Origin of the sequence: Ligilactobacillus murinus DSM 20452 = NBRC 14221, assembly GCF_001591685.1 — a bacterium.
GTDB classification, from domain to species: Bacteria; Bacillota; Bacilli; order Lactobacillales; family Lactobacillaceae; genus Ligilactobacillus; species Ligilactobacillus murinus.
The window spans coordinates 1-46,519 of sequence record NZ_BCVJ01000009.1 but is presented as its reverse complement, the minus strand read 5'-3'; the positions used below and the strand labels follow the sequence as shown (position 1 = coordinate 46,519).

Here is a 46,519-nt window from a genome sequence, read left to right as displayed (position 1 = left end):
CAAAAAATTAAATGAGGCTAATTTGATCTAAAAAAATACCCTTTGGGGGACAAATGGGGGAAAACTTTTTTTAAAGCTCGTCCAATTTTGAATTTAATTGTTTCTTAGCCTGTTCTGTGACATGAAGATAAATCGTCTGTGTTATTTTGCTTGATTCATGACCAACACGATTCTGGATCACATATAGTGGCACACCTAGCTCGGCAAGTTTGGAAATATGCGTATGTCTAAAAATGTGTGATGATAGGTGCTTGTCGATCTCGAGTGCATTTTTAGCTGTTCGCAAAAAACTATTGAATGATGAAGGTTGGATAACCGAGCCAGTCGATGTCTGGAAAATAAAGTCACCATTGTCGTAGTTTAAGGCCTTAAGTTTTTCGTAGATGGTCACACCGGCAGAAGGTAAGGTGATCTCACGCATTCCGGCAGCCGTTTTAGTTTGGTCTGATTTATATTGCTCTGAAATGGCTATATTTTTGTATTCTAGCGTTCCTGTCACTTTGACAGTATAAGCACCATCAGTTGATGTAACATCGCTCCAATCAAGCGCTAGAGCTTCACCAATGCGCATTCCAGTTAAATATAGCCATTCAATAAGGGTCGCATAGCGAAAATTCTTAGTGTAGGCATAATCAAGAAGTTGATGTAGTTCGTCATCTTCCAGGAATTTATCTTTTATCTTTGTTGTTTTATTGCTACGTTTCCAGTTGACCTTAATCGTATCGACAGGATTTGAAGAGATATATTTTTGGCTAACAGCATAATGGAACAATACACTGAGTTTAGCTTTGATGATTCGGACGTATTTGTTGGATAGATCTTGTCTATCATCATACAAGAAACTTTCTAAGAGCTTCGTCAAAAACGCCGGTGTGACTTTTGACACGAGTGTATCAGGATCTATTTCGTTCAAGACCTTATTCATGATGCTCACCGTAGGAACGTAGGTAGCGTTTTTGACTTGTTTTTTATAAACAGCGAGCCATTCTTCGATCAGTGTTTGCATCGTTACTCCAGTTATCAAGTCATCTGTGATACCTGAATCGATCTTGGCGCGTATCTTTTGATCTAGCAAGGTCTTAGCCTGCTTTTTAGCTTGGTTAGACTTTGAATTTAATGTTACTGAAACTCGCTTTCTTTTCTCAGTGTAAGGATCGATATATTGTTCGACAAAACGATAACGACCATTTCTTTCTTCCATCCACATAATCTTTCCTCTTTTCTCGAATGTATGTTCTTTTATAGTTCTTTTAAAACCCGTCGCAGTGACGGGTGTATATTGACCCTTTAGTCATATTTATAATTAAAAAATGACACTAGAAATTCAATAAAGTTTGGTTCAAGTCCAAATAAATCATATATACTAGAGTCAATAAAAATATTAGGATCATCAGCATAAAATTCAAATAATTTATCTAATTCATTTATCAAGTTACGTGATACAAAAGCGTCATTTATAAGAATCAGCAAGCTCATGATTATAGAAAATATAGAATCTCTGGATATGATTACTCCATCTTGAGCAGGGTAGTATTTATCAAGTTTCGCTGATTTTAAATAGCGGGGAACTTGTCTTTGCTTTTCTGGTAATTGCAATTTAAATGTCCTATTTCCATGTGCAGATAAATTTCTAAATTCATATACTTGTTCTAAACAAATTTTAAAGAAGTGCTTTCTATCTTCCAATTTTAAAATGGCGCCACTCTTTAAAATCAAGTTCAAAAAAGAATCTATTACTTCAAGCTTATGTGGTTCTCTTAAAATAGAGTACCAATTTACTGCTGATCCAAAACTTATTCCTTGAATAGCAATCCATGGTGGAAGGTTATCTTCGGTATCCATATAGTACTTGCAAACGGGATTTTTATATTTAGCTTCATCTATTGCTTTTTGAACATCAGAAAACTTTCCACGTTGCGCTTTGGTAGTTGAATAATTTTTGGGATTTAAGTATCTAGTTTCTTCAATGCTAAAACTTTTAGCTACTACATGAGAAACTGCGGTTTTAAGCTGCTTTTCGACTATTAGACTATACTTAAAAAGTATATTACTCATACTTAAATCGAGCCAGTTAGCTGTATATAGCATTTCAAAAGTTGTTCCATCCTTAAATTTTTCAGGAGATCTACTAGCTAAAAATAAATCTTTATAGCCGTTAGATAGAGAATAGTATGAAAAATTTTGAAGAGCATTTATCGCGAATGACTTGTCATTTACAATAATTCCACGATTCTCTAATTGTCTTAATTGTTTTTCAAAGGTCAGATAAGGATGTTTTGGATTCACGCAAAAAGAGCCTCCTTCCAATACGGAAAGAAGCTCTTTTTACAAGCTCCATAGACTCAGGAGCTCATTTCAGTCAAGCTAATCTTACCGTATTTATGATAATCTGTCAATAATTATATAAAACGAACTTTATCACCTATTGATATATAATTTTTATAAGGTGGATGTAAAGAAATACTATTATCAATATTTAAGTGTTTAAACTCACTATATTCCTTTTCACGGAACATAGGTGGGATATTTGCTGCAGCAAATGGAGTTGTTTTCTTTTTAACAATTTTTCTAGCTACTGAAAAGTTATCATATATCTCCGTAATTTTTAGCTTTTCAATAATTGGATAATATGATCCTAAAGATTTTTGGGTGTCTGGATCAACTATGTCGATTCCATCACAAACTACAGCAATTTCCTTTCCTTCAGTTACGTATTTGTCTTCATCGTTGGTTTCAGATCCGATATTTACAATAATGCGTGTATCGTCAGGAATAGCAATAACTTTTATTTCGCTCATATGGATATATTCCTTTCCTTTATTCAGCTTTTTACGACATCAGTTTTTGGTCAAATATAACACTATTTATTACCTAAAATATAAACCCCAAAAAATTACCTAGTGTAAAACGTTAGGGCTTACAATTTATCTATATTCAAACCACTCCGAAGATCGAAGTGGTAATGGTGATAATAAAATTGTTCACCATGTTTTTGCCTGTAAACTTCAAGAGCAGCATTTAAGTACTCAGCAGAGATCTCTAAATGTTCAGTGATGTCATCGATTGTGTGTAAATGATGCTCGTAACAGTAAATCAACTCATCTAATGTAACAGCATGAGTATAGGCCCAACGCCTAGCTTCAGATTCTTGTTTTTTCGAATCAGGATCAGAATAATCTGAAATATTACCCACACTTTTTTCGTAATGTCCAATTTCTTCAATTAAAGTCTCATACTGCTTAGTTTTGCTTCGATTAGGATTGATGAGTACAAAATCACCAACGATCAGTCCCGGCAAAGCACGAGGCATCTCTTTTTCGAAGCGAAAAGTAAGATATGTATACTGAGACATCAAATTTTCCATACGATCCAAATAAATCACTTCCCGCGTTTACTTTGAACGAAATCAATGAAATTCAAGATCTCGTTAATTTCTTCTTCTGTTGCATCGTCATCGATATGAGCAGCAACTACTTTTAGGTGGTCATCGTTTACTTCTGCAGTATCTTCCCGCCCCAAAAGGTAGTCGACTGATACATTGAAGTAGTCAGCTACTTTTTCTAAATCTTTAGCTTTGGGATCTGAAGTTTTCCAACGATATATAAGATTTTTGCTAAATGATAGTTCAGTGGCCAAATCCTGTAAGCTGATATCACGACGCTCAGCCAATCTTTTTATTCGGTCAAATAAGGTTTCCATAGTTTTTCCTCTTTTTTTACACAAAAATATAAAAACTTGTTGACTTTTTATACGAAACGTAATAAAGTATAGTTGTAAGTTAATTGAACAGAAATTACGTCAGATAAAACGTCTAAATAAACCAAAAACATTAGTGGAAAGTTTATTTTATACGGCTTATTTATTACGCTTTCATTTTACATGTTTGTATAAAAAACGTCAATAAATTTTATACTTTTTTCTATCAAATTATCTTACGCTAACTAAATAAAAGAAGGTGAACGAAATGCCAGAAACACTAGAAGGACGCGAACGCATCATTCAATACTTGAATGCAAACGACATTACGATCGCTGATTTAGCTGCAATGTATGGAATCGCAAAACAAGATATGAGTGATTACTTGTCCGGTCGTAAGAAGAATCCACGCGGGAACAAAATCATTTTGAAAATCATTTCTGATTTCAAGATCAGATAGGTGGTGAAAAAATATGGCAAGGAATTGGCTAAATAAAGAACAGTTCATGGAAAAATACGCACAAAGCAAATCTACCTACCACAGGCGAATAGAGGAGCTTCGAAAGTCTGAGTTTTGGGATGCGTATATCCATCCTTCCACTCAAGAAGTTTGGATCGATGAGGATCGTTATCAAGAGTTCTTGATTTGGAAATCAGCTAATCGGTTTAAAAAGTTGAAGAACTTAGGTATCGATGAAGGGAGGTGGTAAAGATGGGAGAAAGCAACAAAAAATACAGGGATCCATTTGAAGGGATGAGCTTCAAAGGTGACCCTGTATCAAAAGAAGAATACTTAGCGGCTTACGAAAGCTACGTTAATCGCTGTTCTGGGAAAGCCAATCAGTAGTTCTATGCGAGTTGGTGACTGCATTCGAAATATCACAAATGAAGATTCGGATATTTCGTGTATCAGCTTTTAGTGTTTCAAAGATTTCTGAAGTAGATAAAGGCGTAACTAAAATTACTTCAGAAGGAAGATGCTGAAACCATTTTGTATTAGGTAATGTTTCTAGCGTAGCTCTCAAGTCAATCGCCAGTTTTGAGTTGTTGGCGTTGGATGAGAAATCAAATGTAACTAATACAGTATTCAAAAAATTCACCTCCCTTCATAGGAGATGACTAAATTATATCAGAAAGGAAGTGAAAACAAATGAAATTTAACAGCAGCTATCTTGTGGCAGTTCTAGCAGGCATAATGATTGCCGGCTTTCTACCACATGAAGAGTGGGTAGTTGGTTGGGCTGCGATCTTGGCGATGATCGTCACAGCAATCGCAAGTGCACGAGACGAAACGTGGACTCGAGGCCTAGACTGGCTATTCAAGCCATAAAAAAAAGGTCACCTGAAAAGGCGACCAAAAATCAAATATATCACAAATCAATTATATCACGAGGTGAACAAAATGAACAAGGAACAAAAAAGACAAGCAGAGCTCATCAAAGGGATGTTAGAGACTTTCAAAAGCGAAGGGTACACCGATATCATCATCACAGCTTCGAAATTCGGAGGTGGCAGTCAAAGCGATGTCGTTATTGCCAATCAAGGAACTGTATTGGGACTTGCTGAGTTGTTAGTAGGTATGACAATGCGCTTGCCGTCAGAGATTGTTGATCTAGCAACTAACATTCAAGAAAAGGTGGTGACACGCGATGCCGACTAAAATCAACAGACTCGAAATCGAAAACGTCAAACGAGTCAAAGCTGCGGTGATTGAACCTAACCAAAACGGGTTGACGATCATTGGCGGAAACAATAACCAAGGAAAGACAAGTGTGCTAGATGCGATCGCATGGGCTCTAGGCGGCAACAAGCATAAACCATCTAAACCCAATCGTGAAGGATCTGTTACACCACCAAGCTTGCATATCACAATGAATAACGGCCTTATCGTTGAGCGTAAGGGTAAGAACTCAAGCTTGAAGGTAATTGACCCAAACGGACAAAAAGGTGGCCAGCAGTTGCTTAATAGCTTTGTAGAAGAGCTTGCTATCGACTTGCCAAAATTCATGGAGTCAACAGCTAAGGAAAAAGCTACGATCTTACTGCAGATCATCGGAGTCGGTCCACAGTTGATTGAATTGGATAACCAAGAAGCTACTCTATATAACGATCGTCGAATGGTCGGACAGATTGCAGATCAAAAAGCGAAATACGCTAAAGAGCAACCATATTATCCAGAAGCACCAAAAGAATTGGTATCTGTAACTGAACTTATCGAGCAACAACAAGCGATCCTTGCTAGAAACGGCGAAAATCAGCGTAAACGCGAAAACTTGACACTTATTAAGAATCAGTACGATCAAGAAGAAGCAGAGTTAGCACGTTTACGTCAGCAACTCGCAGAATACGAGTCTCGACATCAGCAAACAGCACAAAATTTAGAGATCGCTCAAAAGTCAGCGCTTGACTTACAAGATGAGTCGACTGAAGAGCTTCAAAAGAATATTGCTGATATCGATGAGATCAATCGAAAAGTCCGGGCTAATTCTGATAAAGAAAAAGCGGAGATGGACGCTGCAGAGTACAAAGAAAAATACGAAGAGCTTACTGTCAAGATCGATAACATTCGTGAACAACGAACAGCATTGTTAGATCAAGCGCCGTTACCATTGCCAGGTTTATCAGTTCAAGAAGGTGAATTGATCTACAATGGCCAAAAATGGGATAACATGTCTGGCTCTGATCAGTTGAAAGTTTCGACTGCGATCGTTCGGAAGCTTAAACCGGAATGCGGGTTTGTCCTTTTGGATAAATTGGAACAGATGGACATGGCCACACTACAAGAATTTGGTGCGTGGCTTGAGCAAGAAGGACTACAAGCGATCGCTACTCGAGTTTCAGTCGGCGATGAGTGCGAGATCATTATCGAAGATGGTTATGCAGTTAAAAATGAAACTCTAAACAAACCAACTACACCGCCAGTAAATGACTGGTCGACGAAAGGAGCGTTTTAAATGAATTTTACAGTTACAAGTACACGACAAACAAAAGCTTTAAAAGTAGTCGTATATGGTCCGGAAGGAATTGGAAAGACAACATTTGCTAATAACTTTCCACAACCAGTGTATATCGATACTGAAGGTTCAACAAATTTTATTGATAGCCAAAAGTTACCTGATCCAACTAGTTGGACAATGCTACTTGAAGAACTTGAGTATTTAAAAAGTACTTCGGGTATTGCTAGAACGATTGTGATCGACACGATGGATTGGGCTGAAAATTTAGCAAAACAACATTTAATGGCAAAAAATAACTGGGATGCGATTGATGCTTCTAGTTATGGTACACGCTATGTTGCTTTAGCTGATGAGATTGGAAAGCTTTTAAACAAACTAAGTGAACTGGTTGAGTTAAATTACAACGTTGTTCTTTTAGCTCATTCAGAAACTAAGAAGCATGAATTACCTGATGAACTAGGAGCGTTTGATCGCTATGTACTGAAGTTAGAACGACGTGATGCCTCACTGGTAAAAGAGTGGGCGGATATGATCTTGTTTGCCAATTTCAAGACGACTGTCATTACAGATAGTAAGACTAATAGTAAAAAAGCGACTGGTGGCCAACGTGTAATGTATACGACACATAAACCGACCTGGGATGCTAAAAATCGCTTGGGACTTGCTGATGAGCTTCCATTTGATTATGAACAGATCAGAGTTCAACTTGAACAAGCGATGCCACAAGCTGAACCAGTACAACAACCGGTCCAAGCAGCAGTTCAGCCTGCACCATCACAAATTCAACCGCAACAGGTACCACCGGTTCAACAAGAGCAAGTACCATTACCGGAAGAACCACCGCAACAACAAGAAGTGCAAATGGCACCACCAGAAAATTTACCGGCGCGGGAATATACAGAAGAGATTTCTGCAGCTATTCCACAAGACGTTGCTGATTTAATGAGAATGAGCCAATTATCCACTAAAGATGTCATGAAGCTTATCTATAATGCAGGTTTTATGCCGGAAGGAACGCCGACTGAGAACGTTCCGCAAGATTTGTGGGCTTATTTAGTTTCTAAATGGGATGAAGCCTTGAAATTTTTAAATAATTAGGAGGATAAAAAATGAATACAGCAGAAAATGAATTTTTAACATGGGACAGTGGTTTTACCGCTGAAGAAAGTGAGTTTGTCGTACTCGATCCTGGGGTTTGCAAGTTTACAGTCAAAAATTTTGAACGCAAGATCTATGATGGTAAGTCAGACAAAATCCCTAACGGCACACCTTACGCTGAGATCGAAATGGAATTTGTCGGCACTAAAGGTAAGACGTCAGTAAAAGAACGTTTGTATTTGCTGAAACGTATGCAGTGGAAATTGACAGAGTTCTTCACTGCTATTGGCCAAAATCCAGTCATTGGCCAAACGTTTATGCCAAACTGGAACGCTGTCATCGGGAGTTTTGGTTATGCAGAACTTGAAGTAAATCACTATCAAGATAACAACGGAAACGACCGTTCAAATAACAGGGCCAAAAAGTTTCTTAAACCAGATGCGCCAGAGATCGCTAGTGCACAACAACCTGCGCCGGCACAAACAACGGTACAACCGCAACCACAACCACAGCCAGTACAACAAGCACCAGTGACACCACAACAAACAACTCAACCAGTACAGCCTGCGCCAGTACAACCGCAACAACCTGCGCAAGGCGGTTTTACACCAGGAGCATTTTAGGAGGTAAGAATAATGTCAAAAGAGATCGATTTGAATTTATCACGGATGGCTTATGGAGTTATCCAAGAGAAGTTAGATAAGGAACTAGAAGCAGTCTTCAAAAATATCCATGATCCTAACGTGCCGGCAAAACGGAAACGGACAATCACAATCACACTTGGTTTTACACCGGACGAGAAACGCCAAACGGTAAATTTAGCCACTGGGATCAAGTCGGTATTAGCACCAACAGAAGAAGTTGAAACGACGGTTTTAACTGGAAAAGATATTAAGACAGGGCGAATTGAGGCGCATGAGCTTAGTTCTGGAGCGCCAGGACAAACTTACTTTGATCCAGAAGATAGCCAACTAAAGACTGACGTTGGTAAACCAGTAGACGTGGTCGAGAAAGAAACTAAAGCTAAAGTAATTGATTTACAAGAAAAACGGGGGTAACAGTCATGAGTTTAACAGAAGAAGCATTAAGTTTTTTAACAAATAACGGTATTGAGCCAGAAAGCCGGGTCGTGTTTATCAAAGAGATTCCATACGTGATCGATGGTGAAGGTGTTGCACATCGAGTAGATCCAGTAGCATATACCGCAAAACAAAGTTTAAATCTGAACACATTATCTAGCTTAGTTGATTACATCAAGTCTGAACTAGATCGAAAAGATGATCGACTTATTTTAACGGTCAAAGATGAGCAAACTGTATTTTTAGAAGGACAATTAGAAGTCAATGGTAGTCGAGAACGATTAGCTGAAGTTAATGCGATCGTCCCAGCGTTCAGTTTTGATTACTTCTACCACTCAGAAGAATTTAACATCAAGCTGCAGTCTATTTTTACGGATAGTTCAGACCGTGAGATCTTACTGAAAGTAGTTGGTAATATCAGTGAGGACTCTGTTAAGACTGTCGGTGACGATGGAGTTTCACAAGCAGTCACGATCAATCAAGGTGTTGCTTCAAAAGTCGATGTCAAAGTTCCAAATCCAGTTACTTTAGCGCCTTATCGAACATTCAATGAAGTAGCACAGCCTGAATCAAAATTTGTGTTCCGAATGAAAGAAGGACCACGTTGTGCACTATTTGAAGCAGATGGTGGAATTTGGAGAAATGTAGCTATCAAAAACATCAAAAATTACTTTGAAAAGTCTTTAAAGGCTAAAATCAGCAATGGCAAGATCACCATCCTAGCTTAGGAGGAAATCTAATGGAATTAAGACCTTACCAAGAAGAATCACGTAAGAGAGTACAGGAAGAATGGGAGAAAGGTAATAAGCGAACTTTGCTAGTTTTACCTACTGGGACCGGAAAGACAATCGTATTTTCTAAGATCATCGAAGATCGGGTCAAATTAGGCGAGCGGGTTTTAGTTTTGGCACATCGTGGTGAGTTATTAGAGCAAGCTGCAGATAAGCTTTACAAATCAACTGGCCTAAAGACAGCAACTGAAAAAGCAGAGCAGACAAGTCTTAACAGTTTCTATCGAGTAGTAGTTGGATCTGTCCAAACGATGCAACGTCCAAAACGTTTAGAAAAATTTTCACCAGACTTCTTTGATACGATCGTGATCGATGAAGCACATCACTGTATCTCAGATGGCTATCAACGAGTGCTAAAACACTTTGAGAATGCAAACGTGCTGGGCGTTACCGCAACGCCAGACCGGGGCGATATGAAAAATTTAGGTTCATACTTTGACAGTCTAGCTTATGAGTACGGCTTAGCTGAAGCAATAAGAGCTAAATATCTATCACCAATCAAAGCTTTAACGATCCCGCTCAAGTTAGATCTATCTGCTGTAAAACAGCAAGCTGGAGATTTCTCGACAAAAGATTTAGGAACAGCGTTAGATCCCTATCTCGAACAGATCGCTACAGAAATGGAAAAGCAGTGTAAAGATCGTAAAACAGTTGTGTTCCTGCCACTGGTTAAAACGTCACAAAAGTTCCGAGACATCTTAAACGAGCACGGTTTTAAAGCAGCTGAAGTAAACGGAGAGTCGCAAGATCGCGAGCAAATTCTAACTGACTTTGAGAATAACAAGTATAACGTCTTGTGTAATTCGATGTTATTGACTGAAGGCTGGGACTGTCCAGATGTTGACTGTGTGGTCGTACTTCGACCAACTAAAGTTAGAGCGCTATATAGCCAAATGGTGGGGCGTGGTACTCGACTTGCACCAGGAAAAGAAGAACTGCTTCTACTAGACTTCTTATGGCACACAGAACGTCACGAGCTTTGTCACCCGGCACATTTGATAGCCACCGATGAAAAAGTCGCTAAGAAGATGACTGAAAATATCGAAGAAGCCGGGACAGCGATCGATTTAGAGTTAGCTGAAGAGCAAGCTCAAAAAGATGTTGTCGCAGAGCGTGAACAAGCCTTAGCTGAACAGCTAGCAGAGATGAAACGTCGCAAACGTAAGCTTGTTGATCCTTTGCAATTCGAGTTATCGATCCAAGCTTCAGACCTAACCGATTTTGTGCCGGCGTTTGGTTTTCAAATGGGGCCACCAACAGATAAGCAGATCAAAGCGCTTGAAAAACTGGGGATCTATCCAGATGATATCGAAAATGCCGGTAAAGCAGAAATGCTACTTGAAAGACTCAGCAAGCGTCGTGATGCTGGCCTAACAACGCCAAAACAGATCAGATTTTTAGAAGGTCGTGGTTTCAATCACGTCGGAACGTGGCAATTTGAACACGCAACTAAGCTGATAAATCGGATCGCTGCTAATGGTTGGAGAATTCCAGCAGGGATCACACCGGCTGAATACCAACCAAATTAAAAAAATATTTTCCTCACAGTTTTTACTGTGGGGATCACGCCCGGGGCTGGTGCCACACATTCCACCAAAACAAGCCTACGAAAAAGATTTATTTACAGTAAAAATCTCAGTTCGATTCTGAGTCCGGGCATTGAATCGATTCAAAAAATATGAGGAGGGATGAACATGAAAGACATTCAAGAAGAAATTGCCGGCATTTTCGCAGATGAACGTGAACGAATTGAAAATATCGAAGCAAATATGAATGAACGTGTAACTACTGCTTACGATCTTGGTTATAACGATGGTTGGAATGCAGCATTTAACACTATCAAAGAAAAATTTGGAGATGGAAGAAGGGAGTAGCTTTTGGAAAATAAATTGAACTTAGTCGAGCTACTAGACTATATCGATCCAGCAACTTTAAATTACCAAGAATGGCTAAATGTGGGCTTCGCTTTAAAACATGAAGGCTACTCGCTCAGTGATTGGGATAGCTGGAGTCAACGCGATATGGCTCGTTATCACGATGGTGAAACAGAAAAGAAGTGGGAGAAATTCAACGGATCTGCTAAACCAGTCACCGGTGCAACGATCACACAGTTGGCCAAAGAAAATGGCTGGAGACCACCATCAAGCGATACGACTAGCTTTGGCTGGAACGATAGCTTTGTTGCATCTGATATCGATCGTGGCTATCAAGTTGTGAATACTGATTACATTTTAGGTGAAGAAGTCAAAGAGCCTAAAAATTGGGATCCAATCAAACAAATCACTGATTACTTCGAAACACTTTTTAGAGCTGATGATATCGTCGGTTTTGTGAACGATGCTTACTTGAGCCAACACGGTGATAAAGAGAAATGGTTGCCAACCCAAGGTGTATACACTTGGACCGCTGGAACGATCATTGAAAAGCTTAAGCAAACAAAAGATATCGGTGCAGTTCTAGGCGATCCAAACGAACAAGCCGGGGCCTGGATCAGATTTAATCCACTTGATGGTAAAGGTGTCAAAAACGAGAACGTCATTGATTTTCGTTATGCTTTGATCGAGTCCGACAACATGGACGTGGCCAAGCAAAACGAGATCCTGCGTAAGCTCGAATTACCGATCGCGACATTGACTTATTCCGGCGGTAAGAGTTTGCACGCAGTAGTCAAAGTGGACGCTGCTAATTATGGTGAGTATCAAGAACGTGTCGACTATCTGTATAAGATCGTTGAGAAAAACGGGCTATTCATTGATAAGCAAAACAAGAACCCTTCACGACTAACTAGATTGCCAGGCTTTGAGCGTGCCGGCAAAAAACAATTTTTAGTGGCCAGAAATATTGGTCAGCAAAGTTGGGACGAGTGGAAAGAATACATCGAAGACATGAACGACAACTTGCCAGAAATGGAAAATATGGCAGATCTCTTTGATGAACCGATCGTGTTAGCGCCGGAACTGATCGAAGGAGTTCTTCGACAAGGTCATAAAATGCTGATCGCTGGGCCGTCAAAAGCTGGTAAATCGTTCTCGCTTATTCAGTTAGCTATTGCGATCGCTGAAGGTTGGGAGTGGTTCGGCTTCAAGTGTCAGCAAGGAAAAGTCTTATATGTGAACCTTGAGCTAGACGAACGATCAGCCAAAAAACGTTTTGCTGACATCTACAAAGAATTAGGACGTGGCCACGATAATGTGGGGAACATCGATGTCTGGAATTTACGTGGTAAGACAAGCCCAATGGACAAGCTAGCACCAAAACTTATCCGGAGAGCGCAAAAATCAGACTACATCGCAGTCATAATCGATCCGATCTATAAAGTGCTGACCGGAGATGAAAACAACGCTCATGACATGTCAGTTTTTGTTAATCAGTTCGACATGATTGCTACAGAACTGCAGTGTTCAGTTATCTATGCTCACCACCATTCAAAAGGTGCTCAAGGTGGCAAAAGTTCTATCGATCGTTCTTCTGGTTCCGGAGTTTTTGCACGAGATCCAGACGCGATCTTAGACTTGATAGAATTGCCGGTCGACGAGAACAGGTACAAGCAACGTGAAAATGATGCAATCTGTAACGTTTACGCAGGAGCAATCAAGGCGTATAACCCTACTTACTCAGATATTGGCCAAGACGATATCTTCAGCAAATCAGAAATGGGTAAACACTTGATGAAAGCTATTCAAGATCCGGAAAAGTTGAAATATATCAACGAGCAAAAAGATCTTGCAGTAACGATGGTAAGACAAGCTACCGCATGGCGTTTAGAAGGGACACTGCGTGAGTTTCCTAAATTTACTCCGGTAAACGCTTGGTTCAAATATCCAATTCACATGCTTGACGAAAGTTTACAAGATATCAATCCAGAAGAAGACGTAAGAGAAAAATGGAAAAAAGGAACTCAGAAGTCAAATCAAGAAAGAGCTGACAAGTCAAAACAAGAAGTGGAGAGTGCGTTTAATGCTTTAAGCATGAACGGTGGCCCTGTAGAAGTTAAACAGATAGCTGATTATCTCGAAATACAAAGAACTGCTGTATACAACAGAGTCAAGAAGATAGATTCTTTTAAAGTCGAAGGTGGGTATTTGATAAAAACTAATGGTTAAATAATAAAATTCTATCGTCATAGCTAAATAGAAATGACAAGTGACAGTTCCGGTCATATCTAAGAAGAAATGACAGTGAATGACAACGCCAAAACCTTGTCACGTCAACTGTCATCGGTGTCATTCATATCTCCCACTAGGGGGATAGATATGAATGGACACGACGAGTGACAAAGTTTGGCTGTGACAAAAATGAAAAGATAAAAAAATAGAGATAAACGAGGTGTGACAAATAATGGAATTTTTTGTGCCAATGAAGGATATCCCAAACACTACGCACCAACAGAAAAAAGTGACTGTCGCGAAGAATGGTAAGCCGATATTTTATGAACCAGCAGAGTTGAAAGCAGCACGAGAAAAGTTGACAGCTCATTTAGCGAAGTTTGTTCCGGAAACGAAATTTAAGAAGTTGGTCATCTTGCAAGTCAAATGGCTATATCCGAATGGTGATCACGAAAACGGAAGCTATAAGACGACTAAGCCAGACTTGGACAACATGATGAAGTTACTTCAAGACTGCATGACTGATCTTGGCTTTTGGGAAGATGATAGGTTGATCGCGGGGTTACATGTTGAAAAGTTTTGGTCTGAAGTACCAGGGATCTATATCAAAATCGAGGGGGCGTAATCATGGACTGGGAAAAGTTTTTTAAAGATGTCATGAATTGGATGAACGCAGCTAACATTATGCTGAAAAATTATCCGATCGATTCGGCCGAATATTGGAAATGGGTGATCGATACGACAGGCAGGATCGAAAAGCGTTACGATGGCCACCCGCTTGTGGTAGGAATCATGGTAGCGATAATCAGATATCAAGATGAGATTGCACAAGATATGATCGCTAAAAAGGAGAGCGAAAATGCTGGTGTTGGTGTATAAGTGGCTAGTGCTGACATTGCTATTCTTGTTACTAGCGCTGTTAGCATTTGCGCATGATAGGAAGTGAGGAAAGAAAATGACAGGAAAGAAACGTAGTCGAAAAAGAGATAAACGTCGACGTCGACAAAAGAAACTAGAAAGATCAAAGGAGAAGAGCAATGAGAAGCGAAACTAATGATTTTATGACGAAAATTGAACAACAAAAACGTCTGGACAAGCTGAAAACAAAATTTGGTGGGGTTGTCCGGAAAGCTTACATGGGTGAAGGGGGACTGGGAAGAAATCTATGCTGATTTCAAGCGTCAATGGAACTTGCTTGAAGTTGAGATCTCTAAACGTGAACAAGATGCTTGTCGTGTGGGTAGGACAAGCGCTTTGATATCGCGTGAACCTGGTTAATGGTGAAAATCATGAAAAAGATTGACGATATGCGTATTATTCACTGGGATTCCAAAGCAAGGAATTGCACAAATGAGCCTTATCATTTTGGAATGACAGTCGGTGAGTACAGAAAACAAGTTGGTGTGAATGTGACGATATCTGATGAGCCGATTGTAAAAAAATCAGAGCAGAAGATCCCATATTACAAAGGTTTGAGCGGTAAGTAAGGAGGACACAAAGCATATTGCATTTGCTCATGATGAAAAATAAAAAAAGTGGTTATTTTTGACGATAGGCAGTAGATTTTAGCATCGAATAATCAAAAAAAGCGCTTTTTTGAATAATATAAATTAGGAGGACTAATGAAATGGAAGAACAAAAATTAGTGCTACAAGATGGCACATACAAATATGACGATCGCACAAGACAAGTGAGCGTGTCAGAAGAACAATCGAAAAAAGCTGGCTATGTGAAGCTAGCTGATGATGAGCAGATCGTCAAGAAAGCCGTGCTGAGCAAGGAAGAGGCAGAGTGGTTTGAGAAATACAAAGACTTGCCGTTCTATGAGCGTACTAGTAGTAATTATTTTATCAGCAAATTGTTTTATAAATTGAGTCGTTTCCGAGGTTGGGAAAAGCGAGCTGACTTTTTTAACCGTTTATCACAAGCCTACTTCACGGGCTACACAATCAAAAAAGAGAAGAAATATTATATCAGACTTAATTTTAATAGAGGTCCCGTATATTTGAATGTTAATAAAAAAACGGGTAATTGGTTTTTTGAAACAAGAAGCGAAACTTCGTCTTATAAAACACAGTTTACACAAGAGAAAATCAATGAGATGCAAAAAGATCCGCGCGCAAAAGGTCTCGATCTCAATGTATTAAAGGTCGAAGTTCCTGAAGATAAACTTGAGGACTAGTAAATGAAAGTGAAAATTATAACAGAGGCGTATATTGGAAAATCAGATGAGCCGTCCTTAGAAGATTTAATCAACGACTTTATCAAAGATAAAGAACTAATTGATATTAAATATCAAATAAGCTCAGTTGGTGGTTTATTAGAAGCATTTCATCAAGTGATAATCATGTATGAAGATAAAAAAGAGACGGCTGATAAGCCAGTCGTTGAAAAGCTTAAAGAAGAAAAAGCTGATCTGGACGAAAAAATCAGAAAGTTAAAAACCTTTCTGAATGATGATGAAAAATTATCAAATATCGGAAAAGATCAAGTGAACTTATTGCGTTGTCAGTTGGAAGCTATGGAGCAATATAGTGATATTTTGTGGGCTCGATTAGACGATTTGGAGGAATGAAGATGAAAATTTTGGATGTATGTTGCGGTAGTCGAATGTTTTGGTATGACAAGCAGGAAGAGCATACGACATACATGGACGTCAGGAAGTATTATGAAGAGCTTCCGTCAGGACATGTTATCGACGTTGATCCAGACGTACAAGCCGACTTCCGCAGCATCCCGTTTGATGATGAAACATTTGATTTAGTGGTGTTTGATCCACCACATCTGATTCATGCAGGCGATCGTAGCTGGCTTGCTAAAAAATACGGAAAGCTTGATAAAGAAAATTGGCCAGAAGATTTGAAACGTGGCTTTGATGAGTGCAGACGAGTGCTTAAACCATCTGGAATTCTACTTTTTAAATGGAACGAAGATCAGATCAAATTCAGGGCTGTGATCACAGCATTTGGTCAGAAACCTATTTTAGGCGATCAGAGGAGTAAAACTAGATGGTCCGTTTTTTTGAAAGGAGATAAAGATGACAGCTAAAGAAAAAATAGTTGAATTGCTAAGCAAGTACAGTTATCCGATGTCAGTGGTTGATGATATTCGGGGACGTGTAGGAGATTTTTATTTATCTGGTAACTCAAGTGATGATAATGATCCATACTTGTGGCAACAAGTACGGTATCTGGAGAATGTCAAAAAGTTTGTTTTGGAGATGAGTGAATGACAGTATTAACAATCATTGTCGCTGGAGCTTTTCTAGCGATCGGGATCTTTATCGGATATGCAATTAACGAATAAGGAGGCAATTAATATGTTTGCCAAGGGAGTGTGGAATGCACTAAATATTTTAGGGTTGGCAGGGTTACTAGTAGCTATCTTGATTAGAATGTCGCAAGGATACTTTATCAATGCTTTGGTATTAGTTGGATTACTAGTGGCTTACTTAGTCAGTGTATGCGTGGTCAAGTTATATGAGATCGTGGATCTAATGAGGACGGAAAAATGAAGTTCATGGAAGCAGTAACTATCTTGAGTAAGGAATATGGTGATGAGCTATCGAATGAACGACTCGAGATGAAGAAATACGTTAAAAAACATCCTGAAGATAAGTTGATCGCAGAGGCTTTTGAAGCGTATATCAAAGTAGTTGGTATGCCTAAAAAAGGTGAAAAGAAAATGGACTGGAGCGTTCATGGTGGAAAAAGTCATGCTCCTAGAGGAAAAAGGAAAGATCGCTATTTCAAAAAGTGGTATCTATTCGATACTCAAACGGGCGAAAAACACGAATTTGAGATAGCACAAGAAGTGGCTAACTTTGTGGGGTGTGGTGTTACAACTGTCATTATTGCTAGAAAGAAAAAGACAATGCTTAAAAAGCGTTACAAAGTGATCGCAGTCAAATAAAAAACGACCGCAGCTAATGCAGTCGCTCTCCAAACAAATATCTACTACAAATTATAACATAGGAGGGCGGACGAATGGACTTGATCGATTTGATACCAAATCTTGACGAGGTCGCGACTGCTGAAAAAGTCAAAAAATTTTTTGATAAGGATCTTGAAAGGCTGTTGCGGTTGGCGGATGAACAGCGCAGCTTCTTCCGCTCTGTTAATATGGACGGTATGCCAAAAGCGCCGAGCTCTGGAAATGGCCAAGAAAATATGGTCGTCAAATATGTTAGTAGCGAGTCAGCAAAGGCTAAGTCTATTTTAGAAGATGTGAGCGTCGCTTTGAATCACTGTAGCAACACTTATCAGTTGATACTTTACTATCGCTATATTAAAGGCTTAGCAGACTGGCAAGTAGCTCAGAAAGTGCAATATAGTACTGCTCGATACTATCAGTTAAAGATAGCCGCATGTATAGAGTTTGCTGAAAGATTATGTGTTCAAAGAAACAAGATAGATCTAAGAGTGAAAACTATATGATTGGTAGAGCGCTGTCATACTATTAGTAGAGCGCAGTAAGAGCACAAACGGGTTATTATGATAGTGTCCCGAAACGGGATAGAAACTTCTTTCTTTTAGGTAATCTTAATTGCATTCTGACGTGTCGTTGCGTCATTAAATAAGTACGACGTGTGGGCGCGATAAGTCCTTGCCACGTAAAACGCCGAGTGTGGCAAAATGGCCCGGTATTGAAGAGTAGCGTAATGCTAGCCGGTTCGAGTCCGGCCCGGGTCTTTATTTTTAGAGTATTATAAAGTCAGCTTAACCGCTGGCTTTTTTGTTTTACTTAAAAATCGGAGGTGGGTGATATGAAGTGAGTCGCATTGAAGATGCTGAAAAAGACTACTTGTCTGGGATGAAGTATAAGGACATCGCCGAAAAATATGGCGTGTCACTCAACACTGTCAAATCTTGGAAAAGTCGCAATGGCTGGCAAAGGGATGCAACCAAGAAAAAGGGTGCACACAAAAAAGAAAAAAGGGTGCACACAAAAAAGAGCAAAGTTGCACAGGCAAGAAGTCCAGATGTGATCGATGAGCTAGTTGAAAATGATGAGCTAAAAGACCGTCAGAAAGCCTTTTGTCTGTATTATTTGCAACGATACAATGCTACTTGGGCGTATCAAAAAGCGTATGGTGTTGGCTATAACACAGCAAGCGTTGAGGGGCATAAAACCCTAAGAAACCCTAAGATAAAAAAGCAACTCACAGAGTTAAAAAAACAGCAGTCTGCGGAACTTTATGCAACGGCTAATGATATTATGCTTGGATACCTTAAACAAGCTCACAGCGACGTTACAGACGCTTTAGAATTTAAGACGGTCAAACGACTTTCATGGAATAAGATACCTGACGACACCGGTCCATACGAAGATGCTAACGGTCACTATCGTTTAGATCCTAAAATCGACCCAGAAACAGGAGAGCAAGCTTTTTACTATGAAAATCTAGTCTTACTTAAAGATAGCAGTAAGATCGATACGTCTAATATCAAGAGTATTCGTATCGATAAAGGTGAAGCTGTTGTTGAAATGTACGACAAACAAAAAGCGATGAAAGAGTTGCTTGAACGCTTGCCTGAGCCTGATAACTCAATCGTTGATGATGATGGCTTTATTAAGGCTATCGAACAAGCTATACCAAGCGTTTGGGCTAACGCTGAAGTAGAAGGGATGGAGGATGAAAATAATGGCGAAGACAAACACGCTAACTAAGTCATCCTTTCAATTTACGACCTTTTCACAGAAGCAACTGATGGTCTTAACGTGGTGGAAAGTGCCAGCTTTAAAAAATAAAGTTGCACTTGTCTGTGACGGTTCTGTTCGTGCTGGCAAGACAGTCGTCATGTCGTTGTCGTATGTTTTGTGGGCTATGAACAACTTTAATGGTAAACAGTTCATCGTTGCTGGTAAAACGATTGGTTCACTACGACGTAACGTTATTAGACCGCTGAAGTTAATGCTTCAAGGACGTGGCTACTCTGTAAAAGATAGTCGTTCAGAAAACATGCTTGTTATCCGAAAAGGTAACAAGGAAAACTTTTTCTTTCTGTTCGGTGGTAAAGACGAAGGATCGCAAGACCTTGTTCAAGGGTTAACTGCTGCTGGTGCATTCTTTGATGAAGTTGCACTTATGCCACAAAGTTTTGTTAATCAGGCAATATCACGTTGTTCCGTTGAAGGATCTAAGTTCTGGTTCAACTGTAATCCGGCTGGGCCATATCATTATTTCAAACTGGAGTGGATAGATAAACTGACTGAAAAGAATGCGATCCGCATACATTTCACGATGAAAGACAATCCATCCCTGTCAAAAGAAATAATCGATCGTTACGAGCGTATGTTCGATGGCGTGTTCTATCAACGCTACATTTTAGGCCTTTGGGTCATGTCTGAAGGTGTTATCTATGACAACTTTGATAAAGACAGCATGGTGGTCCACGACTTGCCAGAGCATTTTGAGAAATACTATGTTTCATGCGATTACGGTACGCAAAACCCAACAGTGTTCCTGTTGTGGGGGCGCAGTCAAGGGACATGGTATTTGATTAAAGAATATTATTATTCTGGTCGTACTAATTCTAGACAGAAAACTGATGATCAATATTGCCAAGAACTTAAAAAGTTCCTTGGTGATATCAAAGCAAAGATCATCATTGATCCGTCCGCAGCTTCTTTTATTGCTGTATTGCGAGAAAATGGCTTTAAGGTCAAGAAAGCTAAAAATGATGTTGTTGATGGTATTCGTGTTACTCAGAGCGCAATGAATGAAGGCAAGATCTTATTTAGTGACACTTGCTCAAATCTATTTAAAGAGTTGGCAAGTTATATTTGGGATGAAAAAGCAGCCCAGCATGGTGAAGATAGGCCAGTCAAAGAGCATGATCACGCTTGTGATGCTATGCGTTATTTTGTTTATATGGTGATCCACAAAAACTTTACCGCAAAAATTACGAAACGGCCCAATATCCGAGGCTTATAGATAGAAAGAAGGTGCTTAATTGGCTATTTCGATTGATAAAAGTCTTTTGGGAGACGTAAATGAACCAAACATTAAAGCTATCAATTATGCGATCAGAGAGCTTTTAAAACGGCAAAAGCGTTTGAATAAATTAGCTGATTATTATAACGGTAAGCAAGATGTCAATGATCACAAATTTGATAATTCTAAGGTGAAGTCAGCAAATATTATGATCAACCATGCTAAATATATCACTGATATGAATGTTGGCTTTATGACAGGCAATCCCGTTAAGTATACTGCTGATAAGGATAAAAGCATTGATGATGTACTTGATGTATTGAAGAATGCAGACATTCACAAGCACGATATCGAGTTAGAAAAGGATCTATCCGTTTTTGGCTACGGCTATGAATTGCTGTATCTCAAAGCGACTGATCCAGAAATAACACTGGACGAAGCGGGTAACGAAAAAGAAACGCCGAACACAGAACTAAAAATTGAAGTCATTGATCCACGTGCTGCAATCGTCGTTACTGATGATACAGTTGAGCATGATCCGTTATTTGCGGTCTTTGTGCAACCAAAGAGAGATCTTGATGGTCGCATTGACGGTTATAGCGTGACTGTATACATGCCAAAACGTGTTGTCGAGTTTAGAACCAAAATGACGATGGAGTTATCCGGGGATGATGATATTGTTTATGACGGTGAGAATTTGTTTAATACCGTGCCACTAATTGAATATCGTAATAACGAAGAACGTCAAGGTGATTTTGAACAGCTTATTTCGTTGATCGATGCGTATAACTTATTGCAGACCGATCGCATTTCAGACAAAGAAGCCTTTGTTGATGCGATCCTGGTAACCTTTGGTTTCGGATTAGCAGAAGATGATGACGATCTGAAAGCTTTGAAGAATGGTGTTTTGAATGCTCCATCCCGTGAAGACGGTGCAGACATCAGCTGGCTAACTAAGTCGTTTGATGAAACTCAGGTCAACTTGCTTAGTCAATCGATCGAGAACGATATCCATAAAATCTCATATGTTCCAAATATGAATGATGAGAAGTTCATGGGTAATGTTTCAGGTGAAGCGATGAAGTTCAAACTTTTTGGCTTAGAAAATCTGTTGTCGATCAAAAAGCGATATTTCTTTGATGGCTTGCGTCGCAGATTGAACATGGTTCAAACGATCGTGAATATCAAAGGCGCCAACAATGATGTTAGTGGCTGTGATATTGATCTTGCACCTAATATCCCAGTCAACTTATCTGATGTGGTAAACAATATCAGAAACGCTGATGGTATTATTCCACGTAAGATCACTTACGGCTGGTTGCCCCAAGTTGATGACCCACAAGAGATTATCGAAGAAATGGATCAACAAGATGCTGACAACATCAAGAAAAACCAGCAAGCGTTGCAACAGCAAGATCCTGACAGATTAGAATTGGAGGATAGTGAAGATGATCAAGATGAAGATGACAAACAAGAACGATCAAACAACGATCGTGGCTAGTGGTCATGCTGGATATAGCGCACATGGCTATGACATCGTTTGTGCGTCATTTTCTACATTACTGACACACACTATCAACAATTGCACTAACGTTGCTGTGAGCGATGAAAATGGCGTGCTGACAGCTGTGTTTAATGACGTTGAAGCTATCCAAAATAAGACGTTGTTAGACGCGTTTAGAAACACTGTTACGCAACTAGCTGGGCAATACAGCGACTACATTAGTATCACGAGTTAGGTGAGCTTATGAAAGTCAATAAAGATCAGTTCAATTATTGGCAACTGCGAGATCTGCAAGCTGAACAAGAAAATCAAGACGAAGCTACAGACAAGCTAAAAATTATCAATAGCGCATATCAACAAGCGCAGACGTATTTAAGCGACGAGGTCAAAAAGATCTATCGTCGCTATTTTTATGCAGACATTTCAGCTGATGAAGTCGAAAGTATTATGTCATCGCATATATCGCCGTCTGAATTAGTAACATTGCAAGCACTCTCTAGCAATATCACCGACAAAGAAAGCAAAAAAGCTGTCGATGATTATCTGAATAGATTAGCTGCTAAAAGTCGTATTACACGCTTAGAAGAAATGCAACTCAAAGCGTACGTTGCTGCTAAAAGCGCTGGCGCTGTCGAGCTAGATCAAAACGTTAAGTTGCATACTGATGTGATAAATCGTGCGTGGAAACAAGCTGAAAAACAAAGCGCTGTTTATAATCAAGCAAAAGATTACAAACTTAGCAATCGCAATGCCAAACCAGTCTTAGAACAGAAAAGCAACAAAGTCGTTATCAAAGACCCTGACACTGGCAAAGAACTTGCTAGCGTATCTATGAAAGCTGATGAAGCTAAAACAAAGCTCACAAAAATGCCAAATAAATACGTTGAGCGTGCTTTGAATAGTCGTTGGAATGGTAGCAACTTTTCATCACGTATTTGGGATAACACTGATAAGCTTGCTGATCGCTTGAAAGAGCTGTTTACAGTCAAAGAGCTTAGCAATATGCCAGAACGCGAGATGATCAAACAGATCGACCAAGAATTTAACGTTGGTAAGTTCAATGCTAGTCGCCTGATCAGAACAGAAGTCAATTACTTTTATTCTAAGACTAAGCTTGACAATTGGAAGCGTCGAGGCGTCAAACAGTATCAGTTGATAGCTATCTTGGATAGTCGGACAAGTAAGATCTGTCGCAGTATCAACAAGAAGATATTCAATGTTAGTGATGCGGTTTTCGGTAAGAATATGCCACCATTACACCCTTTTTGTCGAACAGTAGCGGTTATTTACTTAGGTGCTAAACGACTTAAGAATGTTACCGGTCCAGAATTTAAATTTAGAGATATTCCTATCCATTTGGAGAAAGATAAGTTCAAAAAATCAGATATAGAAAAAATTTATAAACGTCTTAAATTTGTATTTGAAAGTTACCAAAAAGAAACAGGTATCGATATTCAAAAGGAAATGCAGAACCCAACCTTTATCGATAAGGATAATCCTTATAATGACGAAAAAAGTAAGTTCGTTCGATACTTATTAGAGAAAACTGGATATACTGATTATCCCAGAAAAGTTGAGACCGTTGAAAAAAGTGATAGATTTTATCGTGGAGTTAGGGATACCCCTACTAAATCGGCACAAGAATTTCTTGATCAAATCAATACAGGTGATATGCCAATCTCTGGTGCTGGAAATTCAAGTAAAGGCCGCGGATTATACATTAGCGATTTGGAATTTAAAGCAAGAATGCATGTTAACAAAGGTGCCAGCGGAAAGATAGGAATTTGGGGGTTAGATAAAAAGAGTAGAATTTTAGACTTTGATAATTGTTATATGCCGGTAGCATACCATGAGATAAATTTATCGGTGCCAGATGCTGTAAAAACTACTGAAAGTAATCTTGATATATTAGCGTTAGTGTGTGGCTATGATATCATTAGGTGGAAAAGCACAATTAACGTATTGAATAGAGGTAAGATGCTATGGCCAAAATATATAAAATAAACAGCGTTACTTTTGAATATGCTTATATGGAAATTTCTGGCAAAACCCCCGGTTATTATAGTACCGAAGATCTTTATTACATTAGAGATTTTTGGTTTGGTTGGGAAGGTACTATCAAAAATGATGGATATATCGAAATAGATGATGTAAATCGTTTGATCTGCGAGCGACTTATTAAAGAAGAAGCAGAAAAGATAAAGCGAGCAATTACATCAGATATGAAGGTTATTGAGCTACCTAAAGGAACAGAAGTACCAACATATAAAAATCCGTACAAAAAACTTGATGTTTATTGACCTAGGTAAGTCGTAAAACTGCCCAAAATTAAATACGTGTGTGGGTCTGTTGTCTCACTTTTGAAAGTCGCTGTGTAGAAATATGGGGCGACTTTTTTCGTGCAGACAAAAAAACAGATGTACATGGGTAGAAAGGACAACCGTATGGAAAAAGAATTATTGTTTTTAGATCTGCAACGTTTTGCAGAGGGTGAACAAGGTGACGGAAGTGACGGTGCAAACGCACAAGAAAGCGTTGAAGGTGCAGAGTCTAAAACAGAGCCTTTTAAAACCTTTGAGACAGAGTCAGAAATGGACTCATTCTTTGATAAAAAGCTTAGCAAAGCCTTAGAAACAGCTCGCTCTAATTGGCAAAAAGAACAAGAAGAACAAGCTAAGACGGCTAAAGAACGTAAGAATATGACCGAAGAACAAAAGCGTGAGTATGATTTCAAGCAACGTGAGCAAGCACTTAGCGATCGTGAAGCTGAGATCACAAAACGCGAGAATAAAAGCAAATTGGCAAATCAGTTGATCCAAGACGGTTTGCCAGCTGGTTTGGTCGATGTCTTCGGGGATGTACTTGCTGATGAAGATGCTATGAATGCTAGTTATCAAAAAGTGAGTGAAGTTTTTAGAAGCGCGGTACATGATGCAGTTGAAAATCGCTTAGCTCAAAGCGCGCGCACTCCTAAAAGCACGCAAGGCAACTCAACACCTAAATCTGTTGGTGAGGTATACGCTGAAAAAGCTAATAACTCTAACGGATCTAAGAACGATTTTTGGAAATAGGAAAGGAGAAAAAATCTAATGTATACTCAATTTCAAAGCGGAAAGCAATTGAACTTCTTAGCTTCTGAAAAGTTCACAGCTTTTCCGGAAACGATCAACAGCACCAATTACAACGTTCAAACTGATGATCAAGGTCGTAAATATGTACCAGCTGGAACAATTTACCCAACAAACGATGCTAAGGCAATCGGAATCACAGTGAATGACGTATATGTGCCAAGTGATGGATCTAATCAAATGGTAGCAGTTATGCGCGAAGGCTGGGTCTTGAGCAAACGTTTGAAACCAACACCATCAGCAGAAGCGATCAAAGCAATGACTGCGATCCACTTTAAAGATTTAGAAACTTCTGGAACTGTAAGTTCTGATTAATTATAGAGTTAGGAGAAGATAGTAGATGAAAAAGGAAATGATCAAATTAGATTTACAACGATTTGCAACACCGATCCTTGACATGTTTGATCAAAAGACGGTCGTTGATTATACCCGTAATCGCAAATATCGGGATCTTTTAGGCGATACATTATTCCCAGCTACAAAAGTTCCAACGCTAGAAGTTGACATTTTGAAAGCTGGTAGTCGAGTACCGACGATCGCTAACATCTCTGCTTTTGATACTGAAGCTGAGATCGGTAGCCGAGATGCTGCAAAAATGACTGCTGAACTTGCGTATGTGAAGCGCAAGATGCAGATCACTGAAGAAATGCTCATCAAATTACGTTATCCACGCAATACTGCCGAAGAAAATTACTTAAAGCAATATGTCTTTGATGACATTGACGCAATGGTTCAAGCAGTGCTTGCTCGTGGTGAACAAATGACAATGGAAATGTTTGCTACTGGTAAGATCACTGATGAAAAGAACGGTATTGCTATCGATTATAAAGTACCAGAAGAGCATCAAAAAGAATTGTCCGGTAAAGCTCTTTGGGGAAGTGATAGTGCTTCTATCATCGATAATTTGCAAGATTGGTCTGATACGTTAGATATCACACCAACACGGGCATTGACGTCTAAGAAAGTTTTACGTACTTTGATGCGTAGTACTGAGATCAAAGAAGCTATCTTTGGAAAAGATACTGGCCGTGTTGTTGGTCAAGCTGATCTCGACCAATGGATGACTGCCCAAGGTTTGCCAGTGATTCGAGCTTATGATGGTAAATATCGTGTTGAAGGTGAAGATGGCAAGATGACAACAAAACATTATTTCCCAGAAGATCGCATCGTATTATTCAATGATGAAGTTCCTGGCGAAAAAATTTACGGCCCAACACCAGAAGAAAATCGTATGCTTTCAAGCAATGCCCAAGTTTCTGCAGTGGGTAATGTTATGGCCAAAGTTTACGAGACAGGCGAAGATCCAATCGGAACTTGGGTATTAGCAGCCGCAACGATGCTTCCATCATTTGCGAGTGCCGATGATGTTTTCCAAGCTAAAGTTCTTTAATTTTGGAGGGATTAAATGTGGATCAACAAGTACTTGAAATGGCTACCGCCTTAGGTGCGAGACTAAAAAGTAGTGACGATGTTTTGATGAGCGATTTGATCCAAGAAGCGATCGCGCAAGTTCTTGATTATACTGGTCAAAAGAAATTAGTTGGCAATCTTGATGTTTATGCTAAACGTTTGGCGATCGTTAATTATAACCGTTTAGGCTTAGAAGGTGAAACGCAACGAGTCGAAGGTGGTGTGACTAACTATCTTGAAACGGGTATTCCTAAAGATATTCGCCAAGGGTTGAATCAATATCGGATCGCCAAGGTGACGAAGTTATGAGATTAAAAGAAAGCGACTTAACGACGGTTTATCTAAAAGAGCCTGTAAATACACAAGATGACGAAGGCTACAGCATCAAAAGGTGGGGCAATCCTAAAAAAATTAGGATGAATGTTCAATCTGCAGGCGGAACAGTCAATGCTCAACTTTATGGCAGAGATATCAAATACATCAAATCTTGCAAATATCAAGGCACAGAACTTAGTGAAAGTCATGGTGAAGGTTTTGGCATTTGTTTATACGTTGATAAAGACGAAGATCCTGACTACAAGATCACAGCGATCCAAGAATTTTCTACGCACAAGAATATTACGCTAGAGCGCATTAAAAGGGATGATAGTCATGATTGATGTTGAGATTCATGGTTTAGATGAACTCGAAGCAAAGTTAAACAAATTGCCTAGTGTTTTAGCTGAAGGCGCAATGAATGGGCAAGAAGATGCGATCGAACAAGCCGAAGCATATGCTGTTGATGAATTGCAATCAAGCATCAAATATTCGCAAGGAGAGCTTGCTAGAAGCTTTAAACACGAAGTTAAACAAGATGGTGATGAGGTTATCGCACGTTGGTGGAACTCGTCTATGGTGGCTATTTTTCGTGAATTTGGGACTGGTAAAGTCGGGGAGAATTCGCCTAAAAAATTACCGTCTAACATTGCGATCGCATATCGACAAACGCCGTGGTATATCCCTGCAGAAGAAGTTGATATTGATCTAAATAAGATCTATGGTATTCCAAAGATCAAGATCAAGGGCAAATACTTCTATCGAACAACAGGACAGCCAGCACGTCAATTTATGACACCAGCAATGGATAAGTTGGCTAAAGAAGCGCCTAACATCATCAAAACACGTGTAGAACAAGAATTTAGAGATAAGCTAGGTGATTAGATGGAGATTTATAATGTCAAAGCGCTAGTTTTTAAGACTTTGAAGGCTATGCCAGAATTAAAAACAGTCTCGCCAAATTATCCCGATAGCTTTACAAAGTTTCCAACTGCGATTTATAAAACATCTCAATCATCGTATATCCGGGATAGCAAACAACAAGAGACTGATACTGAATGGCAGATCACTATTGATCTGTACAGTGATCAAGGATCGCTAACAAAAATAAAAGACGAGCTCATTGCTAAGTTTTCAGCGATGGGCTTTTCTAATAGCGTTGGTGATCAAGATTTGAATGGAATAACTCGAGTGCTGATCGTATTCAACGGTATCGTTGATAATACAAGTGGTCGAGTTTATCAGAAAGGATGAAGAAAATGAAAAACGTAAAACTTTATAGCGATACATTAGCGTTAGACCTGCAACGCTTTGCAATCGACAATACAGAAGGTCTTGTAGGTACTGGCACTAAACTGGAACGTTCTTCTGATGGTACAACATGGGAAGAATTTGCCGACATTAAAACGATCCCTGAATTAGGTGGGGACACTGAAAAAGTTGACGTTACGACTTTAGCCGATGATCGGCGTAAGCAAGTTGAAGGTATTCAAAACGCATCTAACGTACAATTCCAAGTAGTTTATAAGGGGCCAAGCTTCGCAAAAGCGTTGGCTGAAGCTGGTGATCGTAAGCAATATCAATGGAAAGTTACTTATCCAGATGGCATGACAGTAACAATGCGCGGTTCGTACAACATCAAATTTGCATCTGTTGCGGTCAACGGCGCTTTGGGGTATACGATCACGATTACTGTTTCTGACGGGCCACATTTTAAAGCAGCGACAGCAACAGTATCATCTGACTAATAATACTTTGATAGGTGTAGGTTCGAGTCCTGCATCTATTTTTATTAAATAAATATATATAAGGAGTTTTGCATATGGCAACATCAATTAAAAAAGCAACTAAGAAAATGGAATTTGGAGATCTTGAATTAAGTTTGCGTCTAGGTGGACGTGAGATCTTTAACGCTGAAAAACGTTTAGGAAAGTCAATGCTTTCCCTTTTCATGGATAGTCAAGGCGGGAATAAACTACCACCTGTTAATGAAATCTTGATCGTGTTACAAAGCGCAAATCAAACAGCTGGTGTGACTGATGCTAAGATCGTCAAAGCTTTTGAAAAGTATTTAGATCAAGGGCATACGACGATGGAACTGTTTAATGATTTGATGGAATTACTAGAGTTATCTGGTTTTTTCGGGAAGAAGGACAAGAATACGAAGACCGATTCGGAATCGGTATCTCTCGAAGCGGAAGAACCAGCAGAGGACTCACTTCTGTAGAAAATGAGCAGACAGGTTTTACAACCGTCTCACAATTTTTTGAAGAATTATATCCGATCGCAGTCGAATCTGGCATTGATGCTGGCCGTTTTTGGGATATGGATCTATTAGAGATCATGACCCAAATCAAGGCTAACAACGAGCGACGATTAGATGAGTGGCGTTCTAAGGCATACATGGATCATAGATTGAGCGAGTTAGTAGCTTTTGCGGTCAACGATCCTGCGAAAATGCCAAAAGTAGAAGAAGCTTATCCATTTGTTCAAGATGATGTTGATCAAACTGCGCAAGTATCACCTGAAGAAAATGACTGGAAAAAAGATCAAGCATTATTCATGCAACAAGCGCAGCGGATAAGACAATTTAACGAAGATAAAAAAGGAGGTGTGGAGAGTGAATCTTGAAGAACTTGAATTGAGGTTTAAGGCTAATTACGGTGACGTTATCCAAAAAATGGATGAGTTCACAGCGCTGATCGGTCAAAAAACTGGTGACATGCAAATGAAGGTCCAAAATAATTTGGATCGCATTCGACAATCTTATGGCGACACACTAGCTAAGTCTAGCGAGTCAGCAAAAGAAGAAGTTCAACGACGTTCAGAAGCTGAAAACGACAAGCAAAAAGCGATCGAAAAGACTATCGAAGTGCAAGATAAGGCCACAGAAAAGATCGTTGAAGGCAACAAAGCACAAGTCGAAAGTTCTAGAGATGCAGTCAATGCGTCAGAAAAAGGTTTGGATAGCTTGACTGCGAGATTACAAGAAGCGTCAAATATGCAACAACGTATTGCAAATCAAACAAAAGTTGCGCGCGAAAGCGTTGGCGATATCCCTAAACCAAAAGTCGATAGCGAGACTGTTAAAAAGCAAACCACACCTCGGGTCCAGACTGAAGAAGAGAAGCTACAACCTTATATGCCAAAAAGAGAAGTTGATTTTGGGATCGATGACGAAATTCAAAAAGAAGCTATTAGGGCTAAGAAGGAAGTTGACGAATTAGTTTCTCACATCAATCAGAAGATGGAACAAGCTAGATCAATGCAACGCAAAATACAAGCTTTGACAGCAAGTAAAGATGATCTAGACATGAGTAAGCAAGGTAGTCAAGTTAAAGCATTGAAGCTTGATAATCAAATCGCTGATGCACAAGTCAAGATGGAAAGATTCCAGAACCAAGCTAAAGCTCTTGCCCAAGAAATGAAGCTGGAGTTTGATACGATCCCAGACTCATTAAAAAAGATCGCAAATGAAATGGATCGTAACGAAGATCAAATCGAGAAAGTTAGACGGTCGATCGCAAAACTTCGCCAAACTGATGAGATGATGGGTAAATCATCTGATAAGAACCCAAAAATAAAATCAGCTGAAAAAGAATACACACGATTGATCACCCGAAATAACGAGTTAGCAAAAGCTTATAGCTATGTTAGCGCTCGGGGTGATGAATTAAGAACAGTTACTTCAAAAGTCAATACGGAACTTGTTAAAGAAGGAAACACAGCTACTGCAACGAGTTCTAAATTCAGCAGACTTAGAAATACGATCTCAGGTCTTTCATCATCATTCAAGCGCATGGGCGATGGTGGCGGTTCTTCAATGCGAAAAGCAAGCTCAAGTGCTTCCTTACTAGGTGAGCGCTTGAAAGGCGTTAAAATGGCGATGAGTATGCTTGCTAGCCAATTGATCGTGTTCACGTTGCTTTATCAAGGAATTATGATGTTAGCCCAAGGTATGGGCGCAGCGCTTATGACTAACAAGCAATTTGCAAGTAGTTTTAATGCGATCAAAGTAAATCTTTTAACAGCATTTTATCCGATCTACAGCTATGTATTACCTGCAATCAATGCGCTGATGAGTGCATTGCAAAAAGCTACTGGTTGGATCGCACAGTTCATGTCTGCTTTGACGGGCATGAGTCTATCTAGCGCCCGTAGTGGAGCACGTGGCTTATACGAACAAGTACAAGCTATGAATGATACTTCAAAAGCGGCAAATAAAGCAAGTGATGCTGTCAAGAAACAACAACAAGAACAAGCTAAAGCGGTTCAACGTGCAAATCAACAGATCGCACAAGCTAATCGTGAAGGTGCAGCTGCAGTCGCTTCTGAAAACGAAAAGATCAAGGCTGCCAACGAGCAGGCTAAAAAAGCTTTTGAAGAAACTAAAAAGGCAAATGAAGAACTTCAAGGATCATTAATGGGTTTTGACGAGCTCAATGTCCTAGACAACAGTAAAAACAAAGACAATAGCAAGTTTGAAGGTCAACCACTCGAAAAATTCACACCACAGCAGAAGCAAGATACACCTATTTTTGACGATCCTGCCCAAGACGATACTTCTTTAGATGGTAATCAACCTGGCATTGACTGGAATGTACCACTTGAAGGCTATCAAAGTGCGATCGATGCAGTTGATAAGATCAAAAAAGTTTTGGGCGAACTCTTTGACCCAATGAAAAAAGCTTGGGATGAAAAAGGTCAAGCTGTGATCGATGCTGCTAAATATTCTTGGTCAGAGATAAAACGCTTGTTAGGTGACGTTGGTAACTCATTCATGCACGTTTGGGACAACGGTACTGGACAGCGTGTGATCGAGAACATGCTTCAATTGCTAGCTGATATGCTGAATATTGTTGGCGACATCGCTAGGGCGTTTTCTGAAGCGTGGGAAGAAGGTGGACGTGGAACAAGATTTATTCAAACGATATTTGATTCGCTGAATAATATTCTTGTCGTTATCCATCATATAGCTGAATCGTTCCGAGACGCGTGGAATACTGGCGATCTTGGTAAACAAATTTTTTCAAATCTTTTAGATTTAGCTACTAATCTTGTTAAATTCATTGGTGATATTGCCAAAGCATTCGATGAAGCATGGCGACATGGTGATAGTGGTACGAAGTTGTGGCAAGCTTGGCTTAACGCTTTAAATAACATTCTTGGAATTTTCAAGGATATGACCGGCTCAATCGATGACGCGTGGAATCATTCTAAGTTAGGTGTTTCTATTTGGGAACATCTTATCGAAATCGTGACAGGTGTCGGTAATACGATTGGTAATTTAGCGAGTCAATTTGATAAAGCTTGGCGACATGGTGACACTGGAACGTCAATCTTTAAGACTCTTTTAGTCATGGTCGATGATATGTTAGATGCGCTTGGCGACATGGCAACTTATACTGCTAACTGGGCCAAGAAACTCGATTTTGAACCGCTATTACAGTCGATTGACAACTTGCTTAAATCTATCCGACCGGTCACAAAAGACGTCTGGGACGGTATTGAGTGGGCTTATAAGAATGTATTATTGCCACTGGCCAAGTTTGCGATCACTGATTTGATTCCCGAGTTCTTTAACTTATTAGCAGCAGCTCTTAAGGTAGTTCATAGTGTCGTTAAAGCTGCCAAACCTGTTTTAGGTTGGCTCTTCGATGATTTCATAAAACCACTTGCTAAAGTGGCAGGCTTTGTGATCATCGAGTCTTTAAAATTATTGACTAAAGCATTAGAAGGACTATCTGATTGGGTCGATAAACATCAAACAGCTGTTAAAGTGATGACAGGAACGCTACTTACTTTATTCGGAATAAAGATAGCAGGTAGTGTTATTTCTGGTATCAAAAACTTTATCGATACTATTAAAATATTATCAATGCTCAAGTTTGATAAGTTAAAAGCCGGGGCAAAATATGCTGATGATCTTTTAGGCGTTGTGATTGATTTCGGTAAGCATCCGATCACAAAAATCAAGGAACTTACTAAGTTAACGTTCGGTAATATAAAAACAGGTTATACCAATGCTAAAAATCTATGGGGAGAAGTTAATAAGAGTTGGCAAAATAGTAATCTTGCCAAAACTGACTTCCTTAAGTCCGTGCGCTCGTCCATTAAATCTGGTGAGCCTATGAAGCTAGGGCAAAAGCTGGGGACGGGACTATCTGGAGCGATGATAGCTGTAACTTCTGGAATTGATATCTATAAAGGTATCAAGGCTAAAAATAAAGAAGATAAATTTCAAAACTTTGGTTCAGGTATCGGTGGTGCTATTGGTGGTGGTATCGGACTTTATTTTGGTGGACCTTTAGGCGCCGCTATTGGTCAACAAGTTGGATCTTTTATCGGTAAATGGGGCGGTATTGGCGCTTCTAAGTTTGGTGATGGTTGGTCTAAATACGGTAAAGGTAAAAAGCCTAAAGATTGGGTCGAAGCTATTGGCTTTAAGTCTCATGAGATCTTAGATAGCTTCACCTCTTGGGCTAAATCAGTCGGTAAGGATATCAATACCAACATTACCAAAGGGAAAAAGGAAGTCCAAAAAGCTAGTTCGAACCTTGGCAAATGGTCTACCAATTTTATTTCAGGGACTAAGAAAACAGTATCTAAATGGGCTTCTGATATTGGATCTAACATCAATAAAGACGTAGAAAAGGGTAAGAAATTAGCCACTTCTGCTGGTGACAAGATCAAGAAATGGACCACAGATTTTATTTCAGGTGCTAAAAAAGTTATTAAGTCGTGGGCTGAAAAAATCGGCGACAACGTAAACAAAGATGTCGATAAAGGTAAAAAATCAGCAACGTCAGCGGGTAATAAGGTCAAATCGTGGTCTACTGAATTTATCGCTGATGCTAAAAAGAAAGTTCACGAATGGTCATCTTCGATTGGTGATAACGTAAATAAGAGCGTTGAAACTGGTAAAAGCTTAGCGAAAAATGCAGGCTCTAAAATCAAAGGTTGGACAACCGAATTTAGAGACTCTGCTAGCGTTTTAGTCAAGTCGTGGGCTGAACGGCTTGGTGAACACATCAACAATGGTTCAGAATCTTCACGGTCAAATGCTACTAACGCAGGTCAAAAGCTATCTAGCTGGACAAGAAGTTTCTTCGGCGACGCTAACCGCAGCTTTTCAAGTTGGGCTGGCGGTTTAGGCGGTCACGTTAGCAACGGCATTGGTGGTGCGTATAGTTCTGCCGTTAACGCTGGTAAACGTTTAGGTGGTTGGATCTCTGATTTCAGACATGGAACTGCTAGAACGTTAAGTGATTGGGCTGGCGGTTTAGGTAGTACGATCGGTGGCGGTATCACTAGCGGGCTTCAAAGCATACGAAATGCTGTGCGTGATGTTGTTGATGCGATTGTGAAACCTGTCCAAAAAGCTACAAATAAGATCAAAGATGGCATCGATTGGGTCTTGAATAAGTTAGGTGGCGGATCACTCAATTGGGGCTTCTTCAATTGGAGTTCCTACGAAACTGGGACGAATAACCATCCGGGTGGTTTAGCACTTGTTAACGATCAAGTTGGTGACATCTATCGTGAAAGTTATGAATTACCAAACGGCGAGCAAGGATTATTCCCGGCTCAACGTAATTTCTTGACCTACTTGCCAGCTGGCACAAAAGTCAAGACTGCTACAAGTACCGCTAATGAGCTTTCCAACATGGTTCCTAAATACGCCGGTGGTATCGGTAGTTTCAACTTTGATTTTAGCGGTATTAGTAAGGCACTTAGCGGACTAGATTTTAGCGGATTAGGCAACATATTTAGTGGTTTTGGTAGCTTCTTTGGTGGTGTGATCGATGAGTTAGAAGGTGTCATGGATGATATTGCTCATCCGGGTAAACTGGTCGATTATATCGTTAATAAGTTTGTTACGTATGATTGGGGCTTAGGCGAGGCATCATTGAAATTAGCCAAAGGCGCAGTCAATGAAGAAAAGAAAGGCATGATGAACTGGGCCAAGGATGTTATTCAAAAATTTGGTGGCTCAACTCGTCAGACTGGACCGGGCGCAGAAGGCTGGCGTGGTGCTGTTAAAAAGGCTTTACGTGAAAATGGTTTGCCAACAACGGAAGCGTATGTCAATGCTTGGGTGCGTCAGATCCAAACTGAATCTGGTGGTAATGAACGTGCTATCGGTGGCGACGATGGCTTGGCAGAAGGTAATGCTACAGGTCTTTTACAAACTAAGCCGGGGACATTTAGAGCTTATGCTTTCCCTGGACACGGTAATATCATGAAAGGCTACGATAACATGCTTGCTGCTATCAATTATGCTAAACATCGTTATGGGTCAGATATGTTAGCTGTGATCGGTCATGGACATGGCTATGAGCATGGTGGTCTGATCGCTAAGCACGGCTTCTATGAGATCGGTGAAGGCGATAAGCCTGAGATGGTGGTTCCTCTATCTGATCGTGAGTTAGGTATGCAACGTATCAATCAAGCTATTAATTTCATGAACCAAAATTTTGGCGGTGGACTACAATTGCCTGCGTCGATTTCTAAAGACAGTGGAATTGGAAACTCTATTTACACTGAAGATCATTCAAGCGAGTCTTCTGTTGCTAAAAGCGGTGGCTTTAAGCAGATGAGTGAAAACTTAGTAAATGCGATCGTACAAGCTTTACAGATGCAACAAAGTAGTAATAACAGTGGAAAGCCCGTTGATCTACATCTTGATATCAAGATCGGCGATGAGTCGTTTGGTGAACATGCTATCAAAGGTATCAATGCGATCAATCAGCGAAATGGCAGAAATATGCTAAACATTTAAGGAGGATGTGTGTGATTGTATTATTTGAAAATTTCTGGGACAGTGGTTAATCCTGCCCCACAAACGATGCAAGTAGCGATCCAAGATATCGATGCTAAGGCAACGCGTGATGCACAAGGGCTTTTGCATCGTGATCGAGTAGCTACAAAAAGAAAGATAAATTTGACTTTTGGAGCATTGACCGTGCCAGAATGTTCAAAGATCTTACGTTTAGTTGAAGCTGAGTTTTTTTCAGTCGAATACTTAGATCCTAATACAGGTGGAATGAAGACGGGGAGATTCTATGTTGGTGATCGTACTGCACCAATATATACGTTTGTTGACTCGTTACCTGTTTGGAAGAATTTGTCATTTGATTTGATCGAACAGTAGCAGGGGGTGATAATTTGTTATCTCAATCAGATGAAACGATTGCAGCATGGAAAGCAACAGAACGAACGTTAACGGTAAGAGTAACGATCGCAGGTAAGGAATATACCGCAACTGATATAAATTCGTTAAAATACGATGCAGGTGCGTATACTGGCGAAACATTTGCGATCGGATCAACATACTCCAATAGTGTACAGATTGAATTTTCTCATCTCGTAGAAGGCTTAAATCTGGGAGATGAAGTACAAGTAAGCATAGGGGTCAAGGTTTCAGGCGACTATGTCTACGAACCATTGGGAGTGTTTATTATTTCGAGCGAGATCAAGATGGATCGCAACAATAATTTGACTACGATTAGTGCTAGTGATCGCTTCTGCGGTTTAGAAGGTATTTATTCATCTAAGCTAACTTATCCTGCAAAGGTACTAGATGTCATCGCTGAAATCTGTGCACGATCTGGTGTTAAGGCTAATACTGATGATCTAGCAAGACTTCCATTGCAAGCTGATTTACCGGTGCCGATTACAGGTCAAAGTTATCGCAAAGCTTTGGGCTGGATCGCGCAACTTTATGCAGGTTATGCAGCTTTTGATCGAACTGGTCAACTAACGATCAGAACGGTGTCAGAACCCAATTACGAACTTGATCCAAGTCAATATGAACAGGGCGGATTAACTAAAAATGAAGCCACTTATAAGATCGGCGGAATTCAATGTCAGGTTACTACAAAATCAACTACTAGAGATGATCAAGCGCAAGAAATAACTACGACGTTGCAAGTGGGATCTACGAGCGGATCACAAATCAAGCTCGAAAATAACATTATGACGCCGGAAAGACTTGATTATATTTGGGAAAAGCTAAAAGATATTAACTTTTATCCATTTTCCTTGAATTGGTTTGGAAATCCTGCAGTTGAGGCAGGCGACTGGTTAAGATTATACGATAAAAAGGGTAACGATTTTGTTGTGCCAAATAATGGCTATACACTTGAGTTTAATGGTGGCCTTTCTGCTGTTTCAAAGGCAGACCAAACTTCTGGATCTTCGCAAGTGGTTAGCTGGACCGGTGGCCTTATGCAAACTATCAGAGAGTTACAGCATCGCAATGTGCCGGACGGAACAGTGATCTTTCCGACAAGCGTTACTGAACCGCCTAAAAATGCACATTTTAATGATGTATGGTTTAAAAAAAATGGTAACAGCACTGAGCTTTGGATCTTTGAGCGTCAAAGCGATGGAACTGGTGAGTGGCAAAGAAACGATATTGTTAACGATGAGATCAAAGAAGAAATTAAAAGGCAACAGGCTGAACTAGATGAGCTTTCAAAAAACTTTGACGATAGCACAGGGTCATTTCAACAGTCGTTATCAGGTATCTATGATGCTGTTGAAAATGCAAAGATCAACACTGATAAGGCTGTCCAACAAGCGTTAGACCAAGCACAAAAAGCATCAAATGATCTTTTGAATTATGCTAGTGAATTTGACTCAGAAATCAATCTGCTGAATGAAGCTAAAGATAAAAATAAAGCTGATATCAATAAGTTATTGACTGATGTTAATGGCGTAAAGGGGATGTATGCCGATCTTGAAGGTAACATTTCTAATTTTAATGCTGGTTTGAATGGACTATCTGCACAGCTAAAAGATACTAAAAATCAGTTAGCAAGCGTCAAGTTGACTGCTGATGGTGCAGTATCTAACTTTGCTAATTTGCAAGGTGATATCGCTAGCTTAAAGACAAGGGCCAACGTTATTGAACAGCAAATGTTGTCGAAAGTGGGCACTGATATTTTTGAAAGCTTCAAATCAAGTACAGCGCAAGAATTGAAAGAGAAGTTGACTGCTACTGATCTTAATGGATATGTAAAAACAGCAGAACTTACTAGAACAGCAGATGGCTTGCATGCAAGTATCACGGCGGTTGATGGCAAATTAAATAGTTTATCTTTTGGCGGGAGAAACCTACTCAAACAATCTCAGCTCGGTGCTAAATTTCCACATGATGCGTGGTATGAAGCGTTTGGCGGAGTTACATGGAATGATGATACTGTTGAATTGGATATTGGCAATAAAGATTGCGTGCAGATCGAACAACGTGTATATGATATCGAGCCCGATACAGACTATGTATTTAGTTTTGATTTAAATTGGGCGGATGGTCAACATCTTGATAAGCAAGGTTTTATTTTCTGGGAGTTTCAAGATAGGGAAGGTAAACATACAACGAGAGTATATCGTGATAATTGGACAAGCATGGCTAAACTACCTAATACGCCTGGAAGAAAAGATAAGAAAATAGTAATCCATACACAACCAGATGCACATATGCTTATTTTTATGGTTAGATCATTAAAAGGTGCGATAGAGCCTTTTAGAATCAGTAAAGTAAAGCTTGAAAAGGGAAATGTAGCAACAGACTGGTCGCCAGCCCCCGAAGACATAGATAATGAATTCACAACAGTAAATAATACACTCAAAGCCAACAAAGTTACTTTAGATGTCTTGCAAAACGGAATCTCGCTTAATGCTGCTGAAACATCTAAGATCAACGATAAAATCTCTAATCTAGGTGTTCAGAACTTAGTTTATAATTCAGAGTTCATCAATGACGCAGAAGGCTGGTCCAACATCGGCAACAACCCAGCAGGTACTATTTTATTTGCTAATAACGAGTGGGATAGCTGGCAAGGATCAAATGGATTGGCATTTAGAAACTCATCTGCGCCAACCAGCACACTTTTGTCGCAAAGTAAGAGATTTAAGGTTTTAAATCGGCAACGGATTTCTGCTAGTGTTCAGTTGCATGTGACCGACACTATTACTAATAGTTGTGATGCAGGGATGGAGATCGTATTTTATCCTGATGAAACTAGTGGCAATGAAATTAAACGTGTATCTCAGACAACATCAAGAGTAAATAATATTTCAAATGGTTTTGCAAAATTGCTCTATGTAAATGATGTTGAAGTGCCCTCCAATGCTAAATTTGCTACTCTCAGGTTATGGACATATAAGGTAGGAAATGTCATCTTCAACCAACCTATGATGTCATTTAGCAGTTCTTATTTGCCGTACACCCAAGATAACAAGTCTTTAGGTGTGTTGTCGGAGAAGTACGCAGCCCTTGATGTCAAAGTGAATGGTATTAATTCAACTGTGGCTAATAAAGCTGATTTATCTTATGTTGATCAAAAAGCTGATCAATGGCAATTGGCATTGACAAATTTACAAATTGGCGGGACTAACTTAGTTCCACTTACAAATCAGGGTACGAGAGATTTGTACGTTGAAAATAAATTCGGTGTAGCCTCATTTGCTGAAAAAAACATTTATGGCGTTCGTGGAATTCTTGTCAAAAATACTAGACCAGCGCCTGCTAACGGTTGGTTTGTTATTGGTAAGAATGTTGATTTAAGTAAGTTTAAGCCTGATACAGATTATGTGATTAGCTTTAATCTTCGAGGCGATACATCAATAAAAGCACATGCAATCGTTGATGTTAGAGGTGCTAATTCTCAAAACTCAATTTCAACGAGCGACCCCGGATATGATTTAGATCTGAAGGCAGGGAAAGTGTTAAGAGTTGAGAAAAAGTTTCATACATTGGCAAGTTTTACTGATGTGGGACAAGTCTTGTATATAAATTGTATAGAACTATCCAGAGTTAAAAATCTTGAGGTGTGGGATTTCAAGATCGAAGAAGGAAACAAGGCTACTCCATGGGCCCCAGCACCAGAAGATACAACAGTAGCAATCACAGCTATAAAGAATGAACTAAATCAAGCGATTAACTTGCGTGTTCAAAAGAATGAGTTGTTATCTCAAATCAACATTCAGGCAGGTCGGACACTTATCCAATCAAATAAGATCTATCTTGATGCTGAGAGTGTCGTTTTTAGCGGTAGAGCATTTATTCCAAGTGCAGCGATCGCTAGTTTATCAGCTGATAAGATCAATGGTGGCACGATCAACGGACGTACTGTTAATGTTACTAATCTCAACGCTAATAATATTACATCTGGTACTATTAATGGACAAAACTTAAGTATCAATTTGGATAATGGTCTTGTCCAATTTCGACGTGGAAAGATAGCAAAAGCAGATAATAGTTTTGCTATTGATATAGATACTGGTGAAATATCATCTAGTGATACGACTGGTGCAAAACTTTATGTAAATAAAGGCGCTTTTTCAACAGTCAATGAAAATGACGAAGGTATTTTTTTGAGAGATGGTTCTCTTGAATTGACTTCGAAACGCGCATTTCTCATAAATAACGATTTGACAAAGTATGGGAGAATATCAAAAAATAATGATATTACAGAAGCAAATTACGGAGGAATTGATATTTTAGGAACTAAAGGATTTTCGCTCAGAACGCAGGAATTTTCAGCTGAAAGTAGGCTGTGGTTTGGACCAGAAAAATATGCGACTAGGGGGTCGGGATTAGTCGGCGGAAATGGACAATTGATTTTAGGTGCTGAAAAAGACGTTGTTTTGTTCGGTGGCAAACTTCCTAGTGAAAATAATTATACGATCCGACCACAAATAACGGTTGGGACTTTTTTTAGAGGGAGCGTTAATGATATTATGAATGGTTCCAACCAGAGTATCTATATCGAAGGCGAAGGAATAGGTATGCACGCAGAGAAGGTAAATATTTCTGTTGGTGAGTACGTAGAAATAGGAACTTCCAATTATAGTTCTGGAGACAGTATTTTTTCTTCAGGAGGCATTATTGGAGCTGGACTAACGATGGGATCGGATGGCAAAGTTATATTTAAAAGTGATGGTCCATTACGGATGACAGCTGGTGAACCAGATAGTTCAAATATATTGGGAACTCGACCGACAATTTCGATAGGTAGTAATACATGGAACGGACGGGGGAGTGATAGAGAAAGAGGTCAAAATGTCTCTATTTCTGGTAATGGAGTTTATATTCATCCATTAGGTGAAACGATGATTGGAAATGGGGGATTAACAGTTTTAGGGCGTTTAGGTGTTCAAGGTGCTAAAAACTCTATTGTCGATACTTCGCAAGGAAAGACAGCTATCAACGCTTATGAAACGGCAGAATACTACTTTGGTGATATCGCCAAGGCGAATACTGGAACTTCTAAACGTGTAAAGATCATGATTGATCCGCTATTTTTAGAAACAATCAATACTGATATTGATTACCATGTATTCGTGTCTAGCTACAGTAACGGATATGCGTGGGTATCTGAAATGGCTCGAGATTACTTTGTGATCGAGTCAAACGTGCCAAACTTATCTGTGTCGTATGAGATCAAGGCAAAACGTAAACAATATGAAAATGTGCGACTTGATAAAGTCGATGTGAATTTAATAGGAGGAACAAAATAATGCAAACACTTGAATTTAAAAACTATGAATTAGCCCCAATTGCAAACTTTTTGGGAGAGCTAAAACTTAAAGCACGCGCTTCTCGCGGTCGTTCTAAGTTGTTCAAACTGATTTTTGATAAGAATAAAGAGTACAATGAAGAGCTTGATGATGTACGTAAGGCCTACTACGAAACCGATGGAAATGGTAATTTTAAAATGGAAAATGGCGATCGTGTTCTAAAAAAAGGAGGTGATGTGGGCAAGCTTAATGCTGAGTTACAAGAGGTGATGAACGAAAAAGCAGTGATCAACTGCACAGAATATTTAGAAAAATTCAACGCATTATATCAAGAGTTGTTAGATTATCCGTACGAATTAGATAATCAAACAGCTCTTATTTATGATCTTTTGATGGATGAATTGGAAAAATTAGAAAAGGAAGGTAACTAATATGTTTAAAAATACAATGAATGGCTTACAATATCGCTTTGACGCAAAAGGAAACACGACACGAATCGACGTCAATTTTGAAGGGCACGATGATAATCGAGATAATTACATCAATGGTTCTGTCAACGTTACTACTGATGACCTAGATGAAGGTGTCACATTAGATGATTTGAACCGCAAAAAAATTCAAGATATCGCGCATAAGAAACTTGTTAAATTAGTTTCTGCAACAGATGAATAAAGAAAATGCTGCGGTGGGTGGGCGGAAGAAAGGAATAATGATGCTAAAAAATATTAGGAAAAATCGTTTTTGGCTGTTAAAAGCGCTGGAGACTTATTCTCTGGCGTTTTTCTTTATCGTTAAGCGGTCAACAGGTATTTTTGACTGGGATCATAGTCCGTTGGCTACACTTGATGATCCACCGTTCATTTTTATGCTTGCAGTGGTCGGTACGATCGCATTGGTGTTTGCTTTGTGGGACATCAAACACTTGTACTATAAACAGATCATGACGAGTACGCTAACTTTTGTTTGGCTGGCGTTTTTCTTGTCGTTTTGCGCGAATGATGCGCTTCGTGGTGTTTATCTTAGTTTTCCGGGAATTTATTCGTTTTTCGTACTAATTGGAATAGTGATTGAATTGCGTTGGGAGTGATGGTTTGTGACTGACCAAGTGTGGGTCGCTGTGATTAGTACGCTTGGTTCTATAATTGTGGCTTACATCACAGCATCTGCTAATAGCAGAAAAGCTGATAAGGAAGATGATATCAGCGAATTAGAGAAGCTTAGAAAAGAAAACGCTAAGCTCAAATCAAAATTGAAAAAAGGAGAAAAGAAGCAATGAATTTTACTGATGTAGTTGTAACTACGCTTGTGACCGTGCTAACAGCAGTGGTAGCTTTTGTAGGGAACGAGATCAAGAAAAATGAGCAAGCTCGGACGATCTTCAATGTGCTCGAGCCACTGGCAAAAGATGCTGTGGTAGCCGCTCAAAAATTGGGCGTCACCGAATATCTTACTGGAGTGGCTAAGAAAAATCATGCAGTGCAGACTGTTGTTCAGGCGCTTTCTAACGCGGGGTTCACCGTAAAAGATGAACAGATCATCGTAAACGCAGTAGAACAAGCCTACGCTAAACAGCGTGATTTGTTGAAGCAGTACCCGCAAAAAGACAAGGGGGCGGACTAATTGAAGCAGTTGAGAAAATTATTGTTGGGAGTCGTTGCATCAACGGCTCTTTTTATTTCTGGACCGACGATTGCAGAATATGCAACTGATACTTTTTCGAGTACACCCCAAGTAGTTCAAAAGCTTGTAACTGCTGATACTATTACAGCTGATGAACGTGAATTTGGCACTGATACTTCTAAGTACCAAGGCCCAAACGCTCAAAAAGTCAAAGGTAGTGATACGTTCAGCATCGCGCAGATCGGTGGTGCTGTGGGCAATGAGATTTATGATCAGTGGACGTATAAGACACAAGTCAGCACAGGTATTGCGATGGGTCTGCGCATGCACACCTACATCTGGATGGAGACAGGGTCTAATCAGATGCAAACTGCACGTATGTTGAATTATCATTTGCCTAAGATCCAGACGCCAAAACGCTCTATCGTTGCGCTTGATTACGAGCAAGGTGCAACGTCTAATGTAAAGGCAAACACAGATAATGTGTTGTACGGCATGCGTCGAGTTCGTGACGCTGGATATACACCACTGTTATATACTGGTAAATGGTTTGCTAAGCAGTATCTTGATTTGGATCGTATTTTAGCAGAGTTTCCCAATTGTATTTGGGTAGCATCTTATCCTACATCGGCGATCAATGATCAACCGCTGTGGCCGTATTTTCCATCTATGCCCGGGGTTGCAATGTGGCAGTTTTCTTCAACTGCTCGGTATGGCGGGCTTGATTATAACGTTGATCTTTTAGGCGTAACGAAGAATGGCTATCGTCATGGTGACGCTGAAAAGCCAATCACTAAGCCAGATGCTGTTAAAGACGGAATTGTGGCTGATAACACACCTAAGAAAGACATCAAATCTGGTTACACAGTCAAAGTTAACTTTAGTGCTAAGACTTGGAGTAATGGTGCGGGTATTCCAGATTGGGTCAAAGGAAACAGCTATGAAGTTATTCAAACAAGTGGCAACAAAGTCTTACTCAAGGACATCATGTCGTGGATCGATCGCGCTAACGTTGAGATCTTATCGACAGCTAAGCAAAATAGCACGCAAGCTACAGCAAGTACGTACACAGTGCGCTCTGGTGACAGCTTAAGTGCGATCGCAGCACGCTTTGGTACAACAGTTAGCGCATTACAGAGCGTTAATAACATTCGCAATGCAAATTTGATTTTCCCTGGTCAAATTCTTAAAGTTAGCGGTCAAGCAACAATCATGAGCGTATACACCGTGCGTATTGGTGATAATCTAAGCACGATCGCTAGTCGCTTAGGTACAACAGTATCGCATCTACAAAGCATGAACGGGATTAGAAACGCCAACCTAATTTATCCCGGCCAAAACTTGCGCTATTAGGTGATCGCTATGCGAAGAGTAACGATCAACAATAGTCTGCAAAAAGCTCGTGATACAAGTCGGATTTATGAACTTTTGCTGTTTGACGACAACAAGCAGACTATCGTGTCAGAAAACGATAAGATCACCGTAAAAATCGGCAACAGGACAGGCTTTTTGCTCGATATTGAACCTGATGTCGAAAACGGTGCGATCACGATCGATAGCGCCAAGTTTGCTGATCTGCCTGCGGATGACTATCGCTTAGAAATTTGGATGTATCGCAATGACAAGCTATATATCTATCCAGACGAAAAGCAAATTACACTGCGATTGTCCAGCACACTCAACGATCTCACAGGTACAACGCTAAGCACGATCACAATCGAGCAACTTAGGAAAGAACTTGCCGAAAGCGGCGGGGCTGGTGTACCTGTCGTTGGTCCACAAGGTGAACCCGGACCTAAGGGGGATAAAGGCGATCCCGGTCCAGCTGGCAAAGATGGCTTGAATGGTCATGACGGAAAAGATGGAAAGTCAGCTTATCAAACTTGGCTAGACTTAGGCAACACAGGATCAGAGCAAGACTTTATTAATAGCTTGAAACCAAGCGAAAGCAATGCGAATGTTGGCGTAAGACATGCGCCGACTGCGTGGACGTTAGATCGTACAACCGTGCCTTGGACGATTTGGTTCGATAATGGCTGTGGCTTGCAATTCCCAGAATACGAAACAACTGGAACCGTTTATGGGTACGGTTTTGCAGAAAATTTAACAACAACTGATTTCAATAGCTGGCCACTAATTCCAAATGTAATTCGAGCGTCAAGGGGGGCAATCACAGTCGAAAAGTTCAGAAGCAAGAGTGATGTTTTCGATTACTGGTCACCAGCGACTAAAGTAATCAATCCGCTGCAAAATGCTTCTAAGTTCGACTGGTCCAATGCTTTTGGTAACGAAGGAACTAACGCAGGATCATACGGTCGCAAGCCAGTGTTTGCGAGAGTCATGTTTGAATTGGGTATCTGGTCTGAAACAGACGTGCTTAGCCTTGGAGCAACGAGAAAGGAAGTTTAAAATATGTCTATCTATTATATGTATGACGCAGTGACAAAAGAGTTTATTGGTGAAGTGCAAGCACCTAACCAGCCAGCGAACTCGACTGAGTTGCCACCAGTTCGAAATTTTAACGACAAAACATACAATCTTCAAGATCCGGTTTGGAATGGCGAAAAATGGACTGGTGCAAATGAAAAGCTTGATCTTTTAGATTTGATCAACGATTTGGCTATTCAAATGGGACAGCATGAAGCACGTTTGGCTGCTTTGGAAGGTGGTGACACAGAAGATGTATAATGTATGTAAAGCAATGTACAAGCTAGGATTATCTATTAAGAAGTTTGTGAAGATGAAAGCTATCACTGCTGAACAGTATGAAGCGATCACTGGCAAAAAATATGAATAGCTAATTTAAGCGCCACGTTCGATTTGATGTCGAGTGTGGCGCTTTTTTAGTGCAAAAAAATTACCCCCCAACATAAAGTTGGAAGGTAAGACTGTCGCAAGTGACTAGCTTGCTATTGGGTGTACCCCAATGATCTCTATACATATGTTAAAACAAATCTTCAAATGTGTCAATGTTTTGGGGTATAATAGCTATGTGCAGAAAACTGACTATTTTCACTATGCACAGTTAGGGGGTGTACCCTTAATGATCTCAATCATATTTGACCTAGTATTGGCGATCCTCGTCAATCTAATCTCAGATATTATCTACGATTGGTTGAAAAACCGTTAGTAGATAACAGCGCCCTGGTTGCTTCGGTGATCGGGGTATTTTACATACATAAATGAGGTTTTGATTCAGTGACAGTTTGGGGGGCTTTTGGGGGAAATCATAAAATAATCACTGATTATAATCAGACAAATCAATGAAACTTTCTTTTGATATTATGCTGTTTAAAGCATGTATCATACGCCTTTGAATATTTTGTGATAACGCATTGAATGCAGCCTT

57 protein-coding genes are annotated in these 46,519 nt (G+C 39.8%); 51 read left to right on the top strand and 6 right to left on the bottom strand.

The window, feature by feature from the left end; genetic code table 11:
* Nucleotides 1–70: 70 nt before the first annotated feature.
* From LMU01S_RS03275 to LMU01S_RS03255, 5 genes are all read right to left on the bottom strand, one after another.
* Nucleotides 71–1,207 carry a tyrosine-type recombinase/integrase gene (locus LMU01S_RS03275; RefSeq protein WP_056959537.1) on the bottom strand — a complete coding sequence of 379 codons (1,137 nt, stop codon included), beginning with the start codon at nucleotides 1,205–1,207 and terminating at the stop codon, nucleotides 71–73.
* A gap of 80 nt (nucleotides 1,208–1,287) precedes the next feature.
* Entirely contained in the window at nucleotides 1,288–2,286 is a 999-nt protein-coding gene (locus LMU01S_RS03270) for an Abi family protein (RefSeq protein ID WP_056959539.1), read from the bottom strand.
* A 113-nt stretch (nucleotides 2,287–2,399) separates the two neighbouring features.
* Entirely contained in the window at nucleotides 2,400–2,798 is a 399-nt protein-coding gene (locus LMU01S_RS03265; RefSeq protein WP_056959542.1) for a hypothetical protein, read from the bottom strand.
* A 119-nt stretch (nucleotides 2,799–2,917) separates the two neighbouring features.
* A complete protein-coding gene (locus LMU01S_RS03260; protein WP_225354595.1) occupies nucleotides 2,918–3,364 on the bottom strand; it encodes an ImmA/IrrE family metallo-endopeptidase in 447 nt (148 codons plus the stop codon).
* Between the two features lie 14 nt (nucleotides 3,365–3,378).
* Nucleotides 3,379–3,699 (bottom strand): helix-turn-helix domain-containing protein, encoded by a 321-nt coding sequence (locus tag LMU01S_RS03255; RefSeq protein ID WP_056959545.1) that lies wholly within the window; start codon nucleotides 3,697–3,699, stop codon nucleotides 3,379–3,381.
* Between the two features lie 265 nt (nucleotides 3,700–3,964).
* On the opposite strand from LMU01S_RS03255, the gene LMU01S_RS03250 reads away from it, so the two are divergent.
* Both LMU01S_RS03250 and LMU01S_RS03245 read left to right on the top strand, forming a co-directional pair.
* The gene (locus LMU01S_RS03250; RefSeq protein ID WP_004047450.1) at nucleotides 3,965–4,156 is read left to right on the top strand and encodes a helix-turn-helix domain-containing protein; all 192 of its coding nucleotides are present in this window, start codon (nucleotides 3,965–3,967) and stop codon (nucleotides 4,154–4,156) included.
* Between the two features lie 13 nt (nucleotides 4,157–4,169).
* Complete coding sequence (locus LMU01S_RS03245; protein ID WP_004047452.1) at nucleotides 4,170–4,406, top strand: hypothetical protein; 237 nt, start codon at nucleotides 4,170–4,172, stop codon at nucleotides 4,404–4,406.
* Between the two features lie 105 nt (nucleotides 4,407–4,511).
* Here LMU01S_RS03245 and LMU01S_RS10430 read toward each other — a convergent pair whose 3' ends face one another.
* Nucleotides 4,512–4,787 (bottom strand): hypothetical protein, encoded by a 276-nt coding sequence (locus tag LMU01S_RS10430; protein WP_156470377.1) that lies wholly within the window; start codon nucleotides 4,785–4,787, stop codon nucleotides 4,512–4,514.
* A 59-nt stretch (nucleotides 4,788–4,846) separates the two neighbouring features.
* Between LMU01S_RS10430 and LMU01S_RS03240 the strand changes: the two genes are divergently transcribed.
* The 49 genes from LMU01S_RS03240 (at nucleotide 4,847) to LMU01S_RS10230 (ending at nucleotide 45,967) form a co-directional block, all read left to right on the top strand.
* The gene (locus LMU01S_RS03240) at nucleotides 4,847–5,026 is read left to right on the top strand and encodes a hypothetical protein (protein ID WP_056959548.1); all 180 of its coding nucleotides are present in this window, start codon (nucleotides 4,847–4,849) and stop codon (nucleotides 5,024–5,026) included.
* A 72-nt stretch (nucleotides 5,027–5,098) separates the two neighbouring features.
* Nucleotides 5,099–5,356: a hypothetical protein gene (locus tag LMU01S_RS03235; protein ID WP_056959550.1), complete on the top strand. Its 258-nt coding sequence runs from the start codon at nucleotides 5,099–5,101 to the stop codon at nucleotides 5,354–5,356.
* Entirely contained in the window at nucleotides 5,346–6,650 is a 1,305-nt protein-coding gene (locus LMU01S_RS03230; protein WP_056959552.1) for an AAA family ATPase, read from the top strand. Before LMU01S_RS03235 ends, LMU01S_RS03230 begins: the two co-directional genes overlap by 11 nt.
* Nucleotides 6,651–7,751, top strand: a complete 1,101-nt coding sequence (locus LMU01S_RS03225) for an ATP-binding protein (protein WP_056959554.1) — start codon at nucleotides 6,651–6,653, stop codon at nucleotides 7,749–7,751.
* 11 nt (nucleotides 7,752–7,762) lie between these two features.
* Nucleotides 7,763–8,374 (top strand): hypothetical protein, encoded by a 612-nt coding sequence (locus LMU01S_RS03220; RefSeq protein ID WP_056959556.1) that lies wholly within the window; start codon nucleotides 7,763–7,765, stop codon nucleotides 8,372–8,374.
* A 12-nt stretch (nucleotides 8,375–8,386) separates the two neighbouring features.
* Nucleotides 8,387–8,809, top strand: a complete 423-nt coding sequence (locus LMU01S_RS03215) for a hypothetical protein (RefSeq protein WP_056959557.1) — start codon at nucleotides 8,387–8,389, stop codon at nucleotides 8,807–8,809.
* A gap of 5 nt (nucleotides 8,810–8,814) precedes the next feature.
* The gene (locus LMU01S_RS03210) at nucleotides 8,815–9,558 is read left to right on the top strand and encodes a hypothetical protein (RefSeq protein ID WP_056959559.1); all 744 of its coding nucleotides are present in this window, start codon (nucleotides 8,815–8,817) and stop codon (nucleotides 9,556–9,558) included.
* 11 nt (nucleotides 9,559–9,569) lie between these two features.
* The gene (locus LMU01S_RS03205; protein WP_056959561.1) at nucleotides 9,570–11,150 is read left to right on the top strand and encodes a DEAD/DEAH box helicase; all 1,581 of its coding nucleotides are present in this window, start codon (nucleotides 9,570–9,572) and stop codon (nucleotides 11,148–11,150) included.
* 165 nt (nucleotides 11,151–11,315) lie between these two features.
* Nucleotides 11,316–11,495 carry a hypothetical protein gene (locus LMU01S_RS03200; RefSeq protein ID WP_004047473.1) on the top strand — a complete coding sequence of 60 codons (180 nt, stop codon included), beginning with the start codon at nucleotides 11,316–11,318 and terminating at the stop codon, nucleotides 11,493–11,495.
* A 3-nt stretch (nucleotides 11,496–11,498) separates the two neighbouring features.
* On the top strand, nucleotides 11,499–13,724 hold the full coding sequence (locus LMU01S_RS03195) for an AAA family ATPase (RefSeq protein WP_056959563.1): 2,226 nt from the start codon (nucleotides 11,499–11,501) through the stop codon (nucleotides 13,722–13,724).
* 235 nt (nucleotides 13,725–13,959) lie between these two features.
* A complete protein-coding gene (locus tag LMU01S_RS03190) occupies nucleotides 13,960–14,352 on the top strand; it encodes a RusA family crossover junction endodeoxyribonuclease (protein ID WP_082613088.1) in 393 nt (130 codons plus the stop codon).
* Nucleotides 14,353–14,354: 2 nt separating this feature from the next.
* Nucleotides 14,355–14,606: a hypothetical protein gene (locus tag LMU01S_RS03185; protein WP_056959567.1), complete on the top strand. Its 252-nt coding sequence runs from the start codon at nucleotides 14,355–14,357 to the stop codon at nucleotides 14,604–14,606.
* Between the two features lie 261 nt (nucleotides 14,607–14,867).
* On the top strand, nucleotides 14,868–15,005 hold the full coding sequence (locus LMU01S_RS10425; RefSeq protein ID WP_156470376.1) for a hypothetical protein: 138 nt from the start codon (nucleotides 14,868–14,870) through the stop codon (nucleotides 15,003–15,005).
* 11 nt (nucleotides 15,006–15,016) lie between these two features.
* The gene (locus LMU01S_RS03180) at nucleotides 15,017–15,214 is read left to right on the top strand and encodes a hypothetical protein (protein ID WP_156470375.1); all 198 of its coding nucleotides are present in this window, start codon (nucleotides 15,017–15,019) and stop codon (nucleotides 15,212–15,214) included.
* Between the two features lie 140 nt (nucleotides 15,215–15,354).
* Nucleotides 15,355–15,909: a DUF1642 domain-containing protein gene (locus LMU01S_RS03175; RefSeq protein ID WP_056959570.1), complete on the top strand. Its 555-nt coding sequence runs from the start codon at nucleotides 15,355–15,357 to the stop codon at nucleotides 15,907–15,909.
* Between the two features lie 3 nt (nucleotides 15,910–15,912).
* Complete coding sequence (locus LMU01S_RS03170; RefSeq protein WP_056959571.1) at nucleotides 15,913–16,302, top strand: crAss001_48 related protein; 390 nt, start codon at nucleotides 15,913–15,915, stop codon at nucleotides 16,300–16,302.
* A gap of 2 nt (nucleotides 16,303–16,304) precedes the next feature.
* On the top strand, nucleotides 16,305–16,775 hold the full coding sequence (locus LMU01S_RS03165; RefSeq protein ID WP_056959573.1) for a class I SAM-dependent methyltransferase: 471 nt from the start codon (nucleotides 16,305–16,307) through the stop codon (nucleotides 16,773–16,775).
* A complete protein-coding gene (locus LMU01S_RS03160; RefSeq protein WP_056959575.1) occupies nucleotides 16,765–16,959 on the top strand; it encodes a DUF6877 family protein in 195 nt (64 codons plus the stop codon). Before LMU01S_RS03165 ends, LMU01S_RS03160 begins: the two co-directional genes overlap by 11 nt.
* Nucleotides 16,960–17,046: 87 nt before the next feature.
* A complete protein-coding gene (locus LMU01S_RS03155; RefSeq protein ID WP_056959577.1) occupies nucleotides 17,047–17,241 on the top strand; it encodes a hypothetical protein in 195 nt (64 codons plus the stop codon).
* A complete protein-coding gene (locus LMU01S_RS03150) occupies nucleotides 17,238–17,639 on the top strand; it encodes a hypothetical protein (RefSeq protein ID WP_056959579.1) in 402 nt (133 codons plus the stop codon). Before LMU01S_RS03155 ends, LMU01S_RS03150 begins: the two co-directional genes overlap by 4 nt.
* A 74-nt stretch (nucleotides 17,640–17,713) precedes the next feature.
* Nucleotides 17,714–18,163, top strand: coding sequence for an ArpU family phage packaging/lysis transcriptional regulator (locus LMU01S_RS03145; protein ID WP_056959580.1), 450 nt, complete (start codon nucleotides 17,714–17,716; stop codon nucleotides 18,161–18,163).
* A 334-nt stretch (nucleotides 18,164–18,497) separates the two neighbouring features.
* Entirely contained in the window at nucleotides 18,498–19,397 is a 900-nt protein-coding gene (locus tag LMU01S_RS03140; RefSeq protein WP_056959582.1) for a terminase small subunit, read from the top strand.
* Nucleotides 19,363–20,664: a PBSX family phage terminase large subunit gene (locus LMU01S_RS03135; RefSeq protein WP_056959584.1), complete on the top strand. Its 1,302-nt coding sequence runs from the start codon at nucleotides 19,363–19,365 to the stop codon at nucleotides 20,662–20,664. The genes LMU01S_RS03140 and LMU01S_RS03135 overlap by 35 nt, the downstream gene beginning before the upstream one ends.
* 19 nt (nucleotides 20,665–20,683) lie before the next feature.
* Entirely contained in the window at nucleotides 20,684–22,165 is a 1,482-nt protein-coding gene (locus tag LMU01S_RS03130; RefSeq protein ID WP_056959586.1) for a phage portal protein, read from the top strand.
* Complete coding sequence (locus tag LMU01S_RS03125; RefSeq protein ID WP_056959588.1) at nucleotides 22,113–22,403, top strand: ribosomal-processing cysteine protease Prp; 291 nt, start codon at nucleotides 22,113–22,115, stop codon at nucleotides 22,401–22,403. The genes LMU01S_RS03130 and LMU01S_RS03125 overlap by 53 nt, the downstream gene beginning before the upstream one ends.
* A gap of 8 nt (nucleotides 22,404–22,411) precedes the next feature.
* Nucleotides 22,412–24,172: a minor capsid protein gene (locus LMU01S_RS10235; protein WP_082613089.1), complete on the top strand. Its 1,761-nt coding sequence runs from the start codon at nucleotides 22,412–22,414 to the stop codon at nucleotides 24,170–24,172.
* Nucleotides 24,151–24,468 carry a hypothetical protein gene (locus tag LMU01S_RS03115; RefSeq protein ID WP_056959590.1) on the top strand — a complete coding sequence of 106 codons (318 nt, stop codon included), beginning with the start codon at nucleotides 24,151–24,153 and terminating at the stop codon, nucleotides 24,466–24,468. The genes LMU01S_RS10235 and LMU01S_RS03115 overlap by 22 nt, the downstream gene beginning before the upstream one ends.
* Before the next feature lie 144 nt (nucleotides 24,469–24,612).
* Nucleotides 24,613–25,239, top strand: coding sequence for a DUF4355 domain-containing protein (locus LMU01S_RS03110; protein ID WP_056959591.1), 627 nt, complete (start codon nucleotides 24,613–24,615; stop codon nucleotides 25,237–25,239).
* An 18-nt stretch (nucleotides 25,240–25,257) separates the two neighbouring features.
* Complete coding sequence (locus LMU01S_RS03105) at nucleotides 25,258–25,611, top strand: hypothetical protein (protein ID WP_056959593.1); 354 nt, start codon at nucleotides 25,258–25,260, stop codon at nucleotides 25,609–25,611.
* A gap of 25 nt (nucleotides 25,612–25,636) precedes the next feature.
* On the top strand, nucleotides 25,637–26,686 hold the full coding sequence (locus LMU01S_RS03100) for a major capsid protein (protein ID WP_056959595.1): 1,050 nt from the start codon (nucleotides 25,637–25,639) through the stop codon (nucleotides 26,684–26,686).
* Nucleotides 26,687–26,703: 17 nt separating this feature from the next.
* Complete coding sequence (locus tag LMU01S_RS03095; protein ID WP_225354594.1) at nucleotides 26,704–27,015, top strand: phage head-tail connector protein; 312 nt, start codon at nucleotides 26,704–26,706, stop codon at nucleotides 27,013–27,015.
* Complete coding sequence (locus LMU01S_RS03090) at nucleotides 27,012–27,365, top strand: hypothetical protein (RefSeq protein ID WP_056959597.1); 354 nt, start codon at nucleotides 27,012–27,014, stop codon at nucleotides 27,363–27,365. The genes LMU01S_RS03095 and LMU01S_RS03090 overlap by 4 nt, the downstream gene beginning before the upstream one ends.
* A complete protein-coding gene (locus LMU01S_RS03085) occupies nucleotides 27,358–27,906 on the top strand; it encodes an HK97-gp10 family putative phage morphogenesis protein (RefSeq protein ID WP_056959599.1) in 549 nt (182 codons plus the stop codon). The genes LMU01S_RS03090 and LMU01S_RS03085 overlap by 8 nt, the downstream gene beginning before the upstream one ends.
* Nucleotides 27,907–28,275, top strand: a complete 369-nt coding sequence (locus tag LMU01S_RS03080) for a hypothetical protein (protein ID WP_056959601.1) — start codon at nucleotides 27,907–27,909, stop codon at nucleotides 28,273–28,275. It begins immediately after the preceding gene.
* Between the two features lie 5 nt (nucleotides 28,276–28,280).
* On the top strand, nucleotides 28,281–28,769 hold the full coding sequence (locus LMU01S_RS03075) for a phage tail tube protein (protein WP_056959602.1): 489 nt from the start codon (nucleotides 28,281–28,283) through the stop codon (nucleotides 28,767–28,769).
* Nucleotides 28,770–28,843: 74 nt separating this feature from the next.
* Nucleotides 28,844–29,248 carry a DUF6096 family protein gene (locus tag LMU01S_RS03070; protein ID WP_056959603.1) on the top strand — a complete coding sequence of 135 codons (405 nt, stop codon included), beginning with the start codon at nucleotides 28,844–28,846 and terminating at the stop codon, nucleotides 29,246–29,248.
* Between the two features lie 98 nt (nucleotides 29,249–29,346).
* Complete coding sequence (locus LMU01S_RS03065; RefSeq protein ID WP_056959605.1) at nucleotides 29,347–29,652, top strand: hypothetical protein; 306 nt, start codon at nucleotides 29,347–29,349, stop codon at nucleotides 29,650–29,652.
* Entirely contained in the window at nucleotides 29,642–35,803 is a 6,162-nt protein-coding gene (locus LMU01S_RS03060; protein ID WP_056959607.1) for a lytic transglycosylase, read from the top strand. Before LMU01S_RS03065 ends, LMU01S_RS03060 begins: the two co-directional genes overlap by 11 nt.
* 15 nt (nucleotides 35,804–35,818) lie before the next feature.
* Nucleotides 35,819–36,175 carry a DUF6711 family protein gene (locus LMU01S_RS03055; protein WP_082613091.1) on the top strand — a complete coding sequence of 119 codons (357 nt, stop codon included), beginning with the start codon at nucleotides 35,819–35,821 and terminating at the stop codon, nucleotides 36,173–36,175.
* A gap of 14 nt (nucleotides 36,176–36,189) precedes the next feature.
* Nucleotides 36,190–41,550: a hypothetical protein gene (locus LMU01S_RS03050; protein WP_056959609.1), complete on the top strand. Its 5,361-nt coding sequence runs from the start codon at nucleotides 36,190–36,192 to the stop codon at nucleotides 41,548–41,550.
* Nucleotides 41,550–41,981, top strand: coding sequence for a DUF1617 family protein (locus LMU01S_RS03045; protein WP_225354593.1), 432 nt, complete (start codon nucleotides 41,550–41,552; stop codon nucleotides 41,979–41,981). Before LMU01S_RS03050 ends, LMU01S_RS03045 begins: the two co-directional genes overlap by 1 nt.
* 1 nt (nucleotide 41,982) lies before the next feature.
* Nucleotides 41,983–42,222, top strand: coding sequence for a hypothetical protein (locus tag LMU01S_RS03040; protein ID WP_056959612.1), 240 nt, complete (start codon nucleotides 41,983–41,985; stop codon nucleotides 42,220–42,222).
* Nucleotides 42,215–42,637: a hypothetical protein gene (locus tag LMU01S_RS03035; protein ID WP_225354592.1), complete on the top strand. Its 423-nt coding sequence runs from the start codon at nucleotides 42,215–42,217 to the stop codon at nucleotides 42,635–42,637. Before LMU01S_RS03040 ends, LMU01S_RS03035 begins: the two co-directional genes overlap by 8 nt.
* Before the next feature lie 6 nt (nucleotides 42,638–42,643).
* The gene (locus LMU01S_RS03030) at nucleotides 42,644–42,826 is read left to right on the top strand and encodes a hypothetical protein (protein WP_056959616.1); all 183 of its coding nucleotides are present in this window, start codon (nucleotides 42,644–42,646) and stop codon (nucleotides 42,824–42,826) included.
* Entirely contained in the window at nucleotides 42,823–43,170 is a 348-nt protein-coding gene (locus LMU01S_RS03025; RefSeq protein ID WP_056959618.1) for a phage holin, LLH family, read from the top strand. The genes LMU01S_RS03030 and LMU01S_RS03025 overlap by 4 nt, the downstream gene beginning before the upstream one ends.
* Entirely contained in the window at nucleotides 43,171–44,523 is a 1,353-nt protein-coding gene (locus LMU01S_RS03020) for a LysM peptidoglycan-binding domain-containing protein (RefSeq protein WP_225354590.1), read from the top strand.
* A 9-nt stretch (nucleotides 44,524–44,532) separates the two neighbouring features.
* On the top strand, nucleotides 44,533–45,579 hold the full coding sequence (locus LMU01S_RS10630) for a collagen-like triple helix repeat-containing protein (protein WP_056959620.1): 1,047 nt from the start codon (nucleotides 44,533–44,535) through the stop codon (nucleotides 45,577–45,579).
* 3 nt (nucleotides 45,580–45,582) lie between these two features.
* Complete coding sequence (locus LMU01S_RS03010) at nucleotides 45,583–45,858, top strand: hypothetical protein (RefSeq protein WP_056959622.1); 276 nt, start codon at nucleotides 45,583–45,585, stop codon at nucleotides 45,856–45,858.
* Complete coding sequence (locus LMU01S_RS10230) at nucleotides 45,851–45,967, top strand: XkdX family protein (RefSeq protein WP_162258488.1); 117 nt, start codon at nucleotides 45,851–45,853, stop codon at nucleotides 45,965–45,967. Before LMU01S_RS03010 ends, LMU01S_RS10230 begins: the two co-directional genes overlap by 8 nt.
* Nucleotides 45,968–46,519 lie beyond the last annotated feature (552 nt).

Excerpts from the sequence above, each read along its gene's own strand:
- LMU01S_RS03275 (WP_056959537.1), bottom strand. The coding sequence starts at position 1,207 with ATGTGGATGGAAGAAAGAAATGGTCGTTATCGTTTTGTCGAACAATAT.
- LMU01S_RS03265 (WP_056959542.1), bottom strand. The coding sequence starts at position 2,798 with ATGAGCGAAATAAAAGTTATTGCTATTCCTGACGATACACGCATTATT.
- LMU01S_RS03260 (WP_225354595.1), bottom strand. The coding sequence starts at position 3,364 with ATGGAAAATTTGATGTCTCAGTATACATATCTTACTTTTCGCTTCGAA.
- LMU01S_RS03255 (WP_056959545.1), bottom strand. The coding sequence starts at position 3,699 with ATGGAAACCTTATTTGACCGAATAAAAAGATTGGCTGAGCGTCGTGAT.
- LMU01S_RS03250 (WP_004047450.1), top strand. The coding sequence starts at position 3,965 with ATGCCAGAAACACTAGAAGGACGCGAACGCATCATTCAATACTTGAAT.
- LMU01S_RS03245 (WP_004047452.1), top strand. The coding sequence starts at position 4,170 with ATGGCAAGGAATTGGCTAAATAAAGAACAGTTCATGGAAAAATACGCA.
- LMU01S_RS03240 (WP_056959548.1), top strand. The coding sequence starts at position 4,847 with ATGAAATTTAACAGCAGCTATCTTGTGGCAGTTCTAGCAGGCATAATG.
- LMU01S_RS03235 (WP_056959550.1), top strand. The coding sequence starts at position 5,099 with ATGAACAAGGAACAAAAAAGACAAGCAGAGCTCATCAAAGGGATGTTA.
- LMU01S_RS03230 (WP_056959552.1), top strand. The coding sequence starts at position 5,346 with ATGCCGACTAAAATCAACAGACTCGAAATCGAAAACGTCAAACGAGTC.
- LMU01S_RS03225 (WP_056959554.1), top strand. The coding sequence starts at position 6,651 with ATGAATTTTACAGTTACAAGTACACGACAAACAAAAGCTTTAAAAGTA.
- LMU01S_RS03220 (WP_056959556.1), top strand. The coding sequence starts at position 7,763 with ATGAATACAGCAGAAAATGAATTTTTAACATGGGACAGTGGTTTTACC.
- LMU01S_RS03215 (WP_056959557.1), top strand. The coding sequence starts at position 8,387 with ATGTCAAAAGAGATCGATTTGAATTTATCACGGATGGCTTATGGAGTT.
- LMU01S_RS03210 (WP_056959559.1), top strand. The coding sequence starts at position 8,815 with ATGAGTTTAACAGAAGAAGCATTAAGTTTTTTAACAAATAACGGTATT.
- LMU01S_RS03205 (WP_056959561.1), top strand. The coding sequence starts at position 9,570 with ATGGAATTAAGACCTTACCAAGAAGAATCACGTAAGAGAGTACAGGAA.
- LMU01S_RS03200 (WP_004047473.1), top strand. The coding sequence starts at position 11,316 with ATGAAAGACATTCAAGAAGAAATTGCCGGCATTTTCGCAGATGAACGT.
- LMU01S_RS03190 (WP_082613088.1), top strand. The coding sequence starts at position 13,960 with ATGGAATTTTTTGTGCCAATGAAGGATATCCCAAACACTACGCACCAA.
- LMU01S_RS03185 (WP_056959567.1), top strand. The coding sequence starts at position 14,355 with ATGGACTGGGAAAAGTTTTTTAAAGATGTCATGAATTGGATGAACGCA.
- LMU01S_RS03180 (WP_156470375.1), top strand. The coding sequence starts at position 15,017 with ATGAAAAAGATTGACGATATGCGTATTATTCACTGGGATTCCAAAGCA.
- LMU01S_RS03175 (WP_056959570.1), top strand. The coding sequence starts at position 15,355 with ATGGAAGAACAAAAATTAGTGCTACAAGATGGCACATACAAATATGAC.
- LMU01S_RS03170 (WP_056959571.1), top strand. The coding sequence starts at position 15,913 with ATGAAAGTGAAAATTATAACAGAGGCGTATATTGGAAAATCAGATGAG.
- LMU01S_RS03165 (WP_056959573.1), top strand. The coding sequence starts at position 16,305 with ATGAAAATTTTGGATGTATGTTGCGGTAGTCGAATGTTTTGGTATGAC.
- LMU01S_RS03160 (WP_056959575.1), top strand. The coding sequence starts at position 16,765 with ATGACAGCTAAAGAAAAAATAGTTGAATTGCTAAGCAAGTACAGTTAT.
- LMU01S_RS03155 (WP_056959577.1), top strand. The coding sequence starts at position 17,047 with ATGTTTGCCAAGGGAGTGTGGAATGCACTAAATATTTTAGGGTTGGCA.
- LMU01S_RS03150 (WP_056959579.1), top strand. The coding sequence starts at position 17,238 with ATGAAGTTCATGGAAGCAGTAACTATCTTGAGTAAGGAATATGGTGAT.
- LMU01S_RS03145 (WP_056959580.1), top strand. The coding sequence starts at position 17,714 with ATGGACTTGATCGATTTGATACCAAATCTTGACGAGGTCGCGACTGCT.
- LMU01S_RS03135 (WP_056959584.1), top strand. The coding sequence starts at position 19,363 with ATGAAAATAATGGCGAAGACAAACACGCTAACTAAGTCATCCTTTCAA.
- LMU01S_RS03125 (WP_056959588.1), top strand. The coding sequence starts at position 22,113 with ATGATCAAGATGAAGATGACAAACAAGAACGATCAAACAACGATCGTG.
- LMU01S_RS10235 (WP_082613089.1), top strand. The coding sequence starts at position 22,412 with ATGAAAGTCAATAAAGATCAGTTCAATTATTGGCAACTGCGAGATCTG.
- LMU01S_RS03115 (WP_056959590.1), top strand. The coding sequence starts at position 24,151 with ATGGCCAAAATATATAAAATAAACAGCGTTACTTTTGAATATGCTTAT.
- LMU01S_RS03110 (WP_056959591.1), top strand. The coding sequence starts at position 24,613 with ATGGAAAAAGAATTATTGTTTTTAGATCTGCAACGTTTTGCAGAGGGT.
- LMU01S_RS03105 (WP_056959593.1), top strand. The coding sequence starts at position 25,258 with ATGTATACTCAATTTCAAAGCGGAAAGCAATTGAACTTCTTAGCTTCT.
- LMU01S_RS03100 (WP_056959595.1), top strand. The coding sequence starts at position 25,637 with ATGAAAAAGGAAATGATCAAATTAGATTTACAACGATTTGCAACACCG.
- LMU01S_RS03090 (WP_056959597.1), top strand. The coding sequence starts at position 27,012 with ATGAGATTAAAAGAAAGCGACTTAACGACGGTTTATCTAAAAGAGCCT.
- LMU01S_RS03085 (WP_056959599.1), top strand. The coding sequence starts at position 27,358 with ATGATTGATGTTGAGATTCATGGTTTAGATGAACTCGAAGCAAAGTTA.
- LMU01S_RS03080 (WP_056959601.1), top strand. The coding sequence starts at position 27,907 with ATGGAGATTTATAATGTCAAAGCGCTAGTTTTTAAGACTTTGAAGGCT.
- LMU01S_RS03075 (WP_056959602.1), top strand. The coding sequence starts at position 28,281 with ATGAAAAACGTAAAACTTTATAGCGATACATTAGCGTTAGACCTGCAA.
- LMU01S_RS03070 (WP_056959603.1), top strand. The coding sequence starts at position 28,844 with ATGGCAACATCAATTAAAAAAGCAACTAAGAAAATGGAATTTGGAGAT.
- LMU01S_RS03065 (WP_056959605.1), top strand. The coding sequence starts at position 29,347 with ATGGATCTATTAGAGATCATGACCCAAATCAAGGCTAACAACGAGCGA.
- LMU01S_RS03045 (WP_225354593.1), top strand. The coding sequence starts at position 41,550 with ATGCAAACACTTGAATTTAAAAACTATGAATTAGCCCCAATTGCAAAC.
- LMU01S_RS03040 (WP_056959612.1), top strand. The coding sequence starts at position 41,983 with ATGTTTAAAAATACAATGAATGGCTTACAATATCGCTTTGACGCAAAA.
- LMU01S_RS03035 (WP_225354592.1), top strand. The coding sequence starts at position 42,215 with ATGAATAAAGAAAATGCTGCGGTGGGTGGGCGGAAGAAAGGAATAATG.
- LMU01S_RS03025 (WP_056959618.1), top strand. The coding sequence starts at position 42,823 with ATGAATTTTACTGATGTAGTTGTAACTACGCTTGTGACCGTGCTAACA.
- LMU01S_RS10630 (WP_056959620.1), top strand. The coding sequence starts at position 44,533 with ATGCGAAGAGTAACGATCAACAATAGTCTGCAAAAAGCTCGTGATACA.
- LMU01S_RS03010 (WP_056959622.1), top strand. The coding sequence starts at position 45,583 with ATGTCTATCTATTATATGTATGACGCAGTGACAAAAGAGTTTATTGGT.
- LMU01S_RS10230 (WP_162258488.1), top strand. The coding sequence starts at position 45,851 with ATGTATAATGTATGTAAAGCAATGTACAAGCTAGGATTATCTATTAAG.